The sequence below is a fragment of the Pseudonocardia sp. EV170527-09 genome (genome assembly GCF_008369905.1).
Classification (GTDB): Bacteria; Actinomycetota; Actinomycetes; order Mycobacteriales; family Pseudonocardiaceae; genus Pseudonocardia.
Window position 1 is genome coordinate 1 of record NZ_VRMC01000001.1, and the last position, 57512, is coordinate 57512.

Here is a 57512-nt window from a genome sequence, read left to right on the forward strand (position 1 = left end):
TCCGCGGGAACTGCGCCAACAGAGCCCGCACCTGCGGCTCGACCGCATCAGCCAGCGAACCCCGCGGGCCCCGTTCCCGCCGCGGTGGGCCCGGCGCCCGCAGCGCCGAACGCACCGTGTTCCGCGCGACTCCCAGCCGGCGGGAGATCTCCTTGATCGGGACACCCTCCGCCCGATGCAGACGACGGATCTCGGACCAGTCCTCCACCGACAACACCCCCTCAGCGTCGCCCAGAAGGGGTCAATCCCAATCCGACGTCAGGGGGTCAGTCTCAGGCCGTCGTCGACAAAGATCGTGCGCAGGTCCTCCGGGGTCACCTCCAGCAGCGGCTTGACCTGTGCGATGCCGGCGTTCGCGACCATCACGTCCAGCCCGCCGAGTTCCTCGGCGACCTGGCCGACCATCGCGGTGACCGCGTCCGGGTCGGTGACGTCGGCCGGGTAGGCCACCGCGGTCCCGTCCGCCGCGCGGATCTCCTCGGCGACGGCGGTGGCGCCGTGGGCGTCCCGGTCGTTGACGGCGACGGCGTGCCCGTCGCGTGACAGGCGCAGGGCGATGCCCCGACCGATCCCGCGTCCGGCTCCGGTGACCACGGCGACACCCACGTCGGCCTCCCAGTTCGCTCGCGCGGGCCGCCGGGGGCGGCCTCCCCGCCACGGCGGGACGTTCCCGCGCGCCCCAGTCCAGCCGGTGACGCGGGTCCCGGACAGCGTTGCAGGCGGGTTGCAGGCCCCGGGTGTCAGTCGCGGCGCAGGGCGGCGACGCCGGGCGCGCTCGACTCGCGCACCACCCGGCTGTCCGCCAGCCCCACCAGGTCCAGCTCGACCTCGGGAGCGATCCGGTAGGGGCGGGCCAGCAGGATGCCGCCCAGGTTCCGGCGCAGCCGGGACATCTCCGCGCGGACGGTGACCAGGTGCGCCCGGTCGCCGTAGAGCCCCTGGGACAGGGTGGCCGCGTCCAGCCCGCCCGCTCCGGCCCGGGCGAGCAGCACCAGGACCTCGGCGTGCCGGGTCGACAGCGGGTGCACCCAGCGGGTCGTGCCCTCGATCACGGCCTGCGGCGGACGGCCGTCCAGGTCCAGGCGCAGCCGCATCCGTCTGCCCCCGCCGGACGCCGGGCGCAGCAGCCAGCCGCCGGGCACCGGCTCGGGCAGGCACGGACCGAGCCCGTGCACGGCGATCAGACGCTCGGGCACCGGCGCGGCGACCCGTTCCACGCCGGGCAGCCCGGACGCGGCGGCCACCCAGCCGTGGTCGTCGACGACCAGGCCGGGCCCGGTGTCACCGGCGAGCATCGGGGCGCCGATGGTGCGCAGCGCGTCGAGGCGTGCCTCGTGGCGCTGCCACAGCCCGGCCTCGGCGAGCCGCACCGCGGTGTCGACGAGCGCCACGGTCGTCGGGTGGACGGTCTCGGCGGGCCCGGACAGGTCGACGACACCGAGCAGCTCCCCGCTGCGCGGGTCGTGCACGGGGGCCGCGGTGCAGGTCCAGCCGTGGTGGCTGCGCACGAAGTGCTCGGCGGAGAAGATCTGCACCGGCCCGCCCTCGGCGAGCGCGGTCCCGATCGCGTTGGTGCCGACCGACCGCTCGGACCACTCGGCGCCCTCGGTGAATCCGAGCGCGTCGGCACGGCGGCGGACCGCGGTCGAGCCCTCCCGCCACAGCAGGACACCGTCGGCGTCGCAGACGACCATCACGTGCCGGGCGTCCTCGGCGACCGAGGTCAGCGCGGCACGCAGCGCGGGCAGCACCGGGGCCAGCGGCGAGGGCGCCCGCCGCTGCTCGACGACGGCGGCGTCCAGCGGGCCGGGCGGCTCACCGGCGTCGGGGTCCACGCCCTGGGCCCGGACCCGGTCCCAGGACCGGGTGACCAGCCGGCGGCCGCGGGCCGTGTCGCCGGGGCGGGCGTCGCCGGACAGCACCGCGTCGTGCAGCCGGGACAGCATCCGGGCGTGCCGACCGAGGTCGGTCCCCGGGCGGACGGCACACACGCCTGCCCGGTTCCGGTCGTCGTCGACTGGCTCCACCGGCACCTCCGGCCCTCACAGTAGGCGGGCGCCCGTGACCCGCGCCATAGTCGCGGGCCGTCGTGCCCCGGGGGCCCACCGGAGGGTCAGGAGCCGACGCGCGGCCGTTCCGGACGCGGCGCCCGCGGACCGCCGGGACGCCCCGGCCCCCGGGTGACGTACCAGCAGCCGAGCCCGAGGGTCAGCGCGGCGGGGATGACGTAGCTGGCCCCCAGGACCTGCTCCCAGAGGCTCCACTTCATCTCGACGCCCCACACGTTGGGCATCCAGCGGAACGGCGCGACGTAGAAGATCGCGGCGATGACCACGCCGACCACGGCCCACCCCGCACTGCGATAGCGCAGGGCGTGCGCACCGATCCCGATCAGGGCCGGCACGACCCACACCCAGTGGTGCGACCAGGCGGTCGGGGTCGCCATCAGCACGACGGCGGCCGTCGCCGACATCGCGATCACCGGCTCGGTGCGCCGGATGATCGGCACGGCCAACGCCAGCAGGACCGCGACGATGCCCAGCCACAGGATGTGGAACCAGGGCTCGGGGACCTCCTGGCGGGCGAGCACGGCCTGCACGGTCTCGTTGGAGAAGAACGTCGAGCCGCTCACCCCGGCGGCCGGCCCGCCGACGAACCAGTACCGCACCGAGGAGTCGAGGTCGACGACGAACCCGAGCCCGGTGGCGAGGATGCCGGTGACGACGGCGACCCCCGCGGCCTTCCAGTCCCGCCGGACCAGGAAGTACAGGACGAACCCGCCCGGGGTCAGCTTGATGGCCGCGGCCAGGCCGAGCAGCAGCCCGCGCGGCCACCAGGTCCGCGGGGCGAGGAGGTCGACCAGCACCAGCAGCATCAGCACGAGGTTGATCTGCCCGAAGGCGAAGGTCTGCGCGACCGGCTCCATCAGCAGGACCGCGGCCAGCACCGGCACGCCCAGCAGGAACGGCGCCCGCCACCCGCCCGCGGGCCAGGCGACACGGATCGTGAGCGCGATGCAGATCGCCAACGACAGCACCGAGGCGACGAACTGCGCGGTGAACGCCACGGCATAGGGCACGACGGTCAGCGGCACCATCGTGATGGCCGCGAACGGCGGGTAGATGAACGGCAGCTCGGGCCCGTGCAGGGGTAGCGGGAGCCGGCCGTACATGTCGCTCCCGTCCAGCCAGGCCTGCACGCCGATCCGGTACACGTCGAGGTCGAGCGCGTAGTTCCGCAGCCGGTACCAGGACCAGTACAGCGCGGCCACCAGCAGCGGGACGGTGACCACCAGCGTCCACCGGGTCAGCGCCGCCGCGCGCAGCCTGCCGACCAGCGCGGCGCCGCCCCTGCCGGGGGCTGCGGGCACGTCCGGATCGGGCGTGGTGCGGATGACGGTCACGCGGGGCTCCTCCGAGAACGACCGGGCCGCCCGGGCCGGACGGGGATGCGGCCGCGTGACGGGCGGACCCGGCGGCCGGACGGGAGATGACGGTGGTCCACGGTAGCGGGGAGGCCCGGCCGCCCCGCCGCGGACCCGCCTACGACACCCCGGCCGCGTCCATCCCCCGCAGCTCCTTCTTCAGGTCGGCGATCTCGTCGCGCAGCCGGGCCGCCAGCTCGAACTGGAGGTCCCGTGCGGCGGTGAGCATCTGGTCGTTCATCTGCTGGATGAGGTCGGCCAGCTCGGCGCGCGGCATGCCCGCCGTGTCCTTCGCCGCCACCCCGGAGCTGCCGGCCGCGGCCGGAGCGCGACCCTTCTCCCCCGCCGCGCGCTTGCCGCGCGAGGCGTTGCGGCCCGACCCGCCCACCGGGACGGTCTCGGTGTCCTCGGCCTCCCGGTAGACCTGGTCGAGGATGTCGGCGATCTTCTTGCGCAGGGGCTGCGGGTCGATCCCGTGCTCGGTGTTGTAGGCGATCTGCTTGGCGCGGCGCCGGTCGGTCTCGTCGATCGCGTACCGCATCGAGTCGGTGATCTTGTCGGCGTACATGTGCACCTGACCGGAGACGTTGCGCGCCGCGCGGCCGATGGTCTGGATCAGCGAGGTGCCGGAACGGAGGAAGCCCTCCTTGTCCGCGTCGAGGATCGCCACCAGCGACACCTCGGGCAGGTCGAGACCCTCGCGGAGCAGGTTGATGCCGACCAGCACGTCGTACTCGCCCGACCGCAGCTGCCGCAGCAGCTCCACCCGGCGCAGGGTGTCGACCTCGGAGTGCAGGTACCGGACCTTGATCCCGAGCTCGAGCAGGTAGTCGGTGAGGTCCTCGGCCATCTTCTTGGTCAGGGTGGTGACCAGGACCCGTTCGTCCTTGGCGGTCCGGTCCCGGATCTCGGCGACCAGGTCGTCGATCTGTCCCTTGGTCGGCTTCACGACGACCTCGGGGTCGACCAGGCCGGTGGGGCGGATGACCTGCTCGACGAACTCGCCGCCGGTGCGGTTGAGCTCGTAGGGGCCCGGGGTCGCGGACAGGTAGACGGTCTGGCCGATCCGGTCGGCGAACTCCTCCCAGGTCAGCGGCCGGTTGTCGACCGCGGAGGGGAGGCGGAAGCCGTACTCGACGAGGTTGCGCTTGCGGGACATGTCGCCCTCGTACATGCCGCCGATCTGCGGCACCGTCACGTGCGACTCGTCGATGACCAGCAGGAAGTCGTCCGGGAAGTAGTCGATCAGGGTGGCCGGCGCGGTGCCGGGACCGCGACCGTCGATGTGCCGGGAGTAGTTCTCGATGCCCGAGCAGAACCCGACCTGGCGGATCATCTCGATGTCGTACTGGGTCCGCATCCGCAGCCGCTGGGCCTCCAGCAGCTTGCCCTGGTTCTCCAGCTGCGCGAGACGCTCCTCCAGCTCCGCCTCGATGGCGCGCACGGCGCGCTCCATCGCCTCCGGGCCCGCGACGTAGTGCGTCGCCGGGAAGACCTTGATCTCGTCGACCTGCTCGACCTCCTCCCCCGTCAGCGGGTTGAGGTAGTACAGCGCCTCGATCTCGTCGCCGAAGAACTCGATCCGCAGCGCCAGCTCCTGGTAGGCGGGGATGATCTCGACGGTGTCGCCCCGGACCCGGAACGTGCCGCGGGTGAAGGACATGTCGTTGCGGGTGTACTGCACGTCGACCAGCAGCCGCAGCAGCCGGTCCCGCTCGACCTCCTCGCCGACCCGCAGCGAGACCGACCGGTCGAGGTAGGACTGCGGGGTGCCGAGGCCGTAGATGCACGACACCGAGGCGACCACGACGACGTCGCGCCGGGACAGCAGGTTCATCGTCGCCGAGTGCCGCAGCCGCTCGACGTCGTCGTTGATCGAGCTGTCCTTCTCGATGTAGGTGTCGGTCTGCGCGATGTAGGCCTCGGGCTGGTAGTAGTCGTAGTACGAGACGAAGTACTCGACCGCGTTGTTCGGGAGCATCTCCCGCAGCTCGTTCGCCAGCTGGGCCGCCAGGGTCTTGTTCGGCGCCATCACCAGCGTGGGCCGCTGCTGCTGCTCGATCAGCCAGGCGGTGGTGGCCGACTTGCCGGTACCGGTGGCGCCCAGCAGCACGACGTCCTGCTCGCCGGCACGCAGCCGCCGGTCCAGCTCGGCGATCGCGGCCGGCTGGTCACCTGCCGGGACGTGCTCGCTGACCACGCGGAACGGGGCCGTGCTGCGCTCGACCGCGCCCACGGGGCGGTGCTCGGAGTGCGCGCGCGGGGTGTCCGCCGGGGTGGTGCCCGCGTCCGGGTGCGCAGCGTCCTCCCGGGCACGGGAGTCCGCCGCGCTGCCCGGGACCTCGGTCGCGAATGCCATGACACCAGGGTACGAGCGACCCCCGACACTTTCCCGTCGCACGCCCCGCCGGGGCCGCCGGAGGGGCAGGATGGTCGACCGTGCACCCGCCCAAGACACAGACCTTCGACCCCGAGCGGGGCGTCCAGGTCGACACCAAGGGGACCCACCGCGAGATCGCCACGCTGCGCGAGGAGGACTGGGGGCTGTACCTGTCCCGGCCCGTCGTCGCCCGGCCGAACGCCTGGTGGATCGAGACCTGGGTGCTGCCCGAGCTGGGCGTGTGTCTGTCGGACTGGCGGTGGCGGCCCGGGCACGAGCGTGACCAGGACGTGTACGTCGACGTCGCCGCGATCTCCCGCGAGGGCAGGCGGCTGCACATGACGGACCTCTACCTTGACCTCGTCGTGCGCCGCGGCCGCGGGACCGACGTCATCGACGTCGACGAGTTCGTCGCCGCCGTGGCGCAGGGGCTGGTCGGGACCGACCTGGCCGAGTACGCCCTGGAACGGTCGCACGCGGTGCTCGACGGGCTGGTCCGCCACGACCACGACCACGTGGCCTGGCTGGCGTCGCTCGGGATCGACCTGGGGCCGCGGGACCGGCCGGAGGACGCTCCGGACTGACCGGCCGCGAGGGCCGGCCGGGGTGTGTCCCGGGGTGTGTCAGAGCGCGGAGGACTGCGCCGGGGCGAGGCCGACGGCGCTGGTCGAGGTCTCCGGCGTCGTCGTCCCGGTGGTCGTGGTCGGGTCGGACGACGCGGTGGTGGTGGGCGCGGCCGAGTTGGACGTCGTCGGGGCCGGGTTGGTCGTCGTCGGCTCCGGGGTGCCCTCGTCGGTCGGCTCCGGCGTCGAGGTCGGCGGCGTCGTGGTGACCGGCGGGGGCGCGGTCGTCACCGGCGGCTTCGTCGTGGCCGGCGGAGGCGTCGTCGGCTCGGGCGAACCCTCGTCGGTCGGCTCCGGCGGGGTGGTGGGCTGCGGTGGGGTCGGCTGGCCACCGGTGAACGGCGGCGGGACCACGGGCGCACCGGGGGTTCCGGGCGCGGGCGCCGAACCGGGCCCGGGGACGACGGGCGAGCCGCCACCACCGGGCAGCGCGCCACCCTGGGTCGCCGCGACGGTCGGGTCGAACGCCGGCGGGAGGCCGTCCCCGCCGGCGGCCGCGCCACCCGGGGCACCGGTCTCGACGGGGTCCGGGGTCGGGCCGGTCGCCTGCGGCGCGGCGATGGCGAAGGGCGGGCCGACGAAGCTGCCGTCGGGCGCGGCCGCGGTCGCGACGGCGGTGATCCCGCCCAGCGACCCGACTGTGAGCACCGCCGCGGCCGCGGCCGAGGTGGCCCGGCGCGCACCGGCGGCGCGGGAGATCACGTCGTCGACGGCCGGCAGCGGCACGGCCGCCGCCAGGACGTCGTCGAGCCGATGGAACTCCCGGTCGATGTCGGCGAACCCGTTCATGCCCGTCCCCCCTCGGTGGCGGGTGGGTATCCGCCACGCAGGTCGTACTGCGGCGTCCGGTGACCCGGCGGCGGTCCCCCGACCGCGCCACCCGCCGGTCCGATGATCTCCTCCAGCACCTCGGCCATGCCCTCGGTCACGACCTCGCGACCGCGGACGAGCCGGCGCCGCACCTCGTGCACGGTGACCCGCTCGAGCTCGGCGACCGCGCCGGTCGACAGGCCCGCCATGTGGTGCAGCACCACGGCCCTGCGGTCGACGGGTGCGAGCCGCCCGAGCGCCTCCAGGAGCGCCCCGGTGCGCGGGTCGGTCTCCTCCGGGGCCGGCCTGCGACGGCGACGCAGGATCCGCGGCCGCATCGACGTGCGGATCGCGACCCGCCGGACCCAGCCGACGGCGGCGTCCTCGTGGTCCGGGCCCGCGGGTTCGGCACGCAGCGCGGCCCAGCGGCGCCAGGCACGCGAGTAGGCGTCCTGCACCGCGTCGTGTGCGTCGTACGGGTTGAGCGTGATCGCGTAGAGCTGCGCGACCAGGCGCGGGTAGTGGGTCTCCAGGTGCGCGCCGAAGTCCGCGCGGAGCTCACCGTGCGGGAGCGTGCGGTGCTGCTGGACGACGGCGCCGCTGATCGGCGGGGCCTCGTAGTCGGCGCCGTACTCGGCGCCGGTCCATGCGTCGCGGTCGGGCGCGCCCGGCTCGCCGGGTTCCGGCACACCGCCGTACTGGTCCGTGTGGGGGAACGCGGGCGCGCGCTCGGGCTCGGCGAACTCGCCGTCCGCCCCGAAACGCTGGGCCACTGTGCTCAACCCCGTGTCCTCTCGTCGCCGTCACCGGATCCTGCGACCCGGTGCCGATCACCGCGGTGACCTGTCCGATCGACGGGTACCCGCAGGTACCGCTGCCGATCCGGGCAGAAGCACCCTCTGCCCCGCCTGATCGACCAACGAGCGTGCGGCGTTACAGAAACGGCCCGGCGCGATCCGATCGTCACGTTCCGCGTGATCTGCATCCCGATCCGGTCACTCGTCCGGATCAGAGCGCCACTCCGCCGTGCACGCACGGTAGTGACGTGGGTCCGCGTCGTCGGCGTGCCGCTCCGCCGCGGCGCGCTTGTGCGCGGCGTAGTCGGTACGGGCGGTCGCGTCGGCGCGCAGCCGCTCCCGCAGCTCGACCGCGTGTCGCCAGGCGGGCGAACCGTGCACCCGCACGGCCAGCACCGCGGCCCGTCCCGGGTCGGCCGAGCGGTGCACCCGCACCGTGCCCGCGTCGCCGCCCGGGGCGGCGGCGTCGACCGGGAACCCGGCCGTGACCAGGGCATCGGTGATCAGATCGGCGGCGGCCGGCGACTCGACCGCGAGCTGCAGGTCGAGGACGTCGCGGGCCGGGAGCCCCGGGACGGCCGTCGACCCGATGTGCTCCACCCCGCGACCGCCCGCGGCGACCGCGACCCGCTCGGCGAGCCGGCGGGCCTGGGCCGCCCAGTCCGGGTCGTGCTCGACGAGCAGGGGCGGCCCGTCCACGGCCGGACGACCGGTCCGCAGGTTCTCCTCAAACCCGGTGAGCCGCCCGTCCCACAGCGCGTCCACCCGGCGGCGGGTGTCCTCCGGGTCGCCCGAGTTGTCCAGCCATACGTCGGCGACGGCGCGACGCTGCTCGTCGGTGGCCTGGGCGGCGATCCGGGCCCGGGCGTCCTGCTCGGCCATCCCGCGCGCGGACACCAACCGCCGGACCCGCTCCTCGGCGTCCACCCCCACCACGACGACCAGTGGGAAGGCCGGGGCCATCCCGCCCTCGACGAGCAGCGGGATGTCCTGCACGACGATCGCGTCCGGCGCGGCGGCGGCGACGATCTCGTCCGACCGGGCCCGCACGAGCGGGTGCACGATGCCGTCGAGGGTGCGCCGGGCCCCGGCGTCGGCGAAGACGACGGCGGCGAGAGCGGGCCGGTCGAGGCGGCCGTCGGCGTCGAGGACGTCCCGCCCGAACGCCTCGACGATGGCCGCCAGGCCCTCGGTGCCCGGTTCGACGACCTCGCGGGCGATGACGTCGGAGTCGACCAGCACCGCCCCGCGTTCGACCAGCCGCGTCGCGACCGTCGACTTGCCCGCACCGATTCCGCCGGTCAGCCCTGTCCGCAACACGTGATCACCGTAGCGGGCCGCACCGGGCACCCCTGTTGGCGCTCAGGTGGTGCCGCGCGCGCTGCCCGCGGCACCGTCGCCGGCCTGCGGGGCGGGCGCCGCAGGCGGCGTGGTGGGGGTCGGCCGCGCGGACGGCGGCTGGGTCGGTGTCAACGCCGGGATGATGCGCTGGGCCAGGTCGGGCAGGGTCTCGGCCGCGGACCGGGTCTGCCCCGGCGCCGCTACCGGCAGGATGAACGTCAGCGTGTCGACGCCGTAGACCAGCGCGAGGGTGGTCTCGTCCGGCCGCTCGACGAGGACGCCGGGGACCGAGCCGACGGTGATGTCGCGCGACGCGGTGGCCGAGCCCCGCTCGGCGTTGGTGTTGAGCTGCCACTGCCGCGCCGCGGACGCGGCGTCGGTGTAGCGGCCGATGTTGAGCTGGAACAGCACCGGGCCCGAGTTGCGCGCCCCGCCGAAGGCCTGGGTCTGGCCGCCCGCCCGGTAGGTGCAGGCGGTGCGCTCGGTGCGGTTGACCGCCGCCTCGGGGACGCCGCGGACCGACTGGACCGACACCGACCCCAGGACCTGGCCGAACAGCGCGCCGGCCTGCTCCGGGTCCATGAGCTGCGCACAGTCGGTGGGCAGCGCGATCGGGACCGGCCCCCGCCCGGCCTGGGCGGCGCCGGACTGCTCGGCCGGGAACGTGGGGACCGCGATCCCGGTGTCCCCGGACGCCGTGCCGCACCCGGCGAGCACCGCGGTCAGCAGGATCCCCGCGAGCGCGGACCGTCCGCGACGCCGGGACGGGCGGGTGTGGGACAGGAGCTCGCCGGAACGCGTCCGGCGGACGGTACGGCCGACCATGCATCCAATCTAGGCCGACCCGAAGATCGACTCAGGGCGGGTGCGCGCGCCGTGACCAACCGCAGCCGAACCGTGATCTCCACCGCGCGTGTCCACCCTGACACGCCGAGCGAGATGAACCGGTGTCCACCGCGCGCCGAAGGGCCGCCGTGAAACGGGCCGGGCCCCGGTGACCGTGACGGTCACCGGGGCCCGGTGTGGTGCTGGCGCCGGTCCGGGGTGGGACCGGCAGGGGGCTGTCAGGCCCCGCCGGAGAGCTTCTCGCGCAGTGCGGCGAGCTGCTCGTCGCTGGCGAGCGAGCCACCCGACTCGGCCTGGCCACCGCCACTGCTGCCGGCGGCGGGACGGTCGTCGTCGCCGCCGGAGGAGTAGTTCGCCGGCGCGATGTCGTTGCCGCCCTCCGCCTCGGCCTCGGCGGCCTTGCGGATCTGCGCCATGTGCTGCTCGTAGCGGGCCTGCGCCTCGGCGTACTGCTTCTCCCAGGCCGCGCGGGCCTCGTCGAAGCCTTCCTTCCAGTCGCCGGAGTCGACGTCGAAGCCCTCGGGGTAGATGTAGTTCCCCTGGTCGTCGTACTCGGCGGCCATGCCGTAGCGGGTCGGGTCGAACTCGGTGTCGGCCGTCATGCCCTCGTTGGCCTGCTTCAGCGACAGCGAGATGCGACGGCGGTCGAGGTCGATGTCGATGACCTTGACCATCGCGTCGTCGCCGACCTGGACGACCTGCTCGGGGATCTCGACGTGGCGCTCGGCCAGCTCGGAGATGTGGACCAGGCCCTCGATGCCCTCCTCGACGCGGACGAACGCGCCGAACGGGACGAGCTTGGTGACCTTGCCCGGCACGATCTGGCCGATCGCGTGGGTCCGGGCGTACAGCCGCCACGGGTCCTCCTGGGTCGCCTTCAGCGACAGGGAGACGCGCTCGCGGTCCAGGTCGACGTCGAGAACCTCGACGGTGACCTCCTGGCCGACCTCGACGACCTCGCTCGGGTGGTCGATGTGCTTCCAGGACAGCTCGGAGACGTGCACCAGACCGTCGACCCCGCCCAGGTCGACGAACGCACCGAAGTTGACCACCGAGGAGACGACGCCCTTGCGGACCTGACCGCGCTGCAGCTGGTTGAGGAACTCGCTGCGGACCTCGGACTGGGTCTGCTCGAGCCAGGCGCGGCGGGACAGGACCACGTTGTTGCGGTTCTTGTCCAGCTCGATGATCTTGGCCTCGATCTTGCGGCCGACGTACGGCTGCAGGTCGCGCACGCGGCGCATCTCGACCAGCGAGGCCGGGAGGAAGCCGCGGAGCCCGATGTCCAGGATCAGGCCGCCCTTGACGACCTCGATGACGGTGCCCTCGACCGGCTCGTCGGCCTCCTTGAGCGCCTCGATCGTGCCCCAGGCGCGCTCGTACTGCGCGCGCTTCTTGGACAGGATCAGCCGGCCCTCCTTGTCCTCCTTCTGGAGGACGAGGGCCTCGACGAACTCGCCGACCTCGACGACCTCGGCGGGATCGACGTCGTGCTTGATCGACAGCTCGCGCGAGGGGATGACGCCCTCGGTCTTGTAGCCGATGTCGAGCAGGACCTCGTCGCGGTCGACCTTGACGATGGTGCCCTCGACGATGTCGCCATCGTTGAAGTACTTGATCGTCTGGTCGATGGCGGCGAGGAAGTCCTCCTCCGACCCGATGTCGTTGATAGCGACCTGCGGCGTGGTCGGGGCGGCGGTGGTGTCGGTGGACATGTAGTGAGGTGCTCCGATGGATTTCTCTGGCATGGTCGGCCCGGTCGGCTCTGCTGCAGCAGTGCGCCCCGGTTCTGGTACGTGTAGCTGTGACTGTGGTGGTCTCCTACTGCAACAGTCACCCTCTGGCGTCGATTCCCGTGGCCGGGAACATCGGTGCACGGACGTCCGCGAGACCGGCGCTGGAGTGGCGCCGCGCGGTCGGCCGACACGTTGACCACGGTGCGGAAAGGATGCTACGCGGCCCGTGAACCCCCCGGCAATGCGGGTCCGCCATCTGCGGGGCCGCCCGCGCTTGCGACGATCGGGTGGTCATGAGCAGCCGCGACGAGTACTTCTCCGCCGAGGACGCCGTGGGCACCACGGGCGTCGCCCGGCGCCGCGTCGGCAGCGCCGAGTCCGAGGCGGCCGGGCGCCGCTGGTGGGACGCCGACGCCGACGACTACCTGGCCGAGCACGGTTCCGACATCGGCGACGAGGCGTTCGTCTGGTGCCCGGAGAACCTGCACGAGGACGAGGCCGGCCTGCTGGGCCCGCCCGCCGACCTCGTCGGGAAGCGGGTGCTGGAGGTCGGTGCCGGCTCGGCCCCGTGCAGCCGGTGGCTCGCCCGCCGCGGAGCGCACCCGGTGGCGCTCGACGTCTCCGGCGGGATGCTGCGGCACGCGGCCCGGCTCAACGCCGCGCTCGGACTGCCCGTGCCGCTCGTGCAGGCCGGCGCCGAGCACCTGCCGTTCGCCGACGCCACGTTCGACCACGCGTGCTCGGCGTTCGGGGCGATCCCCTTCGTCGCGGACCCGGGTCGGGTCATGCGGGAGGTCGCCCGGGTGCTGCGACCCGGCGGGCGCTGGGTGTTCGCGGTGAACCACCCGATGCGCTGGGTCTTCCCCGACGACCCCGGCGAGCAGGGGCTCACCGTCGTCCAGTCCTACTTCGACCGGACCCCGTACCTGGAGGTCGACGGCGACGGCCGGGCAACCTACGTCGAGCACCACCGCACCCTCGGCGACCGGGTGCGCGACGTCGTCGCCGCCGGGCTGGTGCTCGACGACCTGGTCGAGCCGGAGTGGCCGGAGGGCCACGAGCGGGTGTGGGGCCAGTGGTCGCCGCTGCGCGGCGCGCTGTTCCCCGGCACCGCGATCCTCGTGACCCACCGTCCGGGCTGAGCCGGCCGAGTCTGCGGAGTCGGCTGAGTCGGCTGAGTGGTCAGACCTCCAGGACCGCGCCGGTCTCCAGGTCGTAGCGGGCGCCGACGATCGTGAGGTGGTTGTTGCAGACCGCCCCCGACAGCGACGGGTCGGCCGTCAGCTGGGCGACCACCCGGCGCACGTTGGCGTCGACCGCGCCGGCCACGGCGGCCTCACCGGAGCCCTCGCACACCGGGACGATGTCGCCGACCAGGGCGCCCAGCGTCGACGGTGCCGGCGCGGGCTGCCCGGAGGCGACCGACACGGCCGCCTTCACCGCACCGCACTGGGAGTGGCCGAGCACCACCAGCAGCGGGATGCCCAGCGCCCCGGCGCCGAACGCCAGCGTGCCGAGCACGGCGTCGTCGACGACCTGACCCGCGGTCCGGACGACGAACAGGTCCCCCAGGCCCAGGTCGAACACCAGCTCGGCGGGCACCCGCGAGTCCGAGCAGGACAGGATCATCGCGGCCGGGGTCTGCCCCGCCACCGCGGCGGCGCGCTCCTCGGCGGACCGACGCGGGTCCTCGCGCTCGTCGCGCTGCCAACGGCCGTTGCCCTCCAGCATCATCTGCCACGCCTGGGCCGCGGTCGGCCTGCTGTCGTTCGCCATAGGGTCTCCCTCGGTCGGCGTCTCACCGACCAAGATCGGTGAACGGGTCCGCACGGACAAGCATGCACGCCGCCGCACGCCTCCCGTGTGACGAGGCCCGCACGGCCGGGCGGCACCGTCCGTCCACCCCGGGACACTCGCGGCGGCCCCGTCGTCCACGGCCACGGGCCGACGTAAGGTCGACGGGTGCCGATCACCCCCGACCAGCTGCCGGAGCTGAGCTCCGAGTACGCCCTGGAACAGCTCAACGACCGGATGGGCATCGAGATCCTCGTGGCCGGCCTCGACGAGGTCGTCGGCCGCATGCCGGTCGCGGGCAACCGTCAGCCCTACGGGCTGCTGCACGGCGGTGCCAGCGGCGTGCTCGCCGAGACCCTCGGGTCCACCCTGTCCGCGATGCACGCGCTGCCCGAACGGTTCCCGGTCGGGCTGGAGCTGGCCTGCACCCACCACCGTTCGGCCACGTCGGGCTGGGTCACCGGCACCGCGCGGCCGGTCCACATCGGGCGGTCCACATCGACCAGCGAGATCGTCCTCGTCGACGACGAGGGCCGCCGCGTCTGCACCGCGAAGCTGACCTGCCTGCACCGCGACACGCGCCCACCCGCCGGGAGCGCGACACCCCGCACGTCGTAACGAAGTCCTCCGGCGAATCGAATCACTTCTTCCTGGCCAGTTTTCCCGCGTGTCACGCTTCGGTTAAGAGCACTGCGCAACCGCTTTCCTGGCACTCAAATCGAGGGCTAGTTTCCGACCGACCTCGTCCGACGGGCGCAGGCGTACGGAGACCGGCTCTTTCGGGGGGAGCGGTCGAGCAGGAGGGCCGACGTGTTCGGATCACGACTCAAGAGCGCCGGTAGGCGGGGGCGCACCGTCGTCGTCGCAGGCGGTGTCGCACTCGCACTCACGCTGTCGGGCTGCGCCGCCGGTCAAGGTGGCGGCGGCCAGGGCGGCGGTGGCGAGCAGCAGGGCAACCACCCGGACATCCCCGCCGTCGCGACGCTGCCTGTTCCGGCGAACGCCGCGAACCCGGCGGGCGACGGCAGGGCACAGTGCGCGCCGACCACCACGCTCGCGTACGCCGGTGCGCTGACCGGCAGCAACGCACAGCTGGGCGTCAACATCGTCAACGGCGTGCAGCTGGCCATCGACCAGCACAACAAGGCGAACCCGGGCTGCCAGGTGCAGCTCAAGCGGTTCGACACCGAGGGCACCCCGGACAAGGCGCCGGGCATCGTCACCCAGGTCGCGAGCGAGCAGCCGATCATCGGCGTCATCGGCCTGCCGTTCTCCGGTGAGTCCAAGGCGACCGGCGGCATCTTCGAGCAGGCCGGCCTGGTCCACCTGACCCCGTCGGCGACCAACCCGGCGCTGACCAAGAACGGCTGGACCACGTTCTTCCGGGCACTGGCCAACGACAACGTGCAGGGGCCGGCCGCGGCCAAGTTCATGGCCGGCAAGCTGGGCGCGAAGAAGGTCTGCGTCATCCAGGACGACTCCGACTACGGCGTCGGCCTGGCCGCGGCGACCAACCAGGCACTGCAGACCACGGGCATCGACGCGAGCTGCCAGGACAAGGTCACCACCGGCCAGAAGGACTTCTCGGCCGTCGTCTCGAAGGTCGTCTCGGCCCAACCCCAGGCGGTGTTCTACTCCGGCTACTACGCCGAGGGCGCCCCGCTGGACCAGCAGCTGTCCAACCGCGGCTTCACGGGCGTGTTCCTCGGCCCGGACGGCGTCAAGGACGACCAGTTCGTCCAGCTCGCGGGCGACGCCTCCAACAACGCGTTCTTCACCTGCCCCTGCACCCCGGGTGAGCTGATCCCGGAGTTCGCCGACGCCTACAAGACCGTCAGCAACGGTGCCGCCCCCGGCACCTACTCGCTGGAGGGCTACGACTCGGCGACCATCCTCCTCAAGGCGATCGACTCCGGTGCGACCGACCGTGCCGCGGTGAAGAACTTCGTCAAGGGCTACGACGGCGCCGGCCTGTCCAAGCAGTTCAAGTGGGACTCCACCGGCGAGCTCGCCACCACGGCCGTCTACGGCTACAAGGTCGAGAACGGCAAGATCGTCTACGTGGGAGAGATCGGCAACTGAGCCGGCCCGACCGGCCGCGGGCCCCGGCCGGACGCGCAGATCCCGCAGTTCCGACCGTGCCCGCCCGCCCCGCCGCCGTCGCCACCGCGCCGGCCGGGGCGGGCGGGCACGCCCACGCACGTGAGGAACCCCCGTGCTCCTGACCTCCATCGGACCGGTGCTCGCCCAGGGCCCGGACTGGATCCGCTTCGACGTCGGCGCCCTCGCCGACCAGTTCTGGGCCAACACCGTCGACGGCCTGGCCTACGGCGCGATCTACGCGCTCATCGCCATGGGGTACACGATGGTCTACGGCGTCCTGCAACTGATCAATTTCGCCCACTCGGAAGTGTTCATCGTCGGGGCCTACGCCCTGTTCTTCACCCTCGCCGCGCTCGGCTTCGGCCCGTCCTCCCCCGATCTCTCACCGATCGCCCTGGTCGCCGACCTGATACTCGCGATGCTGGTCGCGATGGTCGCCGCCGGGATCGTGGCGGTCCTGCTCGAACGCATCGCCTACCGGCCGCTGCGACGTCGGAACGCCCCCCGGCTCGCGTTCCTCATCACCGCCATCGGAGCGTCCTTCGCGCTGCAGTACCTGATCTTCGCCTGGCGCGGGCCCAACCCGGAGCCCGCACTGATCATGTTCCGGCCCGAGGTCGTCTTCACGATCTTCGGGGCCCCGGTCGACAGCCAGCAGATCGTCATCTTCGTCGCCGCGATCGCCCTGATGGTCGTCGTGGACCAGTTCGTGAACCGGTCCCGGCTCGGACGCGGCCTGCGGGCCGTCGCCCAGGACCCGGACACCGCGACGCTGATGGGGGTCAACCGCGAGCGCGTCATCGTCCTGACCTTCCTCATCGGCGGCATCCTGGCCGGCGCGGCGGCGCTGTTCTACGTCATGAAGGTCCCCGCGGGCGTCCAGTACAACGGCGGCTTCATCCTCGGCATCAAGGCCTTCGCCGCAGCGGTGCTCGGCGGGATCGGCAACATCCGCGGCGCACTGCTCGGCGGGCTGCTGCTCGGGGTGATCGGCAACTACGGCCAGACCCTGCTCGGCAACGCGCAGTGGACCGACGTCGTCGCGTTCGTCGTGCTGGTCGGGATCCTCATGATCCGGCCGACCGGCATTCTCGGCGAGTCGCTGGGGAGGGCCCGGGTATGACGAGTCCGCCCACTCCTCCGGCCGCCCCGACGCGCGCGTCCGGCCTGCGCGGCCTGCGCGACCGCTGGAACGACCTGCCCCGCTGGCAGCAGTGGCTGTGGCTGCTCCCGGTCGTCGCCCTGATCTACGCGCTGCCGGTGCTCAACCCGCCGCTGATCACCACCGAGCCGGGCACCAACTTCCCGATCGCCCTGTTCGACGCGGCCCGCTTCGCGCTGCTGGCGATCGGGCTGAACGTCGTGGTCGGCCAGGCGGGTCTGCTCGACCTGGGCTATGTCGGCTTCTTCGCCGTCGGCGCCTACGTCGCCGCACTGTTCACCAGCCCCGACTCGGTCGTCTGGCACATCCCGTACCTGTGGACGCTGCCGCTGGCCATGATCGTCACGATGCTCGCGGGCCTGTTGCTCGGCGGGCCGACGCTCCGGCTGCGCGGGGACTACCTCGCGATCGTCACCCTCGGGTTCGGCGAGATCATCCGACTGTTGGCGACGATCGTGGGCCCGCTCAAGGGCCAGGTCGGCTTCCAGGGCGTCGGGCGCCCGCCGGGCACCGACTCCGCGGGCCAGCCGCTGTTCTCCAACTCCAACGGCACCAGCTGGTACTGGCTGGTCGTCACGATCACCATCGTGATCCTGGTGCTGGTCGGGAACCTGGAGCGCAGCCGGGTCGGCCGCGCATGGATCGCGATCCGCGAGGACGAGGACGCCGCGCAGATCATGGGCGTCCCGACCGTGCAGTTCAAGCTGTGGGCCTTCGTCATCGGCGCGGCCATCGGCGGCCTGTCCGGGGCCCTGTTCGCGGGCCAGGTCGGGTTCGTGAACAACCAGAAGTTCGACGTCCCGACCTCGGTGCTGTTCCTCGCCGCGGTGGTGCTCGGCGGGTCCGGCAACAAGGTCGGTGCCGTGGTCGGCGCGTTCATCGTGTCCTACATCCCGAACCGGTTCGTCGAGCTGGCGGGCTACAAGTACCTGATCTTCGGAGTTGCACTCATCGTGCTCATGGCGTTCCGGCCGCAGGGCCTGCTCGGTGCCCGTCAGCGGCTGCTCACCTACGGCCGCGAGGCCTACCGGCGCCTCCTCGGGCGGCCCGACCAGGTGGCCGCCGACGACCCCATGACCGCAGGCACCGCGAACTCGGGGCCGGTCCGGTGAGCGCCCCGGACCAGGAACCGGCCGAGGGCGGAATCGTCGCCGAGGTCGCCCGGATGACGCCGCAGGAACGGGCGGAGCACGAGGCGGCGGTCGCCGAGGTCGTCGCCCCGGACCGGGACATCGCCGTCGAGGTCGGGGACACGCTGCTGTCGATGGAGGACGTGGGGATGCGCTTCGGCGGCCTCGTCGCCCTCGACGGCGTTTCCTTCGACATCCGCCGCGGGGAGATCCTCGGGCTGATCGGCCCGAACGGCGCGGGGAAGACCACCTGCTTCAACGCGCTCACCGGGGTCTACCGGCCCACCTCGGGCCGGGTGCTGCTGGAGGGCGCCCCGCTCGGGCGCCGGCAGCGGTTCCAGATCACCCGGCTCGGCATCGCCCGCACCTTCCAGAACATCCGCCTGTTCGGCGAGATGACGGCGTTGGAGAACGTCGTCGTCGGCACCGACGCCCGGCACCGGACGAGCGTGCTGGGCGCCCTCGTCCGTTCCCCGCGCCACCTGCGCGAGGAGCGGGAGGCGATCGAGAAGGCGATGGCGCTGCTGGAGTTCGTCGGCATCGCCGACCGCGCCGCGGAGAAGGCCCGCAACCTGCCCTACGGCTACCAGCGGCGCCTGGAGATCGCCCGCGCGCTCGCCACCGAGCCGAAGCTGCTCTGCCTGGACGAGCCGGCCGCCGGCTTCAACCCGGCGGAGAAGGACGACCTGATGGGGCTCATCCGCACCATCCGCGACGACGGTTACACCGTCCTGCTCATCGAGCACGACATGCGGCTGGTCATGGGCGTGACCGACCGCATCGTGGTACTCGAGTTCGGCCGCAAGATCGCGGAGGGGCTGCCTGCCGAGATCCGGGAGAACCCGGCCGTGATCGCCGCCTATCTGGGGGTTCCCGACGATGGCTCTGCTTGAGATGACCGGGGTGGGTGCGCACTACGGGCGCATCCAGGCCCTGCACGAGATCTCGCTGACCGTGAACGAGGGCGAGGTGGTGACCCTGATCGGCGCGAACGGCGCCGGGAAGACCACCACCATGCGCGTCGTGTCCGGGCTGCGCCCGCTGTCGTCCGGCTCGATCACCTTCGACGGCGACGACATCAGCGCCCTGCGCGCCGACCTGCGGGTCGTCCGCGGGATCAGCCAGGCACCGGAGGGGCGCGGGATCTTCCCGGGTATGACGGTCATGGAGAACCTGGACATGGGGGCCTACACACGCCGGGACCGCAAGGAGCTGCCCGCGGAGTTCGACCGGGTCTTCGAGCTCTTCCCGCGGCTCGCCGAGCGCCGCTCCCAGGTCGGCGGAACCCTGTCCGGTGGTGAACAACAGATGCTCGCGATCGGCCGGGCGCTGATGGCCAAGCCGCGGCTGCTGCTGCTCGACGAGCCCTCGATGGGGCTGGCGCCGCAGTTCATCGCGCAGATCTTCCGGATCATCTCCGAGATCAACCAGCAGGGCGTGACCGTGCTGCTGGTCGAGCAGAACGCCCAGCAGGCGCTGTCGCGCGCCCACCGGGCCTACGTGCTGGAGTCCGGGCGGATCGTCCGGTCGGGCACCGGGGCCGACCTGCTGGCCGACCCCGCGATCAAGGACGCGTACCTCGGCGTCGCCTGAGCCGTGCCATGACGACGAGGGGCCCCGCCGGTATCGGCGGGGCCCCTCGTCGTGGTCGCGGGTGGTCGTCGGTCAGGACGACTTCGCCGGGGCGAGCCCCTCGACGACGGCCGCGGCCACGGCCTTCATCGTGGTGCGGCGGTCCATGGCGGTCCGCTGGATCCAGCGGAAGGCCTCGGGCTCGGACATCTTCTGCGCGGTCATGAGCAGGCCCTTGGCCCGGTCGACGACCTTGCGGGTCTCGAAGCGCTCGTTGAGGCTCGCGACCTCGTCCTCGAGCGCCTTCTTCTCGGCGAACCGGGAGACGGCGAGCTCGATGGCCGGGACCAGCTCGTGCCGGGCGAACGGCTTGACCAGGTAGGCCATGGCGCCAGCGTCGCGGGCGCGCTCGATCAGCTCGCGCTGGCTGAACGCGGTCAGCATGACGACCGGCGCGATCTTCTCCTCGACGATGGTCGACGCCGCCTCGATGCCGTCCTTCTTGGGCATCTTGACGTCCATGATCACCAGGTCGGGCTTCAGCTCGCGGGCCTGGGTGATGGCGGCCTCGCCGTCGCCGGCCTCACCTGCGATGCGGTAGCCCTCCTCGGAGAGCATCTCGGCCAGGTCCATGCGGATCAGGGCCTCGTCCTCGACGACCAGCACCCGCCACCCGGGCTGCGGGCCGTCCTCGGCCGGCGTCTCTGCGGGAACGTTGTCGGTCACCGGAGAACTCCTTCATCGGTCGGTGGGGTGTCCGGGGTGTCCGGACGGCCAACGCTACCGGCGGTCCGGGCAGCAGCCGAGCCACTTCGGCCTTTCGTGTGCGGAAACACGCCCGGTCGACCGCGTTTCCCGTCCGATCGGAGGGGTGCGACCCGATCACGTCTTCGGTCCGATCGCGGCGTCGAGCTCGGCGACCGCGTCGGCCCTGGCCACCGACGGACACGTGCGTCGGGCCCGGCGGTGCGCAATCCCCAGCAGGTCGAGCGCCCCCTCGGCGAGCCGCATGATGCCCTCGGAGGTGTTGTCGAAGAACCAGCGCGGGTAGGAGTACTCACGTACCGAACCGTCGGCGAGGACCGCGCGGACCCGGTTCGTGGTGCGACAGCCGTCGGAATGGAACAGGCCACGGAGCAAGCGGCCGGGACGGGTGACGACGACGGCGCGCTGCCACGGTTCGAGTCGGATCCCGCGGGTGTGCTTCATTCCGGGGCCGTGCTGGGGGGAACAGTCAGGTCCAGTGCCGCGAGAAGCATGTCACCGCCGTGGACCCGGCCCTGGGTGTCGTCGACACCGAGGCGCCCGGGAGGACCGCCGCGGTCGCGCCGACGGCCGCGGCCACCGACCGAACCGGCATGCCGCCGCGATACAGCGACCGGGCCCTGTCGACGACGTGCGGCGGGTGCATGCGGAAACCGTCGCACGTGACACCGACGATTCCGGACAATGGTGCCCTCGGTGGGATTCGAACCCACACTGTATGCATTTTGAGTGCATCGTCTCTGCCGATTGGACTACGAGGGCTTGCTACTTTCGGCGTATTCAGTTCTGAACCGAGCTTAGCGGGTTCCGAGTTGCCGCGACATCGGACCCGCCTCACACCGGCCAGTTCAGGAACCGGCTGCGCGGCGGCCCGTCACCGAGCACGTGCAGCACCCCACCCGGCGCCGGGACCGGGTCGGAGTCCCCGGCACCGGGCACGTCCGGCCAGCGCAGGGCGGGCGCCACCGACGGGGCGACGACGAGCGGGTGCCCGGCGAACGTCGTCGCCAGCGGCGTGTGGACGTGCCCGCACACGACCAGCGTCGGGTCGGACCGGGCGGCGAGCAGCATCTCCAGCGGGCCGGGGTCGCGCAGCCGTATCCCGTCGAGCACGGGGTGCCCGAGCGCGACCGGCGGGTGGTGCAGGGCGACCAGCAGCGGCGCAGGGTCCCGGACGGCCTCGGTGAGCAGCGCGACGGCGCCCTCGGACAGCGCGCCGTGCGGCGCACCGGGGACCAGGGTGTCCAGCAGCACCACCGTGCTGCCGCCGACCCGGTGCAGCCGGTCCCCCACCGGGCCGACGGCGGCGGCCATCGCGACGCGGTCGTCGTGGTTGCCGGGCACGTGCAGCGCGTCGAGCCCGGCCAGCAGGGCGGCGGCCCCGGCGTAGGCCGCGGGGTCGCCGTGGTCGGCGAGGTCCCCGGTCACGACCACGACGTCCGGCGCCGGATCCAGCGACCGGACCCCGGCGACGGCGCGGGCGGCCCGGCCCTCCGGATCCGGACGCCCGAGGTGCAGGTCCGAGAGCTGGACGACGGTGGTCACCGCGGGATCCGCTCCAGCAGGGCGGCCGCCTCCATGTGGTGGGTCATCGGGAACGCGTCGAACGCCCGTAGCGCGGCGGTGCGGTACCCGGCGGTGGCGAACAGGGACAGGTCCCGGGCCAGCGCGGCCGGGTCGCAGGCGATGTGCACGATCCGCCGCGGGCCGCGGGCGGCCAGGTCACGCACCGCGGCCTTCCCGAGCCCGGCCCGCGGCGGGTCAGTGACCACGACGTCGGGGTCGGGCCGGAGCCGGGCGATCTCACGCTCGGCGCGGCCCTGCACGAACTGGACCTGAGGCAGGTCGGCCAGCGCGGCGGCGCCGTCGGCGACCGCGGACGCGGCGGACTCGACGACCAGCACGGTCCCGGACTCCCCCACCTGGCCGGCGAGGACCGAGCCGAGCAGCCCGACGCCGCCGTAGAGGTCCCAGGCGACGCCGCCCGCGGGGGCGTCGGCCCAGTCCCGCACGACCGACGCGAGGGTGTCCGGCAGCGCCGGGTGGACCTGCCAGAACGTGCCGGCCGACAGCTCCCAGCTGCGGTTTGCCGCCGTCACGGTGGCGCCGGAGCCGACCCGGGCCGCCCCGTCGCCGACGACGGTGACGTCGAGCTCGGAGTCGGGCCGGAAGCGACGCTCCAGCACCGGGGGCAGCGCGCCCGCCGGGACGAGCGGGCAGTCACCGATCTCGCACACGTCGTGGCTGCGGTGGGCGCGCAGGCCGGGGACACCGGCGTCGTCGACGGCCAGCCGCACCCGGGTGCGCCAGCCGAACGGACCGCCGGGGAGCTCCTCGACCTCGACCGCGGCGAGGTCGGCGGTGGCGACGACCGCGGCCCCGGCGCCGAGACGCTCCAGCTGCTCGCGCAGGACGGTCGTCTTCAGGACGCGCTGGGTGGCGTGGTCGGTGTGCTGGAAGTCGCATCCGCCGCAGCCGCCGGGCCCGGCCCACGGGCAGGCGGGCTCGACCCGGTCCGGGGACGCCTCCAGCACGGCGACGGCGTCGGCGCGGCAGAACGCGCCGCCCGGGTCGTCGGTGACCACCGCACGGACCAGCTCACCGGGCAGTGCGTGCCGGACGAACACGACCCGGCCACCGTCACCGTCGCGGGCCACGCAGTGTCCGCCGTGCGCGACGGGGCCGACCCGCAGCTCCAGCATCCGGTCGGTCCAGTCGGTCGCCGTGTCGGCGTTCACCGGTCCTCCTCCTTCGGGACACGGGGTGCGGGCGAGGTGCCGCCACCGGTCCGGACGCCCGCGCCGTCGTGGAGTTCGCCGGGCAGCTGCTCCATGCCCGGGTAGCCGCGCCGGGACGCCCCCGGCGCCTGGAGCGGCGACAGCGCCCGCGCGCGCGAGGACGACGGCAGCTGCCACGGCACGCTGGTCACCATCACCCCCGGCTGGAACAGCAGCCTCGTCTTGAGCCGCAGTGCGCTCTGGTTGTGCAGCACCTGCTCCCACCAGTGCCCGACGACGTACTCCGGGATGTAGACGGTCACGACGTTGCGTGGGGAGTCGCTGCGGATCCGCTTGACGTAGTCCAGCACGGGCCGGGTGATCTCCCGGTAGGGCGACTCGACGACCTTCAGCGGGACCGGCAGGTTCCGCTTGTGCCACTGCTCGACGAGCTTCTTGGTCTCGGAGTCGTCGACGTTGACCGTGACCGCCTCGAGGATGTCCGGGCGGGTCGCGCGGGCGTAGGCCAGCGCCCGCAGCGTCGGCTTGTGCAGCGTGGAGACCAGCACGACGGCGTGGTTGCGCGAGGGCAGCACGTCGTCGGTCTCGTCGGCGACGAGTGCGGCCGCGACCCGATCGTAGTGCAGCTGGATCAGCCGCATGAGCACGAAGAACCCGCCCATCGCGACGATCGCGATCCAGGCGCCGAGGGTGAACTTGGTGATCAGCACCGTGATCAGCACGACGCCGGTCATGCAGGCGCCGAACCCGTTGATCGACTGCGCGCGGCGGATCCGGCGGCGCTCGGACACCGGCGGGTCCAGCGCGAGCTCCCGGTTCCAGTGCCGGACCATGCCGGCCTGGGACAGCGTGAACGACACGAACACGCCGACGGTGTAGAGCGGGATGAGCCGGGTGACCTCGGCCTGGAAGCCCACGACGAGCAGGATCGCGAACAGCGCGAGCGCGACGATGCCGTTGGAGAACGCGAGCCGGTCGCCGCGGGTGTGCAGCTGGCGGGGCAGGTAGCGGTCCTGGGACAGGATCGAGCCGAGCACCGGGAAGCCGTTGAACGCGGTGTTCGCGGCCAGGACCAGGATCAGCGCCGTCATCACGATGACGAAGAAGTAGCCCGGCGGGAAGTTGTCGAAGACCGCGTCGGCGAGCTGGGCGATCATGGTGTGCTGCTCGTAGCCGGGCGGGGCGTCGGGGAACTGGCGCGCCGGGTCCTCGGCGATCTGGACGCCGGTGAGCTGCGCCAGCGCGATCAGCCCCATGAACAGCGACACCGACATCGCCCCGAGCAGCAGCAGCGTGGTGGCCGCGTTCTTCGACTTCGGCTTGCGGAAGGCCGGCACGCCGTTCGAGATCGCCTCGACGCCGGTCAGCGCGGCCGCGCCCTGGGTGAAGCTGCGCAGCACGAGCAGCACCAGGGCGAGTCCGGTGAACGCGTCTCCCTCCGCGACCAGGTGCAGGTCGGCGCTCTCGGCGCGCACCGGGTCGCCGAGGATCAGCACCCGGGTCAGCCCCCAGAGGATCATCGTCGCGACACCGAGGACGAAGGCGTAGACCGGGACCGCGAAGGCGGCGCCGGACTCGCGGATGCCGCGCAGGTTGATCGCGGTGAGCACGGCGATCGCCGAGACGGCGAACAGCACCTTGTGCTCGGCGACGAACGGCACCAGCGCGCCGATGTTGGCCGCGGCCGCGGAGATCGAGACGGCGACGGTGAGGGTGTAGTCGACGAGCAGCGCGCTGGCGACGGTCAGTCCCGCGTTCTTGCCGAGGTTGACCGTCGCGACCTCGTAGTCACCCCCGCCGGAGGGGTAGGCGTGGACGTTCTGCCGGTAGCTGGCGACGACCGTGAGCAGCACGACGACGACGGCGAGACCGATCCAGGGCGACATCGCGTAGGAGGCGACACCGGCGACCGACAGGGTCAGGAAGATCTCCTCCGGCGCGTAGGCGACCGACGACATGGCGTCGGAGGCGAACACGGGGAGGGCGATCCGCTTCGGGAGCAGGGTGCTGGTCAGGCGGTCGCTGCGCTGCGGTCGTCCGACCACGAGCCGCTTGAGAGCGACGGCGAGCTTGGACACGGGGCGCAGCCTATGCCCCCGGTCCGATCCGCTTCGCGATAGCGTTCACTCCGCGTCGTCGGCGTCCCCGTCGCCGTCGGTACAGAAGGAACGAACCGTACATCCCGGGCCTCCCGACCCGGCGGAAGGACCCCAGACGCCATGCACGTCGTGATCATGGGATGTGGCCGCGTCGGCGCGTCCCTGGCCTCGGGCCTGGAGCGGCTCGGCCACGAGGTCGCGGTGATCGACCGCGACCCGCAGGCCTTCCGCCGGCTCGGCCCGGACTTCCGCGGGCGCCAGGTGGTCGGCTTCGGCTTCCACCGCAGCGTGCTCGACGAGGCGGGGCTGGAGTCCGCCGACGCGTTCGCCGCCGTCTCCTCCGGGGACAACTCCAACATCATCGCCGCCCGGGTGGCGCGCGAGAGCTACGGCGTCGGCAAGGTCGTCGCCCGGATCTACGACGCCAAGCGCGCCGCGGTGTACGAGCGCCTCGGCATCCCGACGGTCGCGACCGTCCCGTGGACGACCGACCGGCTGCTGCGCATGCTGCTGCCCGACGGCGTCGCCACCGCCTGGCGCGAGCCCACCGGCACCGTGGCCGTCCTGCCGCTGCCGCTGCACGAGAACTGGGTGGGGCGCCCGATCCGCGACCTGGAGCGGGCGACGAGCTCGCGGGTCGCGTTCATCGTGCGGTTCGGCACCGGGGTGCTGCCGACCAAGGACACCACCGTGCAGCACGAGGACACCGTCTACGTGGCGGCGGTCTCGGGCACGGTCAGCGACGTGACGGCGGCCGCCGCGGCGCCGCCCGAGGAGGACTGATGCGGGTCGCGATCGCGGGTGCGGGCGCCGTCGGGCGGTCCATCGCGCTGGAGCTGGTCGAGTCCGACCACCGGGTCATGCTGATCGAGCGCGAGCTGACCCACATCGACCCGAACTCCGTCCCCGAGGCCGAGTGGGTGCACGCCGACGCCTGCGAGCTGTCGTCGCTGGAGGACGCCGGCATCGAGGGCTGCGATGTCGTGATCGCCGCGACCGGCGACGACAAGGTCAACCTGGTGGTGTCGCTGCTGGCGAAGACCGAGTTCGGGGTCCGCCGGGTGGTGGCCAGGGTGAACGACCCGCGCAACGAGTGGCTGTTCAGGGAGAACTGGGGCGTCGACGTCGCGGTGTCGACGCCGCGGCTGCTGGCGGCGCTGGTCGAGGAGGCCGTCGCCGTCGGGGACCTGGTGCGGCTGCTGACGCTACGTCAGGGGCAGGCGAACCTCGTCGAGGTGACGCTGCCCGAGGACACCCCCCTGGCCGGGCGGCCGGTGCGGGTGCTGGAGCTGCCGACGGACTCGGCGCTGGTGACGATCCTGCGCGGCGGCCGGGTCATCGTGCCGCAGCCCGACGACGCCCTGGAGGGCGGCGACGAGCTGCTGTTCGTGGCGACGACGGCGGTCGAGGAGGACATCCGCGCCGCTCTCCTGTGACCCCGCCTCTCCTGCCCCGCCGGGGACCGGCACCCGGGGTGCCCCGCGTGCCGGTGCCGCTCAGGCGGTCGCGGGGCGGGCGCGCTCGGCGCGGCGCACGATGAGGATCGTGGCCAGGATCGCGACCCCGGTGAGCGGGTAGCCCATCGCGAGCCGCGCGACGCCCAGCCAGGTCTCGGAGTCGGCGAGGTACAGCCCGCCCTGCACGACGACCTTCGCGAGAAAGGTCCCCGCCCACACCGCGGTGGCCCAGCCGTAGGCGCGGACCAGGTGGGGGTCTGCGCGCCACTCGGTGCCGTGTCCGTTGATGCCGTGCCAGATCACCCCCGCCAGCGGCCAGCGGGCGATGATCGAGACCAGCGCGACGACGCCCAGGGCGCCGCTGTAGAGCAGACCGGGCAGGTAGAAGCCGCGGGCCTCCCCGGTCCGGCTCGCGACGAGCGCACACACTCCGACGCCGAGCAGACCGGAGATCGCCGGCATGACCGGGTCGCGGCGGACCAGACGCCAGACCAGCACCAGCACACCGGCTCCGACGGCCGCGTACAGCGCGGTCGTCAGGTCGGCCAGGATGTTGACGAGGACGAACACCACGACCGGGATGGTCGAGGCGACGATCCCGGTCACCCCGCCCATCTGTTCCAGCAGGGTCGGGGTGGGCGCCTCCGGGGTGGGCTCCGCCGGTCCCCCGGTCCGGTCCGGTTCCGGTGCGGCGGCGTGCGCCGGTGCCGTCACCGGCCGGCCGAGGGGCGCGGTCCGGTCCTGCGGGTCCACGTCGGTGACACGCGGGATCCGGGTGGTCGGGGCGTCGTGGTGGTGGTCGTTCAAGCCGGTCCGATCCGTCGGCTCAGGAGCAGGCCGCGAGGGTCCCGCGGGTCACTGCGCCTGGCAGATCTCGTAGTACGGGTTGTAGAGCACCTTGCGGCCGTCGCGGACCGAGATCCGGCCACGGACCCGCATGGTGCGTCCGGCCTCGATACCGGGGATGCTGCGCCGGCCCATCCAGACCAGGGTGACGCCGTCGGTCCCGTCGAACAGCTCGGCCTTCAGGGTGGCGTCGGCACTCTGCGGGCAGAGGTCGACGCTGCGGATCCGCCCGAGCATCGTGACCTCTTCGCCGCAGGCACAGTCGCGGGCCGGTCGTGCACCGGTCTCCTCGACGTCCTCGGCGAGATCGCGCGCGTCGAGTTCGTCGACATCGCTGGTGAGTTTGCGGAGCATCCGGCGGAACGCTCCGCCATCCGTGCTGCCCATGTCTCTCCTCGGCCGTATCCGGTACCGGCCCGGGGTCACCGGACCCTCCGGTGACCCGCATTCGCGTGGCAACACGACAGGGTGTCGTGGTGGCGCGGAGAGCGTAACGCGCGGATGCCCCGGTTTGTGCCCGCGGCGGCCCCGACCTCCCGGTCACCGCCCCGCCGACCGGCTCGCGCGCCGCGCCCGGTGGTCGACGGGCGGGTGCGGGCCGGGCGTACCGGACACCCGCGCCCATCCCGCTGCCGCTCAGTCCCGCCGGTGCCGTCCGAGGTCGCGGGGACCGGTGCCACCCGCGCGCCGACCGGAGGGCCACTGGCCGGTGAGCCCGGACCCGCCCGCGGCCCGCCCGGCGTCGAGCCCGCCGGAGGCGTCCTCGGTGTCGTCGGTGCCACCGCTGCCGTCGGCGCGCTCGCCCGCGGTGCCGGCCGGGTCCGCGGGCGCGGGGTCGTCCGCGCGGGCCGCGGCCCGTCCGGCGGCGGCCCGGCTCGCGCGGTAGTCGGCCAGCCCGGTGACACCGCCGTGCCCGTTGGTGCGGTCGGCACCCGGTCCGTCGGCGTGCGGCCCGCGGTCGGCCGACGCGCTGCGCAGCAGGTCCTGCAGGGCACTGCGTGCCTCGTCGGCCGAGGTGGGACCGCCTCCGTGCCAGGGGCGGTCCGCATCGGCCGCGGCCCGGAACAGATCGTCCCCGCCCGGACCCGGCGCGGCCGGGTACGCGGCCGGGGCCGGGTCGTGGTCCGCGCCGCGCGACGTGGAGCCGGTGGGCGCGGGACCGGCGGTGCCGCTCCCCTCGGCGGGCGCGTCGCCGGGTTCGCGGCGACGTCCACCGCCTGCGGGGGCGTCGAGGGCGACGGCGGCGAGCAGGTCCGCCACCGAGGTGCCCGCACCGGCGCCGTGCCGGCCGGAGCGGCGGCTGGCGGCGATCTCGGCGGACAGCCAGCCGTCGTCGTCCGGGGTGGGGTCGGTGGGTGCCGTGTGGCCGGGCGCGTCCGCGGTGGGCCGGGCGCCCCGCCGACGACGGGTGGGCGCCGGTTCGGCGGGCTCGGTCGGGGCCGGGAGCCGGTCGAGCGTGGCCTCCATGAGCGGCACGTCCGACAACGGGATGTCCTCGATGGCCCCGGTCGGCGGCGACGCAGGCTCCGGCGGGCCGGCCGGGGTGTCCCGAGTGCGCGCGGCGAGCAGGTCCGCGGCGTCGACACGGGTGGCGTCGGCGGCGCGGTCGCGCCGGGAGCGACGCGCCGACCCACCGGTGCCGGGCCGGGTCGACCCCGCGGCGGCATCGGAGGCGGTCGGGGTGCCGAACGGGTCCCGGCCGAGGGCGGCACCGTCGGCAGCGGCGTCGGCAGAGCCGTCGGGAGCGGTGCCGGGGCCCAGGGCGGTGCGGCCGTCGAACGCCGTGCCGTCGAACGCGGTGCCGTCGAACGCCGTGCCGTCGAACGCGGTGTCCCCGAGCGCGGGGCCGTCGAGCGCGGTGTCCCCGAGCGCGGGGCCGTCGAGCACGGTGCCGGGGTCGAGGGCCGAGGCCGGGACGGGGGTGCCGGTGTCCAGGATGTCGTCGGCCGACGCGCCCCGGCCGAAGCCGGTGAGCGGGGTCGCGGACCGGTCGTCCTCGACGCCGGCGAGCAGGTCGGCGGCCGACAGCGCGGTCACTGCCGGGTCGCGGCGGGCCGGGGGCCCCGCCGGTTCGGGCTCCGGGGCACGGAGCGGGGCGGCCGCGCTCGGCGCCGGGTCCGGCGCGTGCAGCGGAGCCGGGGCGTGCAGCGGAGCCGGGGCGTGGATCGACCCGCGCCCGGGCAGCGGGCCCACGCCGGTGTCGGGACCGGCCCGGCCCGGGCCGGCCGCGGGGGCCACGCCGCCCGCGGTCGGGATCGCGCCGGTCGGGGTCGCACTGCCGGGGATGCCCCCGGGCGGTGTGCCCCCGGGCTGTGAGGCGGCGGGGGGTGTGGCAGCGGCCGGGGCGCCGCCGAGCCGGTTCGCGCCGGTCCGGTCGGGCCGTGCCGGGCGCCCGCGTCGGCGGCCGGGCCGTGCCTCGGGCCCGGGGGCGACCAGCGGACCGTCGGTCAGCGCGGTGCGCTCGGCGGGCGACTCGTCGGTGCGCACGTCCGGGGCGAGCGGCGTGTGCGCCGCGGCCGGATCGGCCGGGGCCGCCGCGGCGGGGCGGCGGACCTGCGGCAGCGCGCGGGTGCGCGAGTCGGCGTCGTCGGTGGACGGGCGGGGACCCGCCGGCCTCGCGGGGGGCCGCGCGGCCGGTGCCCCGGACGCCGACGCCGCGCCGTACCGCGCCCGCCGCGGCGTCGCCGGTTCCGCGGAGGCGGCGGCCGGCACCGGGCGGGCGCCGGTCGTGGGGCCGGACGGCGCCGGGGTCGCGCCCGTCTCCCCGGCGGGGGCCGGGACGGACACGGTGATGCTGGGCTTCTGCGGCGCGACCTCGGGCTGCCGCTCGCGCAGGTGCTCGGGCAGCTCCAGGGGCAGGACGGTCCGCGGCGGGTACGGCGACTTCCCGCGGACGACGATGATCCCCCGCAGCACGCGCCGGAGCTCCACGTCGAGGGCCTCGACGGTCTCCAGCGACGCCGTCGCCACGCCGTAGACCATCCAGCGCGGGCCGTCGCAGCCGACGAACACCGAGGCGGCGTTCTCGGTGCGGGCGTGGAGCTCGCGGCCCCAGTCGCCGCGGGCGTTGCGGACCCGGGCACCGCCGGTGCGCAGGGACTGCTCGATCTCCGCGGACAGGTCCGCCCACAGCCCGGACGACCGCGGCGCGGCGAGCGCGCTCACCGCGATCCGGCCCTCGGCCAGGAGCAGGTGCACCGCCTGGGGACGCTCGGCGCCGGCGGGCTCCAGCTTCAGCTCGGCGCCGTAGGGCACCGGGACCTGCAGGGCACCGAGGTCGACGCGGGCGAGCGCGTCGGTCATCGACGGGTCGAGCTCCTCGACGTCGGCCGGCCCCAGCGGGCGGCCGCCGCTGCCGGGCGGCGGGACCGAGAGCGGGGCGTCACCGACGCCGTACTCGTCCTCGTCGTACTCGTCGTCGTACTCGTCGTCGTACTCGTCGTCGTACTCGTCGTCGTACTCGTCCTCGTCGTCGTACTCGGCGTCGTGGTCACCGTCGTGGTCGGCGTCGCGGTCGTCGTCGGCGGGCCGGGACGGGCGCCGTCCCCAGGACGGGTCGTCCGGGTCGCCGCCGTCGAAGCCCTGCGGGGTGCGGTCGCGGGCGTAGGCGAGCTCGTCGTCCTCGACGCGGTGCGACAGCAGCGGGGGCTCCTCGTCGTCCCAGCAGCCGTCGGGTGCGACCCGGTCGTCGTACCCCGCGGGTGCGGGTGCCGGCAGGCGCCCGGAGGCGCCGGGGGCCGGAGCACGGCCGGTGGTGTCCCGGCCGACCGCGCGCACCGCCGTCGTCGCCGCGGCGGGGCCGGCGGGTGCGGGGACGGCGCCGCCGGTCCGCGGGCCGGGTGGCACCGGGCGGGAGCCGGTGGCGGGTGCGGAGCCGTTGCGCCCCGGCGCGGGCGGCCTGCCGTTCGGCGCACCGGGTCCGGAGCCGTTGCGCGGGGCCGCACCGTTCGCCGGCGGCGCCCCGCGGCGGGCGTCCTGCGCGGCGTAGTGGTCGGCGTAGTCGTCGAAGTCGTCGACGTCGGAGTCGCCGTAGCCGGGATAGCCCGGGTAGGCACCCGTCCCGGTGTCCTCGATCCCGTCCTCCGGACGGATGTCGAACATCCGACCGCGTGTGCGTCCGGGCATCTACTGGTCCCCTCCCCCGGCGACGAGCGCGGCGTTCCCGCCGGTCGAGCCGTGACCGGCGGCGCCGCGTACCGACGCGGGCAGCGCGGTGACCTCCACGAACCGGGCCGTCTCGACCCGTTGCACCACCAGCTGCGCGATGCGGTCCCCCCGGTGCAGCTCCACCGGCGTGTCCAGGTCGGTGTTGACCAGGCAGACCTTGATCTCGCCGCGGTACCCGGAGTCGACCGTGCCGGGTGCGTTGACGATCGAGAGCCCGCACCGGGCCGCCAGGCCGGACCGGGGATGCACGAACCCGGCGTAGCCCTCGGGCAGCGCGATCGCCACCCCGGTCCCGACGAGCGCCCGGCGCCCCGGCTGGAGGACCACGTCGGTGGTCGTCACGAGGTCGGCCCCGGCGTCGCCGGGCCGCGCGTACGCGGGCGGGGGGACGTCGGGGTCGAGCCGCGTCAGCAGGACGTCGACGGACGCTGCTGCCGGCGGCTGGTCCGGGGGAGCGGGCACGGAACCGGGCACGGCGGGCGACGCTACCCTGGGCCTCGTGAGCGAACGGGATCCGGAGACCGACTCTGCGACGGCTGGCCCTGCTGCGTTCGACGAGCGGTTGTCCGTCCCGGTGTGGTGGTACCTGCTCGCCGTCGGGCTCGGTGTCCTGATGGGCGCGCAGATCCACATGGGGTATCCCGGCCTGCGGGCGTGGCTGGGCTACGTGACGATGGTGCCGCTGTGCGTCGGTGTCCTGTGGTGGATGGGCCGCAGCCGCACCACCGTCCGCGACGGCGTGCTCGTCTCGAACGGCCGGGAGCTTCCGCTGTCCGCGGCGGGCGTCACCGACACCGTCGCGCGGGCCGACAAGCAGCAGGCGATGGGGCCCGATCTCGACCCGCAGGCCTACGTCCTGCACCGGGCGTGGGTGGGTCCCCTGGTGCGGGTCCAGGTGCTCGGCCGCGACGAGCCCTACTGGGTGCTCAGCACGCGCCGTCCCGACGAGCTGCGGGCGGCGATCGCCGCCCAGGCGCCACACCCCCAGCAACAGCAGCACTGACAGCGCGGACCCGCGCAGACACGACGGGGCCCCGGCGATCTCGCCGGGGCCCCGTCAGTGGTCCTCCCGTCGGGCGGGCCCTGTCGGGCCCGCCCGATCAGGCTTGCCCGATCAAGCGGCACAGTCGCGGCAGAGGAACTGTCCTCCCGAGGAGCTGGCGAGCCGGCTCCGGTGGTGCACCAGGAAGCAGCTCGCACAGGTGAACTCGTCCGCCTGCTTCGGCAGGACGTTCACCGTCAGTTCCTCGCCCGACAGGTCCGCGCCCGGGAGCTCGTAGCTCTCCGCGGTGTCGGTCTCCTCGACGTCGACGACCGCGGACTGCGCCTCGTTGCGGCGCTGCTTGAGCTCGTCGAGCGAGTCCTCGGCCATCTCGTCGGCCTCATTGCGACGCGGGGCGTCGTAGTCGGTCGCCATCAGGTCTCACCCTTGCCTCACGTCCGAGCTGCTCGATTCCGGCCCACGAGCAGCGGTACTTCGCATCGGTTGGTCGTCGCGTGCCGCTGGAGAACGTCGCGGGGAGCGGGTTTGTGCCCGCCCCCATGAGTGACGCCGGTCTCACCTGGCCCGGTGGACCGGGTGGCTCGTCCGTCGTGAGTCCTGTCGCGGCCGGTCCGTCACCGGCGGCGGGGAGGGTAGCCCAGCGTCCGCGGAGCGTCGCAGCGAGTCCCCCGATCACGCCGGGTGTCGCCCCGACGCCACCGCCGCCGGGCGCACTAGTGTCGCCCGGTGTGACGACGAGCGCCCGCACCCCCACGCCCGGTGCCGACCCCGCCACCGTCGGCGCGTGGCTGTCCACGGCCCTCGGCGACGAACGGTGGCGCGAGGCGCGGCTCACCCCGATCGGCGCCGGGCGGTCCAACCTGACCTACCGGGTCTCCTCCCCCGCCGGTGCGGTCGTGCTGCGTCGCCCGCCGGTCGGCGAGGTCGCCGCGACCGCCCACGACATGGGCCGCGAGCAGCGGGTGATCTCCGCGCTGGGGCCGAGCGCCGTCCCCGTCCCCGCGGTGCTGGCCGCCGACGACGGTGACGTGCTCGGCGCCCCCTGCTTCGTGATGGAGCTCGTCGACGGCGTCGTGCCGCTCGACGACCTGCCCGAGGACTGGGCGGCCACGGAGCAGCAGCGCCGCGCCGCGGGCGAGGAGCTGGTGGACGTGCTGGCCGCGCTGCACGCCGTCGACCCGGTCGCGGCGGGACTGGGCGACTTCGGTCGTCCGGAGGGCTTCATGGAGCGTCAGATCCGGCGCTGGGGCACGCAGTGGGCCGCCGCCCGCGACGGCGACGACCCCGTCCCGGTGGACGCGGAGGTCGAGTCCGAGCTCACCCGGCTCTCCGAGCGGCTGGCCGCCGACGTACCGACCGCGCAGCGCCACACCGTGGTGCACGGCGACTACCGGCTCGACAACTGCGTCTTCGACGCCGGGGACCCCGGCCGCATCCGCGCGGTCCTGGACTGGGAGATGTCCACCCTCGGCGACCCGCTGGCCGACCTCGGGCTGCTGCTCGTCTACTGGAAGCAGGACGGCGACGCCACCGTCTGGTCCTCCGCCCAGCCCCTGGCGAGCCCGACCGGCCTGCCCGGCTTCCCGACGCGGCGCGAGCTCGTCGAGGGCTACACCGCGCGCACCGGCCTCGACGCCGGACCGCTGCCCTGGTACGTCGGGTTCGGCGCGTTCAAGCTGGCCGTCGTGCTCGCGGGGATCCTGGCGCGGGCCCGGGCCGGGTCGGTGCCGGAGGAGATGGCCGACGGCCTCGACGGGTCGGTCGGCCCGCTCGTCGCACTGGGCCACCACGTCCTGGACGGAGGGTCGATCTGATGCCTGCCGGCCGCACCCGCACCGACCGTCCCTACGAGCGGCGCCGGGCCCGTCCGATCCTGGTGACCACCGCGCTGCTGGCCGTGCTGGCCGTCGCCACGTGGGCGGTCGTGCTCGGCACCGCCTCGGACGGCTCGGCGTCGACGAACTGCCCGGCCCCGTCGTCGGGGGCCCTGGCCGGAACCGAGATCGACCGGGCCGAGCTGGCCTCGGTCGCCCCGGCCGCCCCGGACGACGTCCGCTTCCACGTCCTCAACGCCGGCGGTCAGCGCGGGCAGGCGAACCTGGTGTCCGCCGAGCTCAAGGACCTGCAGTTCGGCGAGGCCGGGACGCCGGGCAACGACCCCGCGTTCCCGCAGGGCGACCTGGACTGCATCGGGCAGATGCGGTTCGGCCCGGAAGGTGCGGCGTCCGCGTCGACGCTCGCGCTGGCGCTGCCCTGCGTCGAGCTGATCCGCGACGATCGGCAGGGGGCGGTGGTCGACGTCGTCGTCGGGTCGGCGTTCACCGACGTCGCACCGGGTCGTGCGGCCCGCGACGTGCTGGACCAGCTGTCCGCGCCGGGCACCGAGGGCGGTCCGCGGGCCGACCCGGGCCTGCTGGCCCAGGCCCGCGCGGCGGCCTGCTGAGCGGAGCGCCCCGGCGGCTCAGACGGTGTCGGCGCCGCTGCGGCGGGCCAGCTCCGCGAGGGCGGTGGCGACTCCGGGCGCGGCGGCGAGCGTGACGTCGGCGCCCAGGGCGTCGCCGTCGTCGAGGCCGTGGACGCCCGGGCTGCCCGAGACGTGCACGACGGCACCGGCCTCGGTCGCGATCAGCGCACCGGCCGCCCAGTCCCACCAGTTGCAGCCGTGCTCGAGGTAGCCGTCGAGCCAGCCGGCCGCGACCGCGCACAGGTCCAGCGACGCCGCGCCGGCCCGGCGCACGTCGCGGACCTCGGGGAGCATCGCCGCGACCATCCGGGCCTGGCGGGCGCGCCGCTCGGCGCGGTAGGCGAACCCGGTGCCGACCAGCGACTGGCCGAGCTCGGTGGTCGCGGCGGCGCGCAGCGGACGCCCGTCGAGGGTCGCGCCGAGACCACGCCCGGCCGACCAGAGCCGCCCGGAGGCGGGCTCGGACACCGCACCGGCCACGCCCTCCCCGTCGACCACGGCGGCGATCGAGATCCCGTACCAGGGCAGGCCGTAGAGGTAGTTGACGGTGCCGTCGATCGGGTCGACCACCCAGCGCGCGACGGCGGGGTCGCCCGCGCCCTCCTCGCCGTACACCGGCTCACCGGGGCGCAGCTGCGCGAGCCGGTCGCGGACGAACCGCTCCACCGAGGCGTCGGAGGCGGTGACGACGTCGGTCGGCGAGGACTTCGTCGTGACGCCGTCGTCGTGCGGGGCGGGCAGGCCGCGCAGGTGCTCCGCGGCCTCGGCCGCGACCTGCTCGGCGACGGCGCGCAGGGTGGCGGGATCGCTGCTCTCGTGCGGGCTCACCACCCCATCCGACCACGTGCGGAGCCGCCGGGACGCGCGGGGCGGCGTGAGGTGCGTCCCCCCGGCCGGTACGCAGTTACAATGGAACGCGCACCCCGTCTCCGGGACGCGCGGCGACCACCATCGACGCCGGCGACCGAGACGGTGGCAGGACAGGACATCCCGGCCGTCGTGGCCTCGTCTCCCCCGACGAGCGCGCCGCGACCGGGCCGCGTAACGACTCCAGCGCACGTAGCGAGAGGGCCCAGGTGGCAGCCGCAGACTCCGCAGCACGCAGCGACTCGACCGTCGAACCGACGTCGGGTACCGCATCCCGCAGCCGCCGTACTTCCGGCACCACGAGCACCGTGTCGGCGACGACCGGCACCGCCAAGAAGCCGGCCGCACGCACCCGCAAGCCCGCCGCGGCGGGTGGCACGGCGACCAAGGCCGCGCCGAAGACCGGCCCGCGCAAGCCCGCCACGAAGAAGGCCTCCACCAAGAAGGCCGACGGCGACGAGCCGGACGCCGACGGCGAGGAGGTCGTCCTCGAGGACGGCGAGATCGACGCCTCGGACGTCGAGGCCGACATCGAGGCGGCGGCGAAGGAGGAGACCGCCGACGAGTCGTCCGACGACGACGATGACGACGACTCCGAGGACGAGACCAACACCGGCAAGAACCGGGTGGCGCCGACCACCCGGGCGTCGCAGCAGAAGTCGGCCGACTTCGTCTGGGACGAGGAGGAGTCCGAGGCCCTGCGCCAGGCGCGCAAGGACGCCGAGCTCACCGCCTCGGCCGACTCGGTCCGCGCGTACCTGAAGCAGATCGGCAAGGTCGCGCTCCTCAACGCCGAGGAGGAGGTCGAGCTCGCGAAGCGCATCGAGGCCGGCCTCTACGGCGCCGAGCGCATCCGCAAGGTCTTCGAGTCGAACGAGAAGCTGTCCCCGCAGATGCGGCGCGACCTGCGCTGGATCGTGCGGGACGGCGAGCGCGCCAAGAACCACCTGCTCGAGGCGAACCTCCGGCTCGTGGTCTCGCTGGCCAAGCGCTACACCGGCCGCGGCATGGCGTTCCTGGACCTGATCCAGGAGGGCAACCTCGGCCTCATCCGTGCGGTCGAGAAGTTCGACTACACCAAGGGCTACAAGTTCTCGACCTACGCGACGTGGTGGATCCGGCAGGCCATCACCCGCGCGATGGCCGACCAGGCCCGCACCATCCGCATCCCGGTGCACATGGTGGAGGTCATCAACAAGCTCGGCCGCATACAGCGTGAGCTGCTCCAGGATCTCGGGCGCGAGCCCACTCCCGAGGAGCTCGCCAAGGAGATGGACATCACCCCGGAGAAGGTGCTGGAGATCCAGCAGTACGCCCGGGAACCCATCTCCCTGGACCAGACCATCGGCGACGAGGGCGACTCGCAGCTCGGTGACTTCATCGAGGACTCCGAGGCGGTCGTCGCGGTCGACGCGGTGAGCTTCACCCTCCTGCAGGACCAGCTGCAGTCGGTGCTGGCGACGCTGTCCGAGCGCGAGGCGGGCGTCGTCCGGCTGCGCTTCGGTCTCACCGACGGCCAGCCGCGCACCCTCGACGAGATCGGCCAGGTCTACGGCGTGACCCGCGAGCGGATCCGCCAGATCGAGTCGAAGACGATGTCGAAGCTGCGGCACCCGTCGCGGTCCCAGGTGCTCCGCGACTACCTGGACTGAGCGACCACCTGGACTGAGCACTGCCCGTTCCACGAAGAGGGGCCCCGCCGGAGCATCCGGCGGGGCCCCTCGTCGTCTGCGGTCGGGACAGGGCGGTCAGAACAGGGGCGGAGTGGGGGCTACGGCATCGTCGAGGAACGCGCTGATCGCCGGCACGAGGGTCGCCGTCTCCCCCACCAGCCCGATGTGCGACGTCGCGGGCAGCACCACCAGACGCGCCCGGGGCACCTCCTGCAGCGTCCCGGTCGCGGCGGCCCGTTCGTCACCGCCGCCGAGCAGCCGGAACATCTCCACCGCGTGCTCGGGTCGCACGCCGTCGGCGTCCCCGACAATCACCATGGAGCGGGCGGTGATGCCGCGCATCCGGGCGTCGTCGATCTGCTGGTCCTCGGCGTTGAGCACCTTCACCTTCTCCACCCACGCCGCGAACGCGGCAGGGTCCGGCGTGTGCTCCAGGAACGCCGTCTCGACGGGCGTGCCGGACAGCACCGTCACATCCATCCCCGTGACGGCCGAGTGCACGGCGGGGTACCAGCCGTCGCGGCGGAACGTTGCGGCCATCACGACGAGCTTGCCGACGAGGTCCGGGTGCCGGACTGCGAGCTGCAGCGCGACGCCACCGCCCTGGGAGTAGCCCAGCACGTCCGCCCGGTCGACGCCCAGGCCGCGGAGCAGCGCCGCGGCGTCGTCGGCGAACTGCTCGTAGGACAGCGCACGGGGCGCGTCCGGGGTCCGGCCCTGGCCCTGCATGTCGGCGACGACGACGGTGCGGTCGGCGGCGAACCCGGCCACCCACGCCGCCATTGAGCCGGTGGCCATGAACGCGCCGGGCAGCAGGAGCAGCGGGGGCGAGGTCCCGAGCTCGCCGTACACCTCGTGGTACAGATCAAGGCCGTTGACCGGCAGGTGTCCGGCCGAGGACGGCGACAGGGCGGGTGCTGGTCCGGTCATGGTGTCTCCCGCGGTGCGACGATGGGATCGGTCCCCCTACCGACCGCGTCGCGGCACAGGACTCATCGCCTCCGGCGACGTCGGTCCGGTGCGACGCCCCGAACCGGCACCGGCGATCTGACCGCGGGACCCGGGCCCCCGACGCCCCGGCCGACCGCGCCCACACCGGGCCGCACCGGGCCGCAGCGCGACCCGGCGCCGGGCCGGTGAGCGGGCGGTCAGCCGGTCTTGGACAGCTGCCCGCGCAGCGCACCGGTCCGGTACTGCTCGGTGTGGATGTCGACGAACCAGGAGGCCGGGTTGGCCTCCAGGTCCGTGACCGCGAACCCGGTGCCGGTGTCGACGCCGCCGACGACCACACCGGTGGTGAACGGTCCCTGTAGGCAGCCCTTGCTGGTCATCGGGCCGCCGGGCGGGCCCTGCGGGTCCGGGAAGGCCATCCGCGGGTTGCCGGACTCGTTCGGCTGCCCCTCCTGCAGGTGCGTGGCGGTCCGCGCGGGGCTGCTGAACGGCGGGGTCACCCCGGTCACCTAGATGTCGTAGCAGACGATGTTCTGCTGGCTGTTCAGGCGGAGGGTGAAGGTGCCGGTCGCACCCTGCTGGCCGGGCACCGGTGCGCCGTCGTCGGCGCGGACCGCGTCCGGGGTCAGGGTCGCGGTGAGCGTGCTGGTGAACGTGGGCGGCTCCGGGACGGGTGCGTCCTCGGCCAGCGCAGGTGACGCGGTGAGCGCCAGTGCCGCCACCGCGCAGAGCGCGCCCCCGACCCACCTGATCGACCGCAGTCCCATCGGTTCCCCCTCGTGCTCGCGTGTCGCCGAAGGGCAAGCATGCGGACACGACGGGCCCGTCCGCGCCCCCTCGGGGTGTTGTCGACCGCTTCGGGTGGGGCACGGGCCGATCCGGTTTCGACCGGGCGATCCGGGGCACGGCCCGGAAAACCGGGCGATTCCGTCGGGGGTCGCGGTTACCGTCGATCACCGATCGCGCCGGAGATCCCGGAGCGCGGTCTCGTCGGGGGTGTCGAGGGTGCGCGCGCTGTCATGGCGTCGGTTGGGTGGACCGGTGTCGTTCGTGGCCGTGGGCGCCGCGGTGGTGGCCGCGGTCGCGGAGGCGACGGCGGCGACCGTGGTCGGGGCGGTGGTGAGCGGGCCGACGGCCACCCTGATCGCCGTGCTGGCCGCACTGCTGCTGGGCGCCGCGCTGCTGGACACCCTGGGCCGGGTCCTGTTCTCCGGGGTGGTCGGGCGCGCAGAGGGCAGGTTGCGTGCGGACCTCGTGGGGTCCGCGCTGGCGCAGCCGCTGCCCGCGCTGGAGGACCAGGCGGTCGGGGAGCTCCTCGACCGGGTCGACGACGACTGCCGCCAGCTCGCCCAGCTCATCCGGCGGATCGGCTGGGAGACCGGCCGGTCGCTGCTGCGCTCGGTCGTCGCATGGATCGTCGCCGGGCTGGTGTTCTGGCCGGCGTTCATCGTGTTCCCGCTGGTCGCCGCCGGAATCGTGCTGGTGGCGCGGCCGTTGACGCCGCAGATCGCGCGGGCCAAGGTCGCCGAGGAGACGGCCTGGTCGGACCACGCGGCGCAGCTGGAGGAATCGGTCGCCGGACAGGACGACGTGCGCACCTCGCTGGGCCAGCCGCACGTGGTCGCCGGGTTCGCCCGCCGGGCCGCGACGGTCGTCGCGCGCACCCACGAGGTGTCCCGGATCGCGACCCGGCTCGGTCTGCGGACGGGCACCGTCGCGCACGCGCTGCTCGGGGCGCTCGCGCTCGGCGGGGTGTGGCTGGTCGCCGGGGACCCGGGCGGCATCGCCGCGCTGGTCACGTTGTGGCTCCTGGTCACCGCGTTCGTCGGCCAGGTCGACGCCATCGTCGACCGGATGCCCGACATCCAGGCCGGTCTGGGCGCGCTCACCCGGGTGTCGTCGCTGCTGGAGACCGAGCGGGAGCCCGAGGGTGGCCGCCCCCTGCCGCCGGGGCCGGCGTCGGTGGAGCTGCGCGGGCTGACCGCCGGGTACGACGACGGGTTCCGCCTGGGCGGGATCGACCTGACCGTCCCGGCCGGGACGACGTGTGCACTGCTCGGCCGTACCGGCTCGGGGAAGTCGACGGTCACCAAGGTGCTCTCGCGCGCCGTGGAACCGCCGCGCGGGCAGGTGTTCCTGGCCGGGGTCGACGTGCGCGACCTGGACCTGGAGGGGCTGCGCCGCCGGGTCGGTGTGGTCACCCAACGCACCGAGATCCTGGCCGCGACGCTCGCGGAGAACATCACGCTGTTCGACCCGGCGGTCCCGCGCTCGGCGGTCGAGGCCGCGACGGCCGCGCTGGGGCTCGACGAGTGGGTCGACGCCCTGCCCGACGGCCTGGACACCCCTCTCGGCACCGGCGGGATCGCGCTGTCCTCCGGTGAGGAACAGCTGGTGGCGTTCGCCCGGCTGCTGGTGCGCGACGTCGCCGTCGTCGTGCTGGACGAGGCCACCGCGCGGATGGACCCGCGCACCGAGGAGCGGGTGACCCGCGCGTCGCGGGCGCTGCTCGCGGGCCGCACCGGGATCGTCGTGGCCCACCGGCTGTCGACGATCCGCCGTGCCGACGCCGTCGCGGTGCTGTCCGACGGCCGCCTGGTCCAGCACGGTGTGCGGGAGCAGCTGGCCGCCGAGCCGGGCCGCTACGCCGACCTGCTCGCCGCGGACCGGTCGCTGCCCGGGACCGCCGGCGCCACTGCGACGGCCCCGGCGGGCGCGGAGCGGCACGGCGGTGCCGTCGCCGACCCGGGGTCGCCGCTGCTGCACCGGGCCGCCCGTCGTGCGGTGCCGGCCCCGGACCCGGTGCCCGCTCCCCCGCTGTGGCGGGTCGTGCTGCGGCTGGCGCTGGCCCACCCGCGCTGGGGTCTGACCGGCGGGGCGATGTTCACCCTCGCCACCCTGGGCTCGGCCACGGGTGTGCTGACCGGCTGGCTGTGGGGCCTCGTAGTCGCGGGGCTGGAGGGCGGCGGCACCCCGTGGGAGCCCGCCGTCGCGCTGACGGTGGTGCTGATGCTGTTCCCGGTGTGGATCGCCGTCGCGTTCCGCACCTATCCGCGCTGGTGGTCCGCGGCGACGCTGCGGCTGCGGCTGGGGGTGCTGCGCGGGCAGACCATGCAGCGGCGCGGCCCGCGCTCCCCCGCGGGCGAGGTCGTGGCGCGGGCGTTGGACTCGGACCGGATGATCCTCTACGTGGACCGTTGGGTCGACGTCACCAACTCGGTGATCGTCGTCGTGGTGGCCGGACTGGTGGCGGCCGACGTGCGCGCGGCCGCCGTCATCGGCGGGTTCCTGCTGGTCTGCGCGGGCGTCGCGGCGATCGGGGCGCCGTTCGCGGGGCGCTCCGGGCGGATCGCGGCCGACGCCAGGGCCCGGTTCGGTACGGCGCTCGGCTCGGTCCTGGAGTCGGTGCGCACGGTGAAGCTCGCCGCCGCGACCGGTGCGCTGCGGACCCACCTCGCCGACGTCGACGGCGACCGGGTGCGGGCCACGGTCCGGGAGTACCGGGTGCGCACCCTGCTCGACGGTGTCCCCGGGGTGCTGCTGCAGGGCGCGGTGGTGCTCACCTGGTCGCTGTACCTGGTCGGGACCTGGCCGCTCGCGACGGCGCTGCTGGTGTCGACCACGCTGAACGGGGCCGGGTTCCTCGGGCAGGTGTGCGCGGCCGCGGTCACCGAGGCCCCGATCGCGCGGCGCTGGCTGCGTGCCGTCGCCCCGTTCGCGGGCCCCGCCGACCTGACCCGGCTGCCGCCGGGCGTCGACCTGGTCACCGGCGCCGCGCCGCCGCCGGCGCCGGTGGAGCGCGAGCCGCTGCAGCGGCTGAGCCTGGAAAAGGTCGCCGCCGTGCACGACGACGGCACCGTGGGCGTCGAGGGTGTGGACCTCGACATCGACGCGGGATCACTGGTGCTGGTCACCGGCCAGGTCGGATCGGGCAAGTCCAGCCTGCTCGCCGGTCTGGCCGGGCTGGTCGGGCACGAGGGCGTCATCCGGTGGAACGGGCGCGCGGTCTCCGACCCGCAGACGTTCCTGCGTCCCGGGCAGGTCGCCTACGTCGGGCAGGTCCCCCGGGTGCTGTCGGGCACCTTCGGCGACAACATCGCCCTCGGGCACGACCGCCCGGTGCAGGACGCCGTCGGCGACGCCCGCCTCGACCGGGACGTGGCAGCGGCGGGCGGGCCAGACGCCGTCGTCGGGCACCGGGGCATCCGGCTGTCCGGTGGACAGGTGCAGCGGGTGGCGATGGCCAGGGCGCTGGCGACCGGCGCCGAGCTGATCGTCGCCGACGACGTGTCGTCCGCGCTGGACGTCCGCACCGAGATCGAGCTGTGGGCGGCGCTGCGCCGGCGCGGCAGCACCGTGGTCGGCGCGAGCACGAAGCGGGCGGCGCTGGCCCGGGCGGACCGGGTGGTCGTGCTGGACCGCGGGCGGGTCGCCGACGAGGGCACCTGGGACGAGCTGGCCGCGCGCTGGTCGCACCTGGCGGGCTGAGCCGGGTCACCCGGCCGCGGCGGGCGACGCCGCGGCCGGTGACCGCTCAGGCCGAGCGCAGGTGCTGCTCGGTCGCGGGCGACGGAGCCGGCCAGCCGATGCTCGGGTCGTGGCCGCGGAAGTTCGACAGCCACCAGCCCCAGTCCTCGGGGACCAGCGAGAACGGGTCACCGTGGCCGAGCTCGCGGGCCGCCCACACCGGCCAGTGCGCGTTGGCCAGGGCCGGGCGGCCCAGCATCACCAGGTCGAGCTTCTCCTCCCGGATCGCGCGGTCGGCGTTGGCCGGGATGCCGAGGTTCCAGCTGACCGTGACCGGGATGCCGATCTCCCGGCGGACCCGGGCGCCGCGTTCGACCCAGGCCGAGACGTGCGGGAAGTGCGGGTCGCGCATGTCGTCGGTGTTGCCGCCCATCGACAGGTCGGCCATGTCGGCGCCGTGCTCCTTGAGCCACCCGACGACCTCGATCGAGTCCTCCCACTGCACGCCGTCGGGGTGGTAGTCGTCGGCTCCGAGGCGGAAGGTCAGCGGGTACTCCTCCGGCCAGACCTCGCGGACGGCGTCCATCGCCTCCAGCAGGAACCGGGCCCGGTTGGCCTTGCTGCCGCCGTAGGCGTCGGTGCGCCGGTTGGCCAGCGGCGAGTAGAAGCTGGCGCCGAGGTAGCCGTGCGCGAAGTGCATCTCCAGCCACCGGTAGCCGGCGTCGAGAGCGCGCCGGGCGGCGTCGGCGTACTGCCGGTGCACCGCTGCGATCTCCTCGACGGTGAGGGCGTGCACCGGGTACGGGCGCTTGCCGAAGCCGTAGGGGACGTCCGATGGTCCGACGACCTGCCAGCCCTCGGGATGGTCGGGCGGCAGCTGGCGGCCGAGCTCGTTCGCCACCCACGGATTGAGCTCGCTGCCGTTGCGCCCGGTGTGGCCGAGCTGGATCGCCGGCACCGCGCCCATATCACTGATCATCGCGGTGACCCGGGCGTGGCCCTCGATCTGGTCGTCGTCGTAGATCCCGGCGCAGTGCGGGGTGGTGCGACCCTCGGGGGCGATCGCGACCTGCTCGGGGAAGATCAGCCCGAACCCCCCGGCGGCGCGCGCGCCGAGGTACATGAGGTGGAAGTCGTTCATCTTGCCGTCGACCGAGCGGTACATCGTCATCGGCGACATCGCGATGCGGTTGCGCAGGGTCACGCCCTTGAGCATGTAGGGGCTGAACAGGTCCGGCACGGGCACTCCTCGGGGAGATTCGGTCGTGCGCAACCATGCTCCCGACTCGTCACCATCGGATGACTGCCGGTTCCCGTCCGGTAACGGGCCCCTCACATCGCGGGTGGGCCCAGCCGTGAGGCGCCCGGACGGCGCACCCGGTTCGGCCGGGCGCGACGGTCCGGGCGGCGGGCCACCGCGGCTCAGCCGCAGTGGTTCTCGTGCCCGGTGTGCGCGGCGTGCTCGACCTGCAGGGTGGAGTGGTCGAGGCCGAACCGCTCCCGCAGCACGTGCCCGGCGCGGTCGAGCACCGAGGCGTCCCCGCAGTGCCCGGAGACCTCCTCGTCGACGACGACGTGCGCCGACATCGCGGGGGTGCGGTCGTTGATCGCCCACACGTGCAGGTCGTGGACGTCGGCGACCCCCTCGACGGCCAGCAGCGCCGCCTTGACCTCCTGGGCGTCGATCCCCTTGGGCGCGCCCTCCAGCAGGACGTGCGCGGCCTCGCGCAGCAGCGACACCGCGCGCGGGAGGATCAGCGCGACGATGAACAGCGAGGCGATGGTGTCGGCCCAGGGCCAACCGGTCGTCAGCAGCACCACGGCGGCGGCGAGCACACCGACCGAGCCGAGGGCGTCGCCGAGGACGTGCAGCATGGCCCCGCGCATGTTCATGTTGCCGCGGTCGCCGCCGGCCAGCACCGCGAGCGACACCAGGTTCCCGATCAGGCCGAGCACACCGATGACCAGCAGCGGCAGGCCGGGGATCTCGGCCGGGACGAACAGCCGCTGCACCGCCTCCACCCCGACCCACACCACGACCGCGACGAGGGTGAGCGCGTTGAGGGCGGCGACGAGCACCTCGGCCCGGCCCATCCCGTAGGTCCGCGACGCCGTCGCCGGGCGGGCGGCGAGCACGCTGGCGATCAGGGCGGCGACCAGTGCGCCCGCGTCGGTCAGCAGGTGACCGAGGTCGGCCAGCAGTGCGAGCGAGCCGGTGTACACCGCGCCCGCCGCACCGAGGATCGCCGTGACCAGCGTGACGCCCAGCGCCGTCGCCAGCCGGCGGCGATCGGTACCCGCCCCCGCGTGCCCGTGCCCCGCTCCACCACCGTGTCCGTGCCCCATGACCGCCACCATACATGCACGTATTCGCATGTGAAACTCCGACGGCGCCGCTCAGGAGGCGGAGAGCACGTCCCCGGCGACGTCGCGGCACACCGTCCAGCCGTACTCCACGCCCCGCTCGGCGGGGTAGGTGGTGAGCACCGCGAGGGCCCGGTCCGCCCAGACCAGGACGCAGTGCACGTTCCACCCCGCGGCGCCGTGCAGCGTCCAGCCGTTCTTCTCCGCCACCACCCCGGGCAGCGCCGGACGGACACCCGAGCGGCCGTCCGGTGTGACGGCATCGAGGTCGGCCAGCAGGGCGTCCCCGCCCGGCCACTCCGGTGCACGGTCGCGCACGCAGGCCAGGACCCGGGCCGCGTCGAGCGCGGTGATCCGGGTGTAGGACCACCACCCCGGCCGCGACGTCGACACCTCCACCCCGCACTCCTCGTCCAGCCGCGCGGTGCTCGCGTCCCGCCCGAGGGCGCGGTAGAGCCGTTCGGCGGCGTCGTCGTCGGAGGCGCGCACGGCGGCGGAGATGTCGGCCCGCTGGTCGGCCGTCACCGGGCGGCCCGCCTGCGCGGCGGCGCGCAGGGTGTCCGCCGCCAGCCATGCCTTGATCGTGGACTCGGCCTCGAAGCGGGTGGTCGCGGCGTCCGCCGAGCCGGTCCACCGGCCGTCGTCGGTGTCGAGCAGTGCCCAGGACAGGGTGAGGTCGTCCTCGCCCTCTCGGTCGACGAGCAGCGATCCGGGTGCGAGGTCGAGCGGGTCGGCGGTGGCGGATCCGGTCATCGCCGCGAGCAGCTCGCGCAGGGTGTCCGGGCCGGGTGCCGCGTCGTCGTCGGGGCCGGTCGTCGAGCTCTGGTGCTGCGCCGGCACGACGGCGCTGCCCGCGGGGCGCGGCACCGGAGCGTCCGAGGCCGCGCCGGCGCCCCACAGCGCGGACACCGCCACCACCACCGCGACGACCACGGCCACCGGCACGCGGGCACGGGAACCCCGTCCACGGCGTCGCTCAGGTCCGGACACGACCCCTCCGGTCGCAGACGACCGGACGGCCGTCCCGTCGTCGATGGTGCACCGCCGAACAGCGATCCGGACACGGAGGACGGAGGGTTCACACAGGATTTTCAGGATGTGCCCTGCGCTCCGCCCGGCACCGCACCCCGTCCCGGCATACCGTGCCGCAACGATCGACCGACCGACGACGAGTGGGGGTGGCGGCGTGGGCTGGACGCGCACGATGCCGGTGGAACGGATCCTGGCCAGGAGCAGGGCCGGTGACGGCTCCGAGGACGTCGGCGGCGAGGGGCGGGGCACGCCGCTCAAGCGCACGCTGAAGGCCCGTGACCTGGTCGGTTTCGGCGTCGGCATCATCATCGGTACCGGGATCTTCACCCTGGCCGGGGTCGAGGCCCAGCAGCACGCTGGCCCTGCGGTCACGTTGTCGTTCCTGATCGGCGCGGTCGTCGCGGGGCTCGCCGCCGTCTGCTACGCCGAGCTGGCCTCCTCCGTCCCGACGGCGGGCTCGGCCTACACCTACGCCTTCGCCACCCTCGGCGAGGTCTTCGCCTGGATCATCGGCTGGGACCTGCTGCTGGAGTTCGGCCTCGGCCTCGCCGTCGTCTCCCGCAGCTGGTCGGGCTACCTGGCGTCGCTGTTCGGGCTGCCGACGGAGTGGTTCGGGGAGGACGCGACGATCAACGTCGGCGCGGTGCTGATCATCGCGGTGCTGACGGTCGTCGCGGTCGCGGGCATCCAGCAGTCGTCACGGCTGACGAACCTGCTGGTCCTGGTGAAGCTCGCGGTCTGCGTGCTGATCCTGGCCGTCGGCGTGTTCTACATCGACCCGACCAACCTGCAGCCGTTCATCCCGCCGGCCCAGGCGCCGGAGGACGGCGGCTCGGTCTTCACCCAGCCGATCATCTCCGGGGTGTTCGGGCTCGCCCCGACCGTCTTCGGCGTCGGCGGCATGCTCACCGCTGCCGCGGTGGTCTTCTTCGCCTACACCGGGTTCGAGGCGCTGGCCAACCTCGGCGAGGAGGCCGAGCGCCCCAACCGCGACCTGAAGGTCGGGCTGCTCGGCGCGCTCGCCATCTGCGCGGTGCTCTATGTCGGCGTCTCGCTCGTGCTCACCGGGATGGTCCCCTACACCGAGATCGACACCGGCGCCCCGCTCGCGTCGGCGTTCGCCGGCGTCGGACTGCCGTGGGTGGGCGCGCTCACCGCGCTCGGCGCGGTCACCGGTCTGACCTCGGTGATGATGGTGGAGCTCGTGACGATCGGCCGGATCGGCTTCGCGATGGGCCGCGACGGCCTGTTGCCGAAGGCCATCGGCACCGCGCACCCCCGGTGGGGCACCCCGCACCGCATGACGATCATCGGCGGTGTCGTCTGCGCGGTGATCGCGGCGTTCACCCCGATCACCGCGCTGGCCGACATGGTGTCGATCGGCGCGCTCTCGGCGATGATCATCGTCGCCGTCGCGGTGCCGGTGCTGCGCCGGACCCGCCCCGACCTCGACCGGCCGTTCACGGTGCCGTTCTCGCCGGTGGTGCCGGTGATCACCGCGATCGCGTGCCTCTACCTGATGCTGAACCTGAACCTGGACACCTGGATCCGGTTCGCCGTCTGGCTGGCACTCGGCCTGGTGGTCTACGCCCTCTACGGCCGCAGGCACTCCTTCCTCGCGCGCGAGGAGCAGGAGAGCTCCGGGGCCGGCCGAGACCGGGACTGAGCCGGCCCCGCCGGGCCGCAGGTCAGCGGTGCAGGGCCTCGCGGGGGGTGATCTCCCCGCGGGCCAGCGCCCGACGGACCCGGCGGGCCGCGGTCAGCCTGCGCCGGACCTGACGGACCGGCTCGACCTGAGTCGCACGGTGCAGACGCTCGTTGAGCCGGCCCTGGTCGTGCCGGCGGTCGAGCAGCGACCAGGAGAAGGCCAGCGCGTCCTCGGCGCCCTCGAGACGGTCGGGGACGCTCTCGAACCACTCCATGCTCGCCCGGGCCATCCGCTGGACCGGTGCCATCGCGGCACGGCGGCGGGCGTCGTACCCGGCGAGGGCGGCCTCGACGTCGTCGGTGCCGCGGGTCCCGCGCGGGTACAGCTCCTCGGCCAGCGCGATCGAGTCGGCGACGGCGAGCACGGTCCCCGAGCCGATGGCGAAGTGGGTGGTGTGGGCCGCGTCGCCGGCGAGGACGACGTTGCCGTCGCGCCAGGACATGTTCCGGACCTCGCGGAACTGCAGCCACGGCGAGGAGCCCATGCCGGGCGGGGCGATCAGCGAGTGCCCGTCGAGCGAGCGGGAGAAGACCCCCTCGAGCATCCGCATGGCCTCGTCGGGCGCCATCGTGTCGAGCCCCAGCCCCGTCCAGGTCTGCGGCGTGCACTCCACGATGCAGGTGCTGACGCAGTCCGCGGCCGGGTAGGCGTGGAACCAGATCCAGCCGGCGTGGGTCTTCTCGAACGCGAAGGTGAACGGTCGGAACGGCTTGCTCGTGCCGAACCAGACGTAGCGGTTGGAGCCGTGGGCGATCCGGGTCCCGAAGGTGTCGGCCCGCGCGGCGCGGATCGCGGAGCCGACCCCGTCGGCGGCGACGACGACGTCCGCGTCGGCGGTCAGCGGGTCACGCGCGATGTCACCGTCCACGGCGACGGCCGTGTCGAACATGAGCTTCACGCCGACCTGGCGGGCCCGCTCGGCCAGCACCTCCAGCAGCCGCGCGCGGCCGATGGAGTAGCCGTAGCGACCCCCGAGGTGCACCGGGCGCCCGGAGACCTCCACGACCTGGGAGTCCCACACGTGCGCCGCGGCCCGCACCTTCTCGGCCCCGAGGGGGTCGGTGCGGAAGAGCTCGTCGAGGATGTCCTCACCGAGCGTGACCGCGAAGCCGGAGGCGGTGCCGGGCGCGTTGCGCTCCGCGAGGACGATCTCGTCCTGCCCGCCCGACCGGAGCCGGGCCAGGATCGAGAAGTACAGACCGGCCGGCCCACCACCGACGACCACGATCTTCACACCGGACCTCCATCGGATGTCATCGATCTGGGACGCAACGACCCTACGAACGCGGCGGACCCGTGTGGACACCGGGTCCGCCACGATCGGTGACGCTGCGCGTGCCGTCGGCGAGCGGTTTCGCGCTCGAACTTCTAGCCCTGCCGCCCGCGCAGGGCCGACCGCCGGACGCGGCGGGCGGTGGTCAGACCGCGCCGCACCTGACGCAGCGCGGGAACCTGGGTGGCCCGGTGCAGGGTGCGGTGGATGCGGCCCATGTCGCCCCGGCGGTCGGTGAGCGACCAGGCGAACTCGACGGGGTCGGTGACCTGTTCGAGCTGGCGCCCCGCCTGCTCGAACCACTGCATGTTCCGCCGGGCGGCGTCCTGGATCGGGCCGATCTCCGCGCGCCGCCGGGCGTCGTAGGCCGACAACGCGGCGCCGCGGCCGTTCGGGCAGGTCAGGTCGGCCGCGGCCGTCTGGCCCGCGACGCCGTAGAGGGCGTCGACCAGACCCATCGAGTCCTGCATCGCCAGCACGGTGCCCGAGCCGATCCCGAAGTGCGTGGTGTGCGCGGCGTCGCCGGCCAGCACGAGGTCGCCGTCACGCCAGGTCCGGTTGCGGACCTCGCGGAAGCGCAGCCAGGGCTTCTCGCCCAGCCCGCCGAGGGGCTCGATGAGCCGGCGCCCGGCCAGCGTGCGGTGGAAGACCGACTCGACGAGCCGGACGGCGTCGGCCCCGGACATGTGGTCCAGGCCCAGCCCCTCCCAGGTGTCGGGCTCGCACTCCACGATGCAGGTGCTGACCCCGTTGGACGACGGGTAGAGGTGGATCCACATCCAGCCCGCGTCGGTCGGCTGGAAGTCCCAGACGAAGGTGTCCGAGTCGCTGTCGGCGCCGAGCCAGATGTAGGGGTTCGTGCCCTCGTCGACGGTGGTGCCGAAGTGCTCGGCGCGCGCGGTGCGGATCCGGCTGCCGACGCCGTCGGCCGCGACGACCAGGTCGGCGTCGAGGGACTCGCGCTCGACCGGGGAGCCGTACTCGATCTTCACGCCCAGCTGCTCGGCCCGGCGCGCCAGCACGTCGAGCAGGTCGACGCGGGCGATCGCGTAGCCGTACTTGCCGCCGACGTGCACCGGGCGGTGGTCGGCGACCCGGATCTCCTGGGCGTTCCACAGCCGGGACGCGCGACGCAGGGCCTCACCGCCCTCGGGGTCGTTGCGGAACGCGTCGTCGAGCATGTCCTCGCCGTAGGTGACGGCGAACCCGTGGGTCCGCCCCGCCTCGTTGCGTTCGTACACGACGACCTCGTCGCGTCCCCCGGACCGGAGCCTGGCGAGAACCGCCAGGTACAGACCGGCCGGCCCACCTCCTGCGCAGGCGATACGCACGCAGACCCCCTTCGGTTCATCAGGTCACCGGAAGAAATGAACCGTAGCGCAGGGGTTGCGGAGCGCGACGGGGTGTGTATGTCCGCAGTGTCCGACCCCGGCCGGTGACCGACCGTCCGGCGCCCCTCCCCCGGCACCCGGCTGGTCGACCCCTGGTTAGCGTGGAGGTGTGCACGCACTCAGCGGGACCTCCCACGCCGCCGTCCGGCGGTGCGCGCGATGAGCGTCGGCGAGATGGTCGCCGGCCGGGTCCGCTCGGTCCGCCGGGAGATGGGCAATCCGCTCTACCGCAACGCGTACGCCCTGATGCTCAACACCGTCGTCAACTCCGGCCTCGGGTTGCTCTACTGGGTCTTCGCCGCGCGGGTGTTCAGCACCGAGGACGTCGGCCGCGGCAACGCCATGGTCAACCTGATGATGCTGATCTCGGTCCTGACCTCGCTGAACTTCGGTCAGGCCCTCATCCGCTTCCTCCCGACGGCCGGGCGCGACTCGCGGTCGCTGGTGCGGCTCGCCTACGGGGTCAGTGCCGGAATGGCCGTCGTCGGCTCGGCCGCGGTCATGACCTACTGCCACTTCGCCTACGCCCCCGGCGACCCACTGCACGTCTCCCCCGGCTTCGCCGCGTGGTTCGTGGTCTCGACCGCCGCGTGGTCCATCTTCAACCTGCAGGACCAGGTCCTCACCGGGCTGCGCTCGGCGATGTGGGTGGTGCTGGAGAACGGCGTCTACGGCGTCGTGAAGCTCGGCCTGCTCGTCGTCGTCGCGTTCACCTCGGTGTCCGACGGCGTGTTCACCTCCTGGAGCGCGCCGGTCATCGCCCTGCTCGTGCCGTTCACCCTGCTGATCTCGCGGCGGCTGCTCCCCCGGCACACCGCGGAGACCGTGGACCGCGACGACGCCGGCGCCCCGGACCGCGCCACGCTGGCCCGCTACATGGGCGGCGACTACCTGGGCCAGGTGTTCAACCAGGCCATGTCGTCGTTCCTGCCGGTGCTGGTGGTCATGACGATCAGCCAGGCGGCCAGCGCCTACCTGCTGCCGGCCCAGACCGTCTTCCTCGCGATGAGCATGCTGTCGATGGCGATCACCTCGGCGCTGGTCGTGGAGGGCTCCCGGAACCCGGAGCACGCGCACGTGTTCGCCCGCGCGGTGCTGCGCCGGATCTGCCTGCTGGTGTGGCCCGCCTCGCTGGTCATCGCGCTGGCCGCGCCGCTGCTGCTGTGGTTCTACGGGCCGCAGTACGTCGAGAACTCCACGACGCTGCTGCAGCTGCTGATGGCCTCGATGTTCCCGCGCGTGATCGTGACGATGTGGATGACGAAGTCACGGCTCGCGAACCGCACCTTCCCCCTGGCCGCGCAGCAGCTCGTGCACTGCGCGATCGTGCTCGGCGGGATCCCGCTGCTCGCCCCGACGCTCGGGGTCGACGCCGTCGGCTGGACGTGGCTCGCGGGCGAGCTGGTGCTGGCGATCGTCTTCGCGCCGTCGGTGGTGCGCTGGCTGCGCCGGCCGGTCCCGCCGCACCCGCCCGGCGACGGCGGTCCCGCCGCCCCGGACATCCTCGACCGCGACGACGACACCCGGCCCATCAGCGGGCCGGAGGCGCGGACCCACGAGTTCCCCCGCGTCCGCGACTGACCCTCGGCGATCAGGGCTCCGCGTCCAGCGGCCCACGCGGCGTCCCGAGGCCCCGTCGCACCGTGACAGCCCCGTGGCGCGCCGTCGCCACACCCCTTCGCGGGCAGCCACACCTGTTGCAGCGGGTGTGGCTGCCGGCGAAGGGGTGTGGACGTGCGGCGACCCGCGACGACGCGCGGCGACCGGCCGCGTGGGGTGCTGCGGCGGGCGGCGGGTCGCCGCAGGGCAGCGGGACCGCCGGGAATGCGAGGGCCGGGTGGGTACGCGAGCCCGGTCAGGAACGCTGGATGAACTTCTCCGGGATCGGTGTCCCGTTGCGCCACAGGTTCCCCAGGGCCCGGTCGAAGGCGCGGGGCCGCAGCCGGACGAGCCCGCCGCCCGGGTTGTGGGTGATCTCGCCGAAGTAGACGTGGCCGTCGACGTCGTAGAGGTCGACGCGGCAGAAGGTGAAGTCCTTGCCCAGCGCGCGGGCGATCTCCAGCATGCGCTCGTAGGAGGCGGGCTTCTCCGGCAGCGCGTCGGCCTGGGAGAACCGCCCGGAGATCCGGAACGGCACCCAGTCCGGGTGCAGCATCGTCGAGGTGTGGGCGGTGAACCGGTCCTGGTCGACGACGACCATCGCGGGCTCGCCGTGGAAGACGAAGAACTTGTAGTCGGCGGGCGGCTTGGTGCCGTCGCCGATCATCTCCTCGACGACGGCGCGCGGCGTGAGCCCCTCGTAGGGGCGCTCGCGCCAGCCGTGGGTGAAGAAGTCGGTGCGCAGCCAACGGGCGACCGTCGAGCGGATCTTCGCGTGGTCGGCGGCGGCCGGGTGGCGCACCAGGATCGTCATGTCGCAGCCGTGGGTGCCCTTGACGACGTACGGGCCCGTGGGTGCCTCCAGGTCGAGGTCCTCGGCGCGCTCGACCACCTGGAGGAGCGGGATGAGGTGCTCCGCCCCGATCCGCTCGGCGACGTGCTCGCGGACGGTGTACTTGTCCGCGGTGACGTGCACCAGTTCGGGCTGGTCGTCGAGGTTCTTCTTGGCGAGCAGCTGGGACCAGGTCCGCGGCCGCCGGAACGTCGTCAACTCCCCCTGGAACAGGGCGTGGTGGGCCATCGCGAAGGCGCGATGCGGCAGGAACCGGAGCCGTCGGGACAGCATCACCCGTGCGTCGAACGACATTCTCCGGACGATAGCGACCCTCTCCCACCGCCCGGCGCACCGGCCCCGGACCGGGTGGCCCGACCGTCCGGGGCAACCCCGGATGCCGCACGGACGTCACCAACAGTGGGCACGCTCGTTGCCATTCGCGAGGAATGCCCGCAGCACGGCCTCGGTCGAGGGCGTGCCGAACGCACTGCGTCACCCCTTACGGTGATTGAGGGGCCGACGGCGCCGAAGACGGCGCACCCCGGAAGGAGCTCCGACTGTGCCGATCGTGCGGAACCCCCACGTTCTCGTCACCGTGATCACGCCGGCCTACAACGTCGGTCCGTGGATCGGTGAGGCCATCGACTCGGTGCTCGCGCAGACCGAGTCCCGGTTCGAGTACCTCGTCGTCGACGACGGCTCGACCGACGACACCGCCGACATCGTGCGCTCGCGCGCCGAGCGCGACCCGCGGGTGCGGCTGATCCAGGTGGAGAACGGCGGCTCGGGCGCCGCGCGCAACCGCGCGCTGGCCGAGAGCGCCGCCCCGTTCGTCGCGTTCCTCGACGGCGACGACCGCTGGCACCCCGAGTTCCTGTCGCACATGCTCGAGACCCTGCACACCGCCCCGCCCGGGGTCGGGATGGCCTACTGCCACACCCGCGTGATGATGGAGTCCGGGCAGGTCGTGGCGCTGCGCTGGCAGCCGTCGGGCAAGGTCGACATCGACAAGCAGCTGGTGGAGAACAACCCGCCGCACAACGGCAGCTCGCTGATGATCCGCCGGGCCTGCTTCGACCAGGTCGGCGGCTTCGACTGCTCGCTGCCCTCCGCGGTGGACTTCGAGATGTGGCTGCGGATCGCCGCCGGGTCGAACTACCCGCTGATGTGGGGCACCCGCCGCTGGCTGCTCGACATGCGGCTGATGCGCACCGGCTCGATCAGCTCCAACCGGCAGCGCCGGTTCGAGTGCCTGGACAAGGTCATCGCCGACTACGCCCCGCGGATGGCTCGCCAGCACCCGGGGATGGCCTACGTCCGGCCCGCGGTGTTCGCCTACCGCGACGGGCTGGACGACTTCGGCGACCGCTGGGCGCTGCTGGCCCGCGAGGCCGGGACGAAGGAGCTCGCGAAGGACTCGTGGGGCAGGTCGCTGCTGGCGTGGAGCAGCGCGGGCCGCGAACGTCGCGCGCAGCTGCGCAACGTCCGCGACACCGCCCGCAACAGTGCCTACAAGGGCGTGTCCGGGGCGCTGCGCACCGCGGTGAAGCTCAACTCGCTGCGGGGATGACCCCGGCGCCGCGCCGGCGGGAACGCCACGGCTGACCCGCGCCCCGCAGGCGCCCGCCCGCTCCCGCATGATGGGCCCGTGGTGGCAGTCGGAGCGGGCCGGACGGAACGACGGGCCCGGCTGGCGGTGGCCCTGGTCTTCCTCACCAACGGCCTGGTCTACGCCAACCTGCTGCCCCGCTTCCCGCAGGTCAAGGCCGACCTCGGCCTGTCCAACACCCAGCTCGGGCTCGCGGTGGCCGCGATGCCGTTCGCGGCGCTGCTGGCCGGGCTCACCGCGGGCCCGCTGATCGCCCGGTTCACCTCGGCGCGGGTCGCCTCGTTCGGGATGGCGGTGATCGCCCTCGGCGTCGTGCTGGTCGGGTTCGCGCCGTCCTGGGGGCTGTTCGCCACGGCGATGCTGCTGGTCGGGGCGTCCGACGCCGTCGTGGACGTCGCGCAGAACGCGCACGGGCTCCGGGTGCAGCGCCGCTACGGCCGGTCGATCCTCAACGGGTTCCACGCGCTCTGGTCGGTCGGGGCGGTCGCGGGCGGGCTGATGGGGTCGGCCGCCGCCGGGGCCGGGCTGGCGCTGCCGGTGCACCTGGGGCTGTCGTCGCTGCTCTCGGTGGTGATCGCGGTCGCGGTGTACCCGCTGCTGCTGCGCGGCGACGACCGCGACGACCGTCCGGCCCCCGGCGCGGCCGACGGTGCAGCCCACGATGCGCCACCGAGCAGGCCGTGGACCGGGCTCGGCACCCGCACCGTGGCGCTGCTCGCCGTGTTCGGGCTGGTCGCGATCTCCGGCACCCTGGTGGAGGACTCCGGCGCCACCTGGGCGGCGGTCTACCTGCAGGGGCTCGGGGCCGGTGCGGCCGTCGCCGGCCTCGGGTTCGTCGCGCTGCAGGGCTGCCAGTTCGTCGGCAGGCTGGTCGGTGACCGGGTGGTCGACCGGTTCGGCCAGCGCGCGGTGGCCCGCGCCGGTGGCGGGCTCGTGCTCGCCGGGATGGGCCTCGCGCTGGCGTTCCCGACGGTGCCCGGCACCGTCGCCGGGTTCGGTCTCGCCGGTTTCGGGGTGGCGACGCTCGTCCCGGCCGCGATGACCGCCGCCGACCACCTGCCGGGGCTGGCACCGGGCACCGGGCTGACGATCGTCACGTGGCTGATGCGGGTCGGGTTCCTGGTCTCGCCGCCGGTGGTCGGGCTGGTCGCCGACGCGACGTCGCTGCGGGTGGGGCTGCTCGTCGTCCCCCTCGCGGGGCTGGTGGTGGTGCTCCTCGCCGGGGTGCTGGCCGGACGGCGCCGGCCCGGCTGAGCCCCGGTCGACATGATCACGACCGGATCCGACAGGATCATCCGTACGTCTCGACACGAATCGGTCGCCACCCTAGCGTCGTGACGCATGTCTCCCACCGTCCCGCCGGCGTCGCCGGGACCCGCACCGCGGTCCTCCCGCAAGGTCGCCACCGCCAGTCTCGTCGGCACCACCATCGAGTGGTACGACTTCTTCATCTTCGGCACGGCCGCGGCCCTGGTGTTCAACCAGGTGTTCTTCCCGTCGGTCGACCCCGTCACCGGAACCCTGTCCGCGTTCGGCGCGTTCGCCGTCGGGTTCATCGCCCGCCCGCTGGGCGGCGCGGTGTTCGCGCACTTCGGCGACAAGGTCGGTCGCAAGCCGATGCTCGTGTACTCGCTGCTCCTGATGGGCGCGGCGACCGTCGGGATGGGCCTGCTGCCCGGTTACGACACCCTCGGGATCTGGGCGCCGGTCCTGCTGGTGGTCCTGCGGTTCCTGCAGGGCTTCGGTGTCGGCGGCGAGTGGGGCGGGGCGGCGCTGATGGCCGTCGAGCACGCCCCGGCGCACCGTCGCGGGTTCTACGGCAGCTGGCCGCAGGTCGGCGTCCCGCTCGGCCTGGTCCTGGGGACGGCGACGTTCGCGGTGCTGTCGGCGACGCTGACCGACGAGCAGTTCCTGGCCTGGGGCTGGCGGGTGCCGTTCCTCGCCAGCGTCGCGCTGATCGCGGTCGGGATGTGGATCCGGCTCGGCGTCCACGAGTCACCGGTGTTCCAGCAGGCGATGGACGAGAAGGCCGCGAACCGGATGCCGGTGCTGGAGGCATTGCGCACCTACCCGAAGGAGATCGGACTCGCGGCCGGTTCGTTCCTCGCGACGAACTCGACGTTCTACGTCTCCTCGGTCTGGCTGGTCACCTACGCCACCCAGCAGCTGTCCTACGACCGCACCACGATCCTCGCCGCGAACTCGGTGCTGTCGCTGTCGGACATCCCGCTGATCCTGGCGTTCGGTCTGCTGTCGGACCGGATCGGTCGGCGCCCGATGTTCGTCGGCGGGATGGCGCTGCTGGCCGTGTTCGCGGTGCCGTACTTCTGGCTCGTGTCCACCGGCAGCATCTGGCTGTTCCTGCTGGGCGGGCTGATCGTGCAGGTGGCGCGCTCGGCGGTGTACGGGCCGCAGTCGGCGTTCTTCGCCGAGCAGTTCTCCACCAGCATGCGGTACTCGGGGGCGTCGCTGGCCTACCAGATCGC

General features: G+C 73.8%; 50 protein-coding genes, 1 tRNA gene and 1 pseudogene (1 of these 52 running past the window's edge). 20 read left to right on the top strand and 32 right to left on the bottom strand.

The genetic code is table 11. From position 1 onward, the window contains the following. From FVA95_RS00005 to uvrB, 5 genes are all read right to left on the bottom strand, one after another. Positions 1 to 217 (bottom strand): sigma factor-like helix-turn-helix DNA-binding protein (locus FVA95_RS00005; RefSeq protein WP_193564260.1); only part of this gene is annotated, 217 nt, incomplete at its 3' end. 41 nt (positions 218 to 258) lie between these two features. Further along, complete coding sequence (locus tag FVA95_RS00010) at positions 259 to 606, bottom strand: SDR family NAD(P)-dependent oxidoreductase (protein ID WP_240051155.1); 348 nt, start codon at positions 604 to 606, stop codon at positions 259 to 261. A gap of 134 nt (positions 607 to 740) precedes the next feature. Beyond that, positions 741 to 2027 carry a GAF domain-containing protein gene (locus FVA95_RS00015; RefSeq protein WP_149662343.1) on the bottom strand — a complete coding sequence of 429 codons (1287 nt, stop codon included), beginning with the start codon at positions 2025 to 2027 and terminating at the stop codon, positions 741 to 743. A gap of 86 nt (positions 2028 to 2113) precedes the next feature. Then, a complete protein-coding gene (locus FVA95_RS00020) occupies positions 2114 to 3403 on the bottom strand; it encodes a glycosyltransferase 87 family protein (RefSeq protein WP_149662344.1) in 1290 nt (429 codons plus the stop codon). 139 nt (positions 3404 to 3542) lie between these two features. Next, positions 3543 to 5783, bottom strand: coding sequence for an excinuclease ABC subunit UvrB (uvrB, locus tag FVA95_RS00025; RefSeq protein WP_205015721.1), 2241 nt, complete (start codon positions 5781 to 5783; stop codon positions 3543 to 3545). Positions 5784 to 5863: 80 nt separating this feature from the next. On the opposite strand from uvrB, the gene FVA95_RS00030 reads away from it, so the two are divergent. Continuing rightward, positions 5864 to 6388 carry a DUF402 domain-containing protein gene (locus FVA95_RS00030; protein WP_149662345.1) on the top strand — a complete coding sequence of 175 codons (525 nt, stop codon included), beginning with the start codon at positions 5864 to 5866 and terminating at the stop codon, positions 6386 to 6388. A 39-nt stretch (positions 6389 to 6427) separates the two neighbouring features. Here FVA95_RS00030 and FVA95_RS00035 read toward each other — a convergent pair whose 3' ends face one another. From FVA95_RS00035 to rpsA, 5 genes are all read right to left on the bottom strand, one after another. Next, positions 6428 to 7216 (bottom strand): hypothetical protein, encoded by a 789-nt coding sequence (locus FVA95_RS00035; protein WP_149662346.1) that lies wholly within the window; start codon positions 7214 to 7216, stop codon positions 6428 to 6430. Next, entirely contained in the window at positions 7213 to 8010 is a 798-nt protein-coding gene (locus FVA95_RS00040) for an RNA polymerase sigma factor (protein WP_240051173.1), read from the bottom strand. Before FVA95_RS00040 ends, FVA95_RS00035 begins: the two co-directional genes overlap by 4 nt. Positions 8011 to 8232: 222 nt before the next feature. Next, a complete protein-coding gene (gene coaE / locus FVA95_RS00045; protein ID WP_149662348.1) occupies positions 8233 to 9354 on the bottom strand; it encodes a dephospho-CoA kinase in 1122 nt (373 codons plus the stop codon). 42 nt (positions 9355 to 9396) lie between these two features. Beyond that, positions 9397 to 10200, bottom strand: a complete 804-nt coding sequence (locus tag FVA95_RS00050) for a hypothetical protein (protein WP_149662349.1) — start codon at positions 10198 to 10200, stop codon at positions 9397 to 9399. Positions 10201 to 10439: 239 nt separating this feature from the next. Beyond that, on the bottom strand, positions 10440 to 11936 hold the full coding sequence (rpsA, locus tag FVA95_RS00055) for a 30S ribosomal protein S1 (RefSeq protein WP_149662350.1): 1497 nt from the start codon (positions 11934 to 11936) through the stop codon (positions 10440 to 10442). 314 nt (positions 11937 to 12250) lie between these two features. Here rpsA and FVA95_RS00060 point away from each other — a divergent pair, with 314 nt between their 5' ends. Beyond that, positions 12251 to 13099, top strand: a complete 849-nt coding sequence (locus tag FVA95_RS00060) for a class I SAM-dependent methyltransferase (RefSeq protein ID WP_075311654.1) — start codon at positions 12251 to 12253, stop codon at positions 13097 to 13099. 40 nt (positions 13100 to 13139) lie between these two features. Here the strand turns inward: FVA95_RS00060 and FVA95_RS00065 are convergent, their stop codons facing one another. After that, complete coding sequence (locus FVA95_RS00065; RefSeq protein WP_149662351.1) at positions 13140 to 13733, bottom strand: carbonic anhydrase; 594 nt, start codon at positions 13731 to 13733, stop codon at positions 13140 to 13142. Positions 13734 to 13919: 186 nt separating this feature from the next. Here FVA95_RS00065 and FVA95_RS00070 point away from each other — a divergent pair, with 186 nt between their 5' ends. The 6 genes from FVA95_RS00070 (at position 13920) to FVA95_RS00095 (ending at position 19739) form a co-directional block, all read left to right on the top strand. Next, on the top strand, positions 13920 to 14369 hold the full coding sequence (locus FVA95_RS00070; RefSeq protein WP_240051156.1) for a PaaI family thioesterase: 450 nt from the start codon (positions 13920 to 13922) through the stop codon (positions 14367 to 14369). Between the two features lie 192 nt (positions 14370 to 14561). After that, positions 14562 to 15833: a branched-chain amino acid ABC transporter substrate-binding protein gene (locus FVA95_RS00075; protein WP_240051157.1), complete on the top strand. Its 1272-nt coding sequence runs from the start codon at positions 14562 to 14564 to the stop codon at positions 15831 to 15833. Positions 15834 to 15966: 133 nt separating this feature from the next. After that, entirely contained in the window at positions 15967 to 16977 is a 1011-nt protein-coding gene (locus FVA95_RS00080; RefSeq protein ID WP_149662352.1) for a branched-chain amino acid ABC transporter permease, read from the top strand. After that, entirely contained in the window at positions 16974 to 18128 is a 1155-nt protein-coding gene (locus FVA95_RS00085; protein WP_149662353.1) for a branched-chain amino acid ABC transporter permease, read from the top strand. The genes FVA95_RS00080 and FVA95_RS00085 overlap by 4 nt, the downstream gene beginning before the upstream one ends. Then, entirely contained in the window at positions 18125 to 19039 is a 915-nt protein-coding gene (locus FVA95_RS00090; protein ID WP_240051158.1) for an ABC transporter ATP-binding protein, read from the top strand. The genes FVA95_RS00085 and FVA95_RS00090 overlap by 4 nt, the downstream gene beginning before the upstream one ends. Continuing rightward, the gene (locus FVA95_RS00095) at positions 19026 to 19739 is read left to right on the top strand and encodes an ABC transporter ATP-binding protein (protein WP_149662354.1); all 714 of its coding nucleotides are present in this window, start codon (positions 19026 to 19028) and stop codon (positions 19737 to 19739) included. The genes FVA95_RS00090 and FVA95_RS00095 overlap by 14 nt, the downstream gene beginning before the upstream one ends. Positions 19740 to 19811: 72 nt before the next feature. Here the strand turns inward: FVA95_RS00095 and FVA95_RS00100 are convergent, their stop codons facing one another. From FVA95_RS00100 to FVA95_RS00125, 6 genes are all read right to left on the bottom strand, one after another. Continuing rightward, entirely contained in the window at positions 19812 to 20444 is a 633-nt protein-coding gene (locus FVA95_RS00100; protein ID WP_149662355.1) for an ANTAR domain-containing response regulator, read from the bottom strand. Positions 20445 to 20600: 156 nt separating this feature from the next. Next, positions 20601 to 20927 carry a hypothetical protein gene (locus FVA95_RS00105; protein ID WP_149662356.1) on the bottom strand — a complete coding sequence of 109 codons (327 nt, stop codon included), beginning with the start codon at positions 20925 to 20927 and terminating at the stop codon, positions 20601 to 20603. A 241-nt stretch (positions 20928 to 21168) separates the two neighbouring features. Continuing rightward, positions 21169 to 21245: transfer RNA gene (locus FVA95_RS00110), tRNA-Leu, on the bottom strand. A 72-nt stretch (positions 21246 to 21317) separates the two neighbouring features. Further along, positions 21318 to 22028 carry a metallophosphoesterase gene (locus FVA95_RS00115; RefSeq protein ID WP_149662357.1) on the bottom strand — a complete coding sequence of 237 codons (711 nt, stop codon included), beginning with the start codon at positions 22026 to 22028 and terminating at the stop codon, positions 21318 to 21320. Beyond that, positions 22025 to 23185 carry a class I SAM-dependent RNA methyltransferase gene (locus FVA95_RS00120; RefSeq protein ID WP_149662451.1) on the bottom strand — a complete coding sequence of 387 codons (1161 nt, stop codon included), beginning with the start codon at positions 23183 to 23185 and terminating at the stop codon, positions 22025 to 22027. The genes FVA95_RS00115 and FVA95_RS00120 overlap by 4 nt, the downstream gene beginning before the upstream one ends. Before the next feature lie 32 nt (positions 23186 to 23217). Further along, positions 23218 to 25299 carry an APC family permease gene (locus FVA95_RS00125; protein ID WP_240051159.1) on the bottom strand — a complete coding sequence of 694 codons (2082 nt, stop codon included), beginning with the start codon at positions 25297 to 25299 and terminating at the stop codon, positions 23218 to 23220. Positions 25300 to 25440: 141 nt separating this feature from the next. Between FVA95_RS00125 and FVA95_RS00130 the strand changes: the two genes are divergently transcribed. Further along, a complete protein-coding gene (locus FVA95_RS00130; protein WP_020622835.1) occupies positions 25441 to 26103 on the top strand; it encodes a TrkA family potassium uptake protein in 663 nt (220 codons plus the stop codon). After that, the gene (locus FVA95_RS00135; RefSeq protein ID WP_149662358.1) at positions 26103 to 26756 is read left to right on the top strand and encodes a TrkA family potassium uptake protein; all 654 of its coding nucleotides are present in this window, start codon (positions 26103 to 26105) and stop codon (positions 26754 to 26756) included. Before FVA95_RS00130 ends, FVA95_RS00135 begins: the two co-directional genes overlap by 1 nt. 60 nt (positions 26757 to 26816) lie before the next feature. Here the strand turns inward: FVA95_RS00135 and FVA95_RS00140 are convergent, their stop codons facing one another. The 4 genes from FVA95_RS00140 to dut all read right to left on the bottom strand — a co-directional run bounded on the left by FVA95_RS00140 (position 26817) and on the right by dut (position 32264). Continuing rightward, the gene (locus FVA95_RS00140) at positions 26817 to 27584 is read right to left on the bottom strand and encodes a DUF3159 domain-containing protein (protein ID WP_149662359.1); all 768 of its coding nucleotides are present in this window, start codon (positions 27582 to 27584) and stop codon (positions 26817 to 26819) included. Between the two features lie 48 nt (positions 27585 to 27632). After that, positions 27633 to 28010 carry an OB-fold nucleic acid binding domain-containing protein gene (locus FVA95_RS00145; RefSeq protein WP_020622832.1) on the bottom strand — a complete coding sequence of 126 codons (378 nt, stop codon included), beginning with the start codon at positions 28008 to 28010 and terminating at the stop codon, positions 27633 to 27635. 249 nt (positions 28011 to 28259) lie between these two features. Beyond that, on the bottom strand, positions 28260 to 31748 hold the full coding sequence (locus FVA95_RS00150; protein ID WP_149662360.1) for a DUF3710 domain-containing protein: 3489 nt from the start codon (positions 31746 to 31748) through the stop codon (positions 28260 to 28262). Then, positions 31749 to 32264 carry a dUTP diphosphatase gene (gene dut / locus FVA95_RS00155; protein WP_149662361.1) on the bottom strand — a complete coding sequence of 172 codons (516 nt, stop codon included), beginning with the start codon at positions 32262 to 32264 and terminating at the stop codon, positions 31749 to 31751. Positions 32265 to 32289: 25 nt separating this feature from the next. On the opposite strand from dut, the gene FVA95_RS00160 reads away from it, so the two are divergent. Next, positions 32290 to 32793, top strand: a complete 504-nt coding sequence (locus tag FVA95_RS00160) for a DUF3093 domain-containing protein (RefSeq protein ID WP_193564261.1) — start codon at positions 32290 to 32292, stop codon at positions 32791 to 32793. 111 nt (positions 32794 to 32904) lie between these two features. Here the strand turns inward: FVA95_RS00160 and FVA95_RS00165 are convergent, their stop codons facing one another. After that, positions 32905 to 33207, bottom strand: coding sequence for a DUF4193 domain-containing protein (locus FVA95_RS00165; protein ID WP_020626973.1), 303 nt, complete (start codon positions 33205 to 33207; stop codon positions 32905 to 32907). Positions 33208 to 33521: 314 nt separating this feature from the next. On the opposite strand from FVA95_RS00165, the gene FVA95_RS00170 reads away from it, so the two are divergent. Then, positions 33522 to 34607 (top strand): phosphotransferase family protein, encoded by a 1086-nt coding sequence (locus tag FVA95_RS00170; RefSeq protein WP_149662362.1) that lies wholly within the window; start codon positions 33522 to 33524, stop codon positions 34605 to 34607. After that, on the top strand, positions 34607 to 35236 hold the full coding sequence (gene cei / locus FVA95_RS00175; protein ID WP_149662363.1) for an envelope integrity protein Cei: 630 nt from the start codon (positions 34607 to 34609) through the stop codon (positions 35234 to 35236). Before FVA95_RS00170 ends, cei begins: the two co-directional genes overlap by 1 nt. Before the next feature lie 18 nt (positions 35237 to 35254). Here the strand turns inward: cei and FVA95_RS00180 are convergent, their stop codons facing one another. Beyond that, positions 35255 to 36085 (bottom strand): inositol monophosphatase family protein, encoded by an 831-nt coding sequence (locus FVA95_RS00180; protein ID WP_149662364.1) that lies wholly within the window; start codon positions 36083 to 36085, stop codon positions 35255 to 35257. 230 nt (positions 36086 to 36315) lie between these two features. Here FVA95_RS00180 and FVA95_RS00185 point away from each other — a divergent pair. Further along, positions 36316 to 37776, top strand: a pseudogene (locus FVA95_RS00185) (RNA polymerase sigma factor); the annotation flags it as partial. A gap of 96 nt (positions 37777 to 37872) precedes the next feature. Here the strand turns inward: FVA95_RS00185 and FVA95_RS00190 are convergent. The 3 genes from FVA95_RS00190 to FVA95_RS31880 all read right to left on the bottom strand — a co-directional run bounded on the left by FVA95_RS00190 (position 37873) and on the right by FVA95_RS31880 (position 39515). Further along, on the bottom strand, positions 37873 to 38727 hold the full coding sequence (locus FVA95_RS00190) for an alpha/beta fold hydrolase (RefSeq protein WP_149662366.1): 855 nt from the start codon (positions 38725 to 38727) through the stop codon (positions 37873 to 37875). Between the two features lie 218 nt (positions 38728 to 38945). Beyond that, positions 38946 to 39257, bottom strand: coding sequence for a CHRD domain-containing protein (locus FVA95_RS00195; protein WP_149662367.1), 312 nt, complete (start codon positions 39255 to 39257; stop codon positions 38946 to 38948). Beyond that, positions 39258 to 39515, bottom strand: a complete 258-nt coding sequence (locus tag FVA95_RS31880; protein WP_205015722.1) for a hypothetical protein — start codon at positions 39513 to 39515, stop codon at positions 39258 to 39260. Positions 39516 to 39789: 274 nt separating this feature from the next. On the opposite strand from FVA95_RS31880, the gene FVA95_RS00200 reads away from it, so the two are divergent. Next, complete coding sequence (locus FVA95_RS00200) at positions 39790 to 43236, top strand: ABC transporter ATP-binding protein (protein ID WP_205015723.1); 3447 nt, start codon at positions 39790 to 39792, stop codon at positions 43234 to 43236. A gap of 46 nt (positions 43237 to 43282) precedes the next feature. Here FVA95_RS00200 and FVA95_RS00205 read toward each other — a convergent pair whose 3' ends face one another. The 3 genes from FVA95_RS00205 to FVA95_RS00215 form a co-directional block, all read right to left on the bottom strand. Beyond that, positions 43283 to 44455 carry an NADH:flavin oxidoreductase/NADH oxidase gene (locus FVA95_RS00205; protein ID WP_149662369.1) on the bottom strand — a complete coding sequence of 391 codons (1173 nt, stop codon included), beginning with the start codon at positions 44453 to 44455 and terminating at the stop codon, positions 43283 to 43285. Between the two features lie 182 nt (positions 44456 to 44637). Beyond that, positions 44638 to 45561: a cation diffusion facilitator family transporter gene (locus FVA95_RS00210; protein WP_149662370.1), complete on the bottom strand. Its 924-nt coding sequence runs from the start codon at positions 45559 to 45561 to the stop codon at positions 44638 to 44640. A gap of 51 nt (positions 45562 to 45612) precedes the next feature. Further along, positions 45613 to 46524, bottom strand: a complete 912-nt coding sequence (locus FVA95_RS00215) for a hypothetical protein (RefSeq protein WP_149662371.1) — start codon at positions 46522 to 46524, stop codon at positions 45613 to 45615. 241 nt (positions 46525 to 46765) lie between these two features. Here FVA95_RS00215 and FVA95_RS00220 point away from each other — a divergent pair, with 241 nt between their 5' ends. After that, positions 46766 to 48277, top strand: coding sequence for an APC family permease (locus tag FVA95_RS00220; protein WP_240051160.1), 1512 nt, complete (start codon positions 46766 to 46768; stop codon positions 48275 to 48277). Positions 48278 to 48299: 22 nt separating this feature from the next. Here FVA95_RS00220 and FVA95_RS00225 read toward each other — a convergent pair whose 3' ends face one another. Together FVA95_RS00225 and FVA95_RS00230 are read right to left on the bottom strand one after the other, a co-directional pair. Next, entirely contained in the window at positions 48300 to 49553 is a 1254-nt protein-coding gene (locus FVA95_RS00225; protein ID WP_149662372.1) for an FAD-dependent monooxygenase, read from the bottom strand. 134 nt (positions 49554 to 49687) lie between these two features. After that, on the bottom strand, positions 49688 to 50923 hold the full coding sequence (locus tag FVA95_RS00230) for an FAD-dependent monooxygenase (protein WP_240051161.1): 1236 nt from the start codon (positions 50921 to 50923) through the stop codon (positions 49688 to 49690). 219 nt (positions 50924 to 51142) lie between these two features. On the opposite strand from FVA95_RS00230, the gene FVA95_RS00235 reads away from it, so the two are divergent. Continuing rightward, complete coding sequence (locus FVA95_RS00235) at positions 51143 to 52564, top strand: lipopolysaccharide biosynthesis protein (protein WP_149662373.1); 1422 nt, start codon at positions 51143 to 51145, stop codon at positions 52562 to 52564. Between the two features lie 274 nt (positions 52565 to 52838). On the opposite strand, the gene FVA95_RS00240 is transcribed toward FVA95_RS00235, so the two are convergent. Next, positions 52839 to 53729 (bottom strand): ATP-grasp fold amidoligase family protein, encoded by an 891-nt coding sequence (locus FVA95_RS00240; protein ID WP_149662374.1) that lies wholly within the window; start codon positions 53727 to 53729, stop codon positions 52839 to 52841. 256 nt (positions 53730 to 53985) lie between these two features. Between FVA95_RS00240 and FVA95_RS00245 the strand changes: the two genes are divergently transcribed. From FVA95_RS00245 to FVA95_RS00255, 3 genes are all read left to right on the top strand, one after another. Continuing rightward, positions 53986 to 54987 carry a glycosyltransferase family A protein gene (locus FVA95_RS00245; RefSeq protein ID WP_161992146.1) on the top strand — a complete coding sequence of 334 codons (1002 nt, stop codon included), beginning with the start codon at positions 53986 to 53988 and terminating at the stop codon, positions 54985 to 54987. 78 nt (positions 54988 to 55065) lie between these two features. Continuing rightward, the gene (locus tag FVA95_RS00250; protein ID WP_149662376.1) at positions 55066 to 56280 is read left to right on the top strand and encodes an MFS transporter; all 1215 of its coding nucleotides are present in this window, start codon (positions 55066 to 55068) and stop codon (positions 56278 to 56280) included. Between the two features lie 87 nt (positions 56281 to 56367). Next, on the top strand, positions 56368 to 57512 hold the 5' portion of the coding sequence (locus tag FVA95_RS00255) for an MFS transporter (RefSeq protein WP_149662377.1). The gene runs 184 nt beyond the window's last position; only the first 1145 of its 1329 coding nucleotides appear in the window; its start codon is at positions 56368 to 56370; its stop codon lies off the right edge, out of view.

What these genes read in the sequence shown, in the direction of transcription:
- FVA95_RS00130 (WP_020622835.1), top strand. Translation starts at nt 25,441, where the DNA reads ATGCACGTCGTGATCATGGGATGTGGCCGCGTCGGCGCGTCCCTGGCC.
- FVA95_RS00190 (WP_149662366.1), bottom strand. Translation starts at nt 38,727, where the DNA reads ATGACCGGACCAGCACCCGCCCTGTCGCCGTCCTCGGCCGGACACCTG.
- FVA95_RS00050 (WP_149662349.1), bottom strand. Translation starts at nt 10,200, where the DNA reads ATGGTCGGCCGTACCGTCCGCCGGACGCGTTCCGGCGAGCTCCTGTCC.
- uvrB (WP_205015721.1), bottom strand. Translation starts at nt 5,783, where the DNA reads ATGGCATTCGCGACCGAGGTCCCGGGCAGCGCGGCGGACTCCCGTGCC.
- FVA95_RS00240 (WP_149662374.1), bottom strand. Translation starts at nt 53,729, where the DNA reads ATGTCGTTCGACGCACGGGTGATGCTGTCCCGACGGCTCCGGTTCCTG.
- FVA95_RS31880 (WP_205015722.1), bottom strand. Translation starts at nt 39,515, where the DNA reads ATGGGACTGCGGTCGATCAGGTGGGTCGGGGGCGCGCTCTGCGCGGTG.
- FVA95_RS00105 (WP_149662356.1), bottom strand. Translation starts at nt 20,927, where the DNA reads ATGAAGCACACCCGCGGGATCCGACTCGAACCGTGGCAGCGCGCCGTC.
- FVA95_RS00135 (WP_149662358.1), top strand. Translation starts at nt 26,103, where the DNA reads ATGCGGGTCGCGATCGCGGGTGCGGGCGCCGTCGGGCGGTCCATCGCG.
- FVA95_RS00120 (WP_149662451.1), bottom strand. Translation starts at nt 23,185, where the DNA reads ATGCTGGAGCTGCGGGTCGGCCCCGTCGCGCACGGCGGACACTGCGTG.
- cei (WP_149662363.1), top strand. Translation starts at nt 34,607, where the DNA reads ATGCCTGCCGGCCGCACCCGCACCGACCGTCCCTACGAGCGGCGCCGG.
- rpsA (WP_149662350.1), bottom strand. Translation starts at nt 11,936, where the DNA reads ATGTCCACCGACACCACCGCCGCCCCGACCACGCCGCAGGTCGCTATC.
- FVA95_RS00145 (WP_020622832.1), bottom strand. Translation starts at nt 28,010, where the DNA reads ATGGGCAGCACGGATGGCGGAGCGTTCCGCCGGATGCTCCGCAAACTC.
- FVA95_RS00235 (WP_149662373.1), top strand. Translation starts at nt 51,143, where the DNA reads ATGAGCGTCGGCGAGATGGTCGCCGGCCGGGTCCGCTCGGTCCGCCGG.
- FVA95_RS00060 (WP_075311654.1), top strand. Translation starts at nt 12,251, where the DNA reads ATGAGCAGCCGCGACGAGTACTTCTCCGCCGAGGACGCCGTGGGCACC.
- FVA95_RS00165 (WP_020626973.1), bottom strand. Translation starts at nt 33,207, where the DNA reads ATGGCGACCGACTACGACGCCCCGCGTCGCAATGAGGCCGACGAGATG.
- FVA95_RS00095 (WP_149662354.1), top strand. Translation starts at nt 19,026, where the DNA reads ATGGCTCTGCTTGAGATGACCGGGGTGGGTGCGCACTACGGGCGCATC.
- FVA95_RS00210 (WP_149662370.1), bottom strand. Translation starts at nt 45,561, where the DNA reads ATGGGGCACGGACACGGTGGTGGAGCGGGGCACGGGCACGCGGGGGCG.
- FVA95_RS00035 (WP_149662346.1), bottom strand. Translation starts at nt 7,216, where the DNA reads ATGAACGGGTTCGCCGACATCGACCGGGAGTTCCATCGGCTCGACGAC.
- FVA95_RS00085 (WP_149662353.1), top strand. Translation starts at nt 16,974, where the DNA reads ATGACGAGTCCGCCCACTCCTCCGGCCGCCCCGACGCGCGCGTCCGGC.
- FVA95_RS00065 (WP_149662351.1), bottom strand. Translation starts at nt 13,733, where the DNA reads ATGGCGAACGACAGCAGGCCGACCGCGGCCCAGGCGTGGCAGATGATG.
- FVA95_RS00150 (WP_149662360.1), bottom strand. Translation starts at nt 31,748, where the DNA reads ATGCCCGGACGCACACGCGGTCGGATGTTCGACATCCGTCCGGAGGAC.